Source organism: Streptomyces sp. NPDC111520 (genome assembly GCF_055635295.1).
The window spans coordinates 1-53795 of the sequence record NZ_JBVKBW010000021.1 but is presented as its reverse complement, the minus strand read 5'-3'; the positions used below and the strand labels follow the sequence as shown (position 1 = coordinate 53795).

The window sequence follows — 53795 nt, the reverse complement described above, 5'->3', positions numbered from 1 at the left end:
CGCCGTGCCGGCGCCCACCGCGGAAGGACCACAGCGACCATGACGGGAACCGGAACCGGCGTCCGGCAGGACAGCGTGCGGCTGACGCAGTACGCCCACGGCGGCGGCTGCGCCTGCAAGATCCCCCCGGGGGAGCTGGAGGAGATGGTGGCCGGGCTGACCCCGGGGAGCCCGGCGGGCCCCCCGGGCGGTGACCTGCTCGTCGGCCTGGACACCGGTGACGACGCGGCCGTCGTCCGGCTGCCCGGCGGGCCCGGTGCGCCGGCGGTGGTGACCACCGCGGACTTCTTCACCCCGGTGGTCGACGACCCCTACGACTGGGGCCGGATCGCCGCCGCCAACGCCCTCTCCGACGTGTACGCGATGGGCGGCACCCCGCTCGTTGCGGTCAACCTGCTGAGCTGGCCGCGGGACCTGCTGCCGCTGGAACTGGCCCGGGAGGTGCTGCGGGGCGGGCTGGACGTCGCCACCCTGGCGGGCTGCGTCGTGGGAGGCGGCCACAGCGTCGACGACCCGGAGCCGAAGTACGGGATGGCCGTCACCGGCACCGCCGACCCGGACCGCCTGCTGCGCAACGACGCGGGACGGGCGGGCGTGCCGCTGTCGCTGACCAAGCCCCTGGGGCTGGGCGTGCTCAACAACCGCCACAAGACGACCGGGGAGGTCTTCCCGCAGGCCGTGGAGACCATGACCACGCTCAACCGGGACGCCGCCGAACGGGCGCTGGCGGCGGGCGCGGTGTGCGCGACCGACGTGACCGGCTTCGGGCTCCTGGGCCACCTGTACAAGCTCGCCCGCGCCTCCGGGGTGAGCGCCGTGGTCCACGCCTCGGCGGTCCCCTACCTCGACGGGGCCAGGGAGGCCGCGGCGGCTGGCCACGTGAGCGGCGGCACCCGCCGCAACCTCGCCTGGGTCGCCCCGCACACCGACTTCGGCGCCGCGGACGAACTGACCCGGCTGCTGCTGGCGGACGCCCAGACGTCGGGGGGCCTGCTGGTGGCCGGTGAGGTGCCGGGCGCGCCGGTCGTCGGGGAGCTGGTCCCGGCGGGCGAGCACCGGCTCGTGGTCCGCTGACGGGGTCCGCTGACCGGAGGCCGTGGACCTGAGTACGCGAAGTCCGGTCCGCCGGAACAGTGGTTGTTACACTGTTTCTCCGGACTCGCCCATCAGCCCGGAGCACATCGTGACCATCACCCACGCCGACGTACGGGCCGCGGCCGCCCGCATCGCCGGGCACACCCGCCCCGTCACGCTCACCCCCGTGGACCCGGGGGCGTTCGGCGCCGCCGTACAGGGCTGGCTGGCGCTGGAGTCCATGCAGCACACGGGGTCCTTCAAGGCCCGCGGCGCCTTCAACTTCGTGCGGAGCCACGTCGAGCGGGACGCCATGCCCGAGGCGGGCGTGGTCATAGCCTCCGGCGGCAACGGAGGCCTGGCCTGCGCCTGGGCCGCGGCCCGGCACGGCGTGGCCGCCACGGTCTTCGTCCCCGAGACGGCGCCCGCGGTGAAGGTCGCGAAGCTGCGCGAGCTGGGCGCCGCCGTGCGCCAGACCGGCAGCGAGTACGCCGAGGCCCTGGAGGCCTCGCAGAAGTACGCCGCCGAGAGCGGCGCGCTGGAGTCCCACGCCTACGACCATCCGCTCATCGCGGCCGGGGCGGGGACCCTGATGGAGGAGATCGCCGCGGCGCTCCCCGGACTGGACACGGTGGTCGTCGCGGTCGGGGGCGGCGGGCTGTTCGCCGGGGTCGCGGCGTCCGCGCTGGAGCACGGGGTGCGGGTCGTCGCGGTCGAGCCCGAGGGCTCGTGCGCGCTGCACGCCGCAGTCGCGGCCGGCGAGGTGGTGGACGTACCCGTGCGGTCCGTCGCGGCCGACTCCCTGGGCGCACGACGCGCCTCCGGCACGGCCCTGGAGTGGGCGCTCAAGGACGGCGTACGCTCCGTCCTCGTCCCCGACGAGGCGATCGTCGCGGCCCGCCGCACCCTGTGGGACCACCGCCGCCTCGCCGTCGAGCACGGCGCCGCGACGGCGCTCGCCGCCCTCACCTCCGGCGCCCACCGCCCGGCGCCCGGCGAGCGCGTCGCCGTCGTCGTCTGCGGGGCCAACACGGACCCCTCCGACCTGGTCCGCGCTTCCTGAGGGCGCGGGGGCGATCGACCGGCCCACGGGAGGTGTTCCGTGGGCCGCCGCCATGCCGGACCGGTCGCCGGCGCACGACGCCGTGGAGCAGCGGGACGCGGAGGCCCCGGCCCGGCTGGCGGCCGACGGTGCCGATCCGGACGAGGCGGCGCATGCGCGCATTGCGCCCCGCGTACACCTGCCCGCGGCCGCAGGCGGTCAGCGGGGGGCGGCCGGGAGGTGGTCGGCGCGGGCGGCGTGGATGAGGGCGCGCAGCGCCTCGTAGTAGACCTCGTGGTCGACCAGGACGGGGAGGACCACGTTCATCGCACCGGTGAGCGTGGGGAAGTCCTCGGGGTCGAGCGCGGCCAGGGCCGTGCGGGCGGAGGCGAGGACCTTCTTCTCGTCGCGGTGGTCTCCGAAGGCGACCGCGCCGAGGGTGAGCAGGTAGAGCCTGCGGTAGACGCGGATGGCCGTGTCCGCGTCCATGCCGGCGGCGATGCTGTGCGCCATCTGCGGCTCGACGAGCCGGCCCAGCATCTGCGGGCCGAGCCAGGAACGCCCGGCGCGCAGCGCCACCAGCCCGGGGTGCCGGCTGAGCAGGCGGTACAGGCCGGTGAAGCGGGTCTCCGTCGCCGCGGCCCAGTCGCCGGCCGGCGGCACCAGGGGGAGCGAGGCGGCGAGGTGGTCGGCGCAGGCGCTCAGCAGCCCGTCGAGGTCGCCGCAGCGGCGGAAGACGGTGGCGTGCGAGACGCCGAGGCGCTGGGCCACGACACGGAAGCTGAGCCCCGCGGGACCGTCCTCGTCGATGACGGAGATCGCCGTCTCCGCGACCGCGTCCAGGGTCGGCTGGTCGGCGGGCACCTGCTTGCTCTTCACGCGCCACAGCGTATCGAGCGTCGTGTCACACGGTGACGACCTCGAAGGGCACCTTGCCGCGCGGCTCACCGTTGACCTGCAGTTCGAGGGCGTGCCCGCCGGGGTGGAAGACCCGGGTGCTGATCGGCTTGAAGGAGCGCGTGCCGGTGTGCTCGCTCCGCTCCCCCGGCTGGAGGGTGTGGGTCGTCAGCTTGTAGACCTTGGGCGCCGTGCTGCCGTTGGCCTTGCGGTAGTGCACGACGTAGTCGACGACGAGGCGGAGCGGCTCGGCGCCGTGGTTCTCCAGGGTGAAGGCGAAGCGCAGTTCACCGCCCACGGTGACGACGGGCGCGGCCACGGAGGGCCCTTCGACGGTCAGCCCGGTCGCGGGCTCGAACCCCAGCAGCGCCAGGGCTCCCCGGTCGCCGCGCTTGACGGCGGTGCGGAGCGCGTGGCGAACGAGCCGGGGGGTCCGGGCGTCGGGCGCGGCCGACCACCGCCGGGCCGTCTCGACGGCCAGGTCCACCCGGGCGTGGCTCATGTCGTTGACGTGGTTGGCGACGGACCTGCGGACGTACTCCGAAGGGTCCTTGTAGAGCTCGCCCAGGATCGGCAGGGTCGCCTCGGGCCGGGCGAGGATCGCCGGTACGCGCACCGCCCACGGCAGGCGAGGGCGGGTCCCTTCGCTGGCCAGGCGGCGCACGTGCTCGTCCGGGTGCGCGGTCCACGCGGTGACGACGGCGAGCGCCCGGTCGAGGTCGGCGTTGAGCATGCGGCGGATGGCGAACTCGGCGGTCAGGCGCGGCGTCAGCTCCGCCAGCAGGTGGAGCCCGTCCTCGAAGGCGGTGCCCTCGGAGGTGCCGGAGGCGAGGGCGGCCACGGCCTCGGTGACCGGCCAGATCATCCAGCCGGTGAAGCGCGGATCGGGGTGCGCGGCCCGTACGACGGCCTCGAGGCCCGCGGGATCCGCCGGGCCGGAGGCGAGCATCGCGTCCCGCAGGAGGTCGCTGCGCTCGCGCAGTGCCAGTCCGTCGAGCGCCGGCAGGGTGTCGCGCACCGCGTCGGCCATCGGTGCCGCGCCGGCGGCGGCCAGGCAGTCGGCCAGTCCGGTGACGGCGGCGGGGCCGAGCAGTTCGTCCGCGGTGGGCACGGGCGTCTTCCTCCGGTTCCTTGTCGGTTCGTGACGGTTCGGGTCGGCGATTGTTCGAGCAGGCTGACCAGCAAACGGTCGAGCACTACGATCGCGGCGAGTTCCCCGATCCCATCGCGTCCCCGCCAGGGCGACAGGTCAATATAACACGGTCTAAAAAGGTGGCTCGTCAGCCGATCCCCATTTTCCCTGCGCGCTGCGAAGCCCCTCGGAGTGGAGTGGATCACCATAAGACTCACTCAATATGCGCCCTTGCGCCCAAGCCTTCAATGCCTCAGAGGCCAGACGCCTGTGCTGCACATTGGGGCTTTTCGCCAGAACGTTCTCCACCAAAGGAGTCAACCTTTCGTGGTGCATCGTCAATTCCGGTGACTCCAAAAATCGAACGCCGGCAACAACGGCCGCCCCTACCACTCTCGAATCAGGGTCGTCAAAGTAGGCGGCAACACTCGAAAAAGCCTCCGGGTAGATATTCCTTGTGTCGATGAAATCATCGAACGGCTCAGCCGGTGCACAGTTCCCCCACTCCCGAACGAACTGCTCCCGACCACTATTGACACAAAAGGCCACGTCGGCCAGCCACCTGAGAAGTTTGGCTCGAAGTGGAAATTTCCCCCCTTCCCACGGAGGAGCAAGTGCCGCTCGACTCGACCGGCCACCCAAAAGCGCGGCAACGTACCTGAAAGCCGGCACGGTTGCAGAATACACGACCCCATCATTCAGAAGGGCGCTGTAAAGGTGATCGAGAGAACTCGTTACCGCCACATATTCACCCGACACCAAGTTGCGAAGCTTGGCCGGAGTATCAGGGAAGGCGGAGCCATCGGCATTTTCGAGATCAGCCCACTCGACGAGATCAACAATCGCAGGTGGATCGAAAATACCGTCGGTCATTCTCGCGACAATACCATAGGCCCGGCCCGCACGTCAGGCTCCTTCGACTCCCTTCTCGCGGCCATGGCGGTAGGTATTCAGCAGAGTACGCCCTGGTGGTCACCCTTGAAGCGGCAATTCAAGAGGCAAGATGAGTACGTCGACGGTAGTGGGAATTTCGTGAAATACCCGGAGGTGGAGCCTGACCTGCCGGGCCCCGCGGACCTCAGGCGCGGTCGCGGTCGGTGTAGCGGGCGCGCATGAGCGGGCTCGCGGCGGGGCCCGCCGCGTAGACGAAGGCCTCACTGTCGTCGAGCCGGCGGCCCGTGGCGGCGTCGACCACGACCGGCTCGACCTCCTCGCCCGTCTCCGCGTCGACGAGGATCATGCTGCGTTCCTGCGGCGTGAGGCGGGCGTTGCCCCACGCGGCGAGGGCCACGACGACCGGGCGCAGTGAGCGTCCGAGGTCGGTGAGCAGGTACTCGTAACGGGTCGGGCCGGTCTGGTAGGGCCGCCGTTCCAGCAGCCCGTCCGCCACCAGGGTCTTGAGCCGGGTGGTGAGCATGCTCGACGAGATGCCGAGGTTCTCCTGGAACTGGTCGAAGCGCGTGTAGCCGTCGAAGGCGTCGTGCAGGATGAGCAGCGTCCACCACTCGCCGACGTGCCCGACGGTCGTCGACAGCGGGCACTCACGGTCTTCCAGCCGGATGCGGCTCACCATGTCGACCACCTCCGCGGGGGTTGGTGCCAGGGTCGATGAACGCCGTCGCTTTCATGTTAGCAGCAACCCTGGCACCGCCCGCCCGCCCACCCACCCAGGGCTCAGACCTCGATCACCAGGCGCTCGATGAGTCCGTCGCGCAGGGTGAACCGGTAGCGCAGGTCGACCGTTCCGCCCGGGAAGTCCCCCTCCAAGTGCTGGACGGCGACGTAGTGGCGCGCGTCGGTCTGCTCGGCGCCGACGAGTTCCGTCGTGTACGTGTACTCGCTCGCGGCGGTCTCCAGCCATTCCCCGATCGCCGCGGTGCCGTGACGGGTCGCGCCCTCGTCGGTCACGACCGCGTCGGCGGTGAAGGCCGAGACGGCGGTGGCGGTGTCACGGACGCGGTGGGCGGCCAGGTAACGGGTGATCACCTCGGGGAGGCCGGTGGTGGGGATGGACTGCGGGCCGGTGGCGCTCATGGCGGGTCCTGCCTTTCGGGGTCGGGGCGTTCGCGGGTGGAGGGGGTCAGAGGGTGGGGACGGTGCCGCCGTCGATGACGTGCTCGGCTCCGACGATGGCCGACGCGCGGTCGGAGACGAGGAAGGCCACCAGTTCGGCGACCTCCTCGGGTTCGTTGGGGCGGCCGAGGGGGATGCCGCCGAGGGAGTCCATCAGGCGTCCGAGGGCCGCCTCGGGCGTGATGCCCGCCTCGTGGGCGATGCGGTCGACGAGGGCGTCGGCGGCCGCCGTGCGGACGAAGCCCGGGGAGACGGAGTTGACGCGGACGCCGTGCGGGGCGACCTCGTTGGCCAGGCCCTTGCTGTAGGTCGCCAGGGCGGCCTTGGCCGCGGCGTAGGGGAGGGTGCCGTTCCACAGCGGCATGCGGCGCTGGATGGAGGTGACGTGGACGACGGCACCCCCGCCGGAGCCGATCATGCCGGGGAGGAAACCGCGGTCGAGGCGGACGGCGGCGAGCAGGTTGGTGTTCAGCTCCTTCGCCCAGTCGTCCTCGCCCAGTGCCGCGAAGCCCCCGGCGGGTGCCTCGGAGTGACCGAGGTTGTTGACGAGGACGTCCAGCCCGCCCACCCGGTCTGTCACCTCGCCGACGACGGCGGCCGCCCCCTCGGGGGTGGTCAGGTCGGCCGCGACGAAGGTCTTCGGGTCGGCGTCCGCCGGCTCGTGGCGGGCCGTCACCAGGACCGTCGCACCGGCCGCGGCCAGCCGACGGGCGATGGCCGCGCCGACACCTTTGGTGCCTCCGGTGACCAGGGCACGACGGCCGGCCAGTGATTCGTTCGGGGTGATGCTCACACTGCGCTCCGGGGTCACTGCTAGAACAGAAGTTATGACTTCGACCTTAGCACCCACTCGCGGTACCGCCACCCCGTCGCCCTCGCCCGACCCTCGCCGCGCCCTCGGCCCGGAGCCGCGGCCGTGGGCCGCTTCCGTTCCCGCCGGGTCGTGCCATCCTTGTGCCTTCCTCGTCCTCGCCCGGCGCGTGCGCCTGCGCCGGGGACCGCCGGAGCCACCGGGGGACCATCCACATCCGCGGACGGACCGCACGGGATTTGTGTTGTCCGGGCACGGGCGGGCCGTCTCCTGTACGTGGAGGCAGCGCGGTCGCCGGGCGGCCGCGCGGTCGTGGACAGCGAGACCGAGTAGGGAAGAGGCCACATGCGCAAGACGCACCGGAGCGGACCGGGCGCCGGGGTGGTGGCGGCGGCACGCTCGGGCGACCGGCGGGCCCTCGACCGGCTGGTGGCGGAGTGCCTGCCGCTGGTCTACAACATCGTCGGCCGGGCGCTGAACGGCCATGCCGACGTGGACGACGTCGTTCAGGAGACGCTGTTGCGCATGGTGCGGGGGCTGTCGGAGCTGCGGGACCCGGCGGCGTTCCGGTCCTGGCTGGTGGCGATCACGATCCGGCAGGTCCGCGACCGTGAGCGGGACCGCGCCGTGGCGCGGCACCGCAGCGCGGAGCTGGAGGACGCCGAGCGCATACCGGACCCGGCCCTGGACTTCGCGGGGCTGACGATCCTGCGTCTCGGGCTCACCGAGCAGCGCCGTGAGGTCGCCGAGGCCACCCGGTGGCTCGACGAGGACGACCGCGAGCTGCTGGCGCTGTGGTGGCTCGAGGAGACCGGGGAACTGGACCGGGCCGAACTGGCCGCCGCGCTGGGCCTGTCGGACCGGCACGCGGCGGTGCGGGTGCAGCGCATGAAGAAGCAGATGGAGGCGTCCCGCGTCGTCGTCCGGGCGCTGGCTGCCGCGCCCGGCTGCGGCGAGTTGCGGGCGACGGCCGCCACCTGGGACGGCGTGCCGAGTCCGCTCTGGCGCAAGCGGTTCGCGCGGCACATCAGGGGGTGCGGAGCCTGCGTCGGGATGGAGGAGGGTCTGCTCCCCATGGACCGGCTGCTCAGCGGGCTGCCGCTGCTCGCGCTGCCCCCGGCGCTGGACCCGGGGCGGGTGGTCGCCGAAGTGACCGGGCACGGCCTGAACGAGCCCGGCCTGAACGAGCACGGCCTCACCACTCACACCGGGCCCGGGCAGACCGTCCCGGGGCCGGCGACGAACGGGCACGCCACAACCGGCGCGGCGCGGGCGCCGCGACCGGCCGGGCGCGGTGCCCACCGGGCCGCCGGCCGGGCCGCGTCACGCGGAGCGCGGACCCCGGTCCTGGGCGCCGCGGCCGTCGCGGCGGTGGTGGCCACGGCACTGCTGGCCGCCCACCTATTGAACGGTCCGTCGGCGGTGCCCGAGGCGGACGCGCTCCCTGCCGTCTCCTCACCCGCCGCCACGGCGGCGGCCACGCCCTCGCGCCCCTCCCCCAGCCCGTCCCCCTCGCCGAGCCCGTCGAAGAAGCCCACGAAGAAGGCCCCGTCACCGAAGCCGACCCGGAAGGCCCCCGTGGTCCGGGTCGCCTCGACCGGCAAGAAGGGCGTCGGGGTGTGGACCTTCCCGGGGGTGGGCAAGGCCCTCGCCTCGTCGGGTGCGAGCTGGTACTACACCTGGTCCACGGGGCACCAGGACGTCGCCTCGCCGCCGTCGGGCCGGTTCGTCCCGATGATCTGGGGGCCCGCCTCCGTCACCCCGCAGAACCTGGCCCAGGCGAAGGCCCAGGGCCCGTACCTGCTCGGCTTCAACGAGCCCGACATGGCGCAGCAGTCGAACATGTCGGTGGAACAGGCCCTTTCGCTGTGGCCGAAGTTGACGGACGCCGGCCGGATCGTCGGCAGCCCGGCCGTCGCCACGAACGGGGCCACCCCCGGCGGGTGGCTCGACCGCTTCATGTCGGGCGCCGCGGCCAAGGGCTACCGCGTCGACTTCGTCACGCTCCACTGGTACGGCGGCGACTTCCGCACCGCGGAGGCCGTGTCGCAGCTGACGTCCTACCTGGAGGAGGTCCACCAGCGCTACCACAAGCCGATCTGGCTCACCGAGTACGCCCTGATCGACTTCTCCCACGGCACCCGCTTCCCCACGCCGGAGCAGCAGGCCGCGTTCGTCACCGCGTCCACCAAGGCGCTGGAGCAACTGCCCTACGTGCAGCGCTACGCCTGGTTCGGCCTGGGCGCCGACCCGGCCGAACCCAGCAGCGGCCTGTTCACCGACGGCACGCACACGACTCCCGCGGGCCGCGCCTTCCAGTCGGCCGGCTGAACACGCACAGGTGAAGGCCGCGCCGGCGACCGGGGGGGGTGGGTAGTCGCTGGCGCGGCCGTACTGCTCGGGTTCCCGGACGCGACGGGTTCATGCAGTCGGTCCCGAAAAGGGGAAACCCTTTCCGGGCGGGGGCCGTTGGGGGAACCGGAGGGGTGTGCCATGAGGACGCGTCAAAGGGATCGTGACGTCCCCGGGCCGGATGCGGCCTGGAACGAGGTCGCGCCGGCGTTGTGGATGGGCGGGCACTACTGGACGGACCCGCGGGGCGCACCGCAACCGGCCGTGGTGGCCGAAGAGTTCGACCTCGTCGTCAGTCTGTTCACGCGCTCCGGGCACGGCCCGGCGCCCGGCGTGGAGCACCTCGTGGCCGAGATCCCGGACGGCCCGCTCACCCCGGGGCAGATCGAGACGGTGCAGGGGATGGCCCGCACGGTCGCCGGGGCCGTGCGGGACGGGCGCCGCACTCTGGTGCTGCCACTCCGGTTACAGCCGTTCCGGCCTGGTCGTCGCGCAGGCGCTGGTCGAGGGCGGTCTGGAGGTGACCGCCGCCGTCTCGCTCGTCCGCGAGCGGCGCTCGCCGTGGGCGCTCAACAACGGGACCTTCGTCGAGTACCCGACCGCGGGCCTGGGCGTGGCCCGGCTGCTCACCGGCCTGGACCCCGCCCTCGGATGACCGCCGCCGCTCCCCGCGGCCGCCCGCGGCTCCCGGTGGCGGGGCGAGCGGTCCGGCGCGTTACTGGAAGACATGCAGGCGACGACCCGCACCCCCGCCCCCCGGTCCGACGGCACGCCTCCCCGCGGCAGGGTGTTCCCGTGACGCGCCGCGACGGCTTCGGGCCCGCGCACGGCGTGCTCTGCGGGGCGGCCGCCGGTGCGGCGGGCACGACGGCGCTCAACACCGTGGGCTACCTGGACATGCTGCTGCGCGGCCGCGCCGCCAGCACCGCCCCGGAGACGACCGTCGAGCGGCTCTCCGAGACCACGCACGTGCCGATCCCCGGCGACGACGTCGCCCGCCGCAACCGCACCTCGTCCCTGGGCGCCCTCACCGGCATCGCGGCCGGGGCCGGCATGGGCGCGACGCTGGGCCTGGCGCTGGCCTGCGGCTGGCGGCCGCAGACCGTGCTGCTGACGGCGACGGCGACCGTGGGCGCGCTGATCGGGACCAACGGGCCGATGACCGTGCTGCGGGTGACCGATCCGCGCACCTGGTCGCGCTCGGACTGGATCTCCGACGTCGTGCCGCACGTGGCGTACGCCCTGGTCACGACCGCCGTCCTCACAGGGCTCCGGGCGGGACGCGTACGTATTCCGCGATGAGGGCCAGCAGCGCCGTGAGCGCGGCACCGGGGCGGCGCACCGAGGAGTAGGCGACGCCCATCGACCATTCCAGGGGCGTGCCCGCGACGGGGCGCACCCGTACGCCGCGGTCGCCTGCGGCGACCGCGAAGGACGGCATGACGGCCACGCCCAGGCCCTGCCGGACGTAGTCGGCGGTCGTGGTGATGTCCGTGACCTCGATGACGACGAAGCGCTCCAGCCCGGCGGCGGCGAAGGCCCGGTCGACGACCAGGCGGTTGCCGAAGCCGACCGGCGAGTCGATGAAGGGCTCCCCCGCCAGGTCGGCGAGGTCCACGGCGGACCCCCTCCCCGCCGGGTGGCCGGCGGGCAGGACCGCCACCAGCGGCACCGTGGCCAGCGACCGGATGGTGATGGTGGCCGGCCTGGCCGCGGTGACGGCGGCCGTGTGGCTGCCGAGCCTCGGCCTGTTCGTGGCGGGCGGCATGGCGGCGGGCGCCGGCGCCGGGGTGCTGTTCAAGGGCACCGTGTCCACGGTGGTCTCCCTCGCGGAGTCGCACCGCCGCGGCGAGGCCCTCGCGGGCCTGTTCCTGGCCGCGTACATCGGCCTGTCGGTGCCCGTCCTCGGGCTCGGCGTCGGCACGCTGTACGTCTCCCAGCGCCTGACGCTCCTCGGTTTCGCCGCGGCGCTCGTCGCGATCTGCGCCGCCGTCAGCCGCCGCCTCCTGCGCCGCTGACCTCCGCCTCCCCGGCGGCGGAACCCCGTTCCGCCGCCGGGACGCCGGGCGGCACGGGATTCAGGCAGGCGTTGCCGGGGGTTCCCCGCGCTCTGCCCGGCGTTCACCCGGGCGGAGGAGCGTACCGGGGGTCCGTGCACACACCACCCGTTCAGGAGAACCGCCGTGTGCCAGCCTGGAACCTGTGAAGACAGCCACGAACCGTCCCCGGTGCCGCCGGCGGCGGCCGCGGAGGCGTCCGGCCCGGGCCGGCGGGCCCTGCTGATGGCGAGCGGGATCGTCGGCGCGGCGGGCATCCTGACGCTCACGCCGGTGACCTTCGCCGAGGCGGCCGAGGCCGGTACGCCGGAGGGCGGCGAGGTCACCAAGGTGATCACCGGTCATCTGGACACCGGTGTCAGCGACTTCGTGTACCTGCCGGTCGAGGTCCCGCGTGGGGTCAACCAGATCTCGGTGTCCTACGGCTACGACAAGCCGCCCGTCCCGGCCGGCACCCCGGGCAACTCCTGCGACATCGGCGTCTTCGACGAGCGCGGCACCGCGCTCGGCGGCCCGGGCTTCCGCGGCTGGTCCGGCGGGGCGCGCACCTCGTTCGTCGTCAACAGCGAGAGCGCCACGCCGGGTTACCTGCCGGGACCGGTCAACCACGGCACGTGGCACATCGTGCTGGGCCCGTACCAGGTCGCCCCGCAGGGCATGGACTACTCGGTCAGCGTGACCCTGCGGTACGGCGCGCCGGGGGCGCGCTTCGTGCCGTCCTACCCCGCCGAGCGCGCCAAGGGCCGCGGCCGGGCCTGGTACCGGGGCGACGCGCACCTGCACACCGTGCACTCCGACGGCAAGCGGCTGCCCTCGGAGGTGGCCGCCGGGGCGCGCGAGGCCGGGCTGGACTTCATCGTCTCCACCGACCACAACACCTCCTCGGCGCACGGCGTGTGGGGCGACCACGCGGGTCCCGACCTGCTGGTCGTCACCGGCGAGGAGATCACCACCCGCAACGGCCACTGGCTGGCGCTGGGCCTGGAGCCGGGCGGGTGGATCGACTGGCGCTACCGGGCCCGCGACGACGCGTTCTCCCGCTTCGCCCGCCAGGTCCACCGCCAGGGCGGGCTGGTCGTCCCGGCCCACCCGTACTGCCCGTACGTGGCCTGCCAGTGGAAGTTCGGCTACGAGGACGCCGACGCCGTCGAGGTGTGGAACGGCCCCTGGACCTACGACGACGAGTCGGCGGTCGACACCTGGGACGCCATGCTCGGCACCGCGATGCGCACCGGCAACGACTGGCTGCCGGCCGTGGGCAACAGCGACGCCCACAGCGTCCCGCAGGTCATCGGCCTGCCGCAGACCGTGGTGTACGCGGAGGACCTCAACCGCAGGGCCGTGCTGAACGGCATCCGCGAGGGCCGGACCTACGTCGCCGAGTCCTCCTCCGTCACCCTCGCCCTCACCGCGACCGGCGGCGGCCGGCAGGCCGGGATCGGCGAGACGCTGAAGCTCCGCGCGGACGTGCCGGTCGACGTGCGCCTGGAGGTCTCCGGGGTCCCGGACGGCACCGTCCGGTTCATCACCGACGAGGGCCAGATGCACCAGGAGTCGCTGGACGCGGGCGGATCGGGCACCGTCGTCTGGCGCACCACCGCCTCGCTCGCCGCGTACGTGCGGGCCGAGGTGCGCCACCCGAAGGCCGACGGCACGCCCGGCCGGGGCAACACGATGGGTCCCGACCCGCAGTGGGGCCCGATGGCCGCGCTGACCAATCCGGTCATCCTGCGCCTCAGGGACTGAACCCGCGGGCGGGCCACGTGCGTGGCTTCGGAGCGGCCGCGTAGGCTCGCGCCATGACGATCTCGTACGCGTGGCGCGGCACGTTCGACGACGCCGCCGTGAACGCGCTCCACGCGGAGGGGTTCGGCGGTGGGGGCGCGGACGTCGACTGGACGGCCCGGGTGCGCCGCCACAGCCTCGGTCGGGTCTGCGCGCACCGGGAGGGTGAGCTCGTCGGCTTCGTGAACGTCGCGTGGGACGGCGGCGCCCACGCCTTCGTCCTGGACACCGTGGTCGCCGCGCACTCCCGCCGCTCCGGGATCGGGGCCGGGCTCGTGGCCCAGGCGGTCCGGCGGGCGCGTGCGGCCGGATGCGCGTGGCTGCACGTCGACTTCGAGGACGGGTTGCGCGAGTTCTCCGTCGACGCCTGCGGGTTCGTGCCGACCGGCGCCGGCCTCGTCGCGCTCGGCGACGGTCCGGCTCAGTAGCCGGGGAAGAGCGCGCGCAGGTCGTCCAGGGTGACGCCGTCGCGCGCGGTCACGCCGTCCTCGGGGCGGTTGCGGCCGTACACCAGACGCAGCACGGCCTCGGCCGGTCCGGACACCGTCCCTGCGGGTTCGGCCCCCTCGCAGGGGAGGATGTGCACCTCCGAGCCGAGGGCCAGGCACAGCAGGCGCTCGGGGTCGGTGAGCTCCACCGCGATCTGGCGCGGGCCGAGCCGGGTGAGCGTGTCCCCGTCGCGGCTCATCGAGGCGACCATGTCGATCCGGTCCCACAGCAGCGCCACCTCGGAGGCGGGGATCGTGGCGGTCCCGTCCAGGCCCACCGCCACGTCCCAGGTGTGCACGGACTGCTCGGACAGCCAGTAGCCGGTGAAGTCCGTGAAGCCCACGGGCCCGGTGAAGTACGGCACCGTCACCGACGCGCGCACCCCGGCGTCGAGGGAGTCCAGCAGTCCCAGCAGCCCGGCCTCCGCCTCCTGCCAGGCGTCGCGTTGCGTGACGGGCTTCAGCGGGATCCACTGCTCGGACACGTCCGCGATCTCGTCCCGGGACGGCCTGGTGACGTCCCCGGTGAGGCCTCGGCGCAGGGCCGCGGCGCACAACTCGGCGCCCGTGCCCAGGTGGACCAGTACCTGCGCGAGGCTCCAGCCGTCGGCGAACGACGGGTGGAGCAGCTCGTCGCCGGTGAGACCGCCGACGATGTCGCCCAGGCGCCGCGAGACCGTGTGCATCGCCGCCAGTCGCAGGTCGCTGGTGTCCATGGCCCTCTCCTCACGGGATCGCGCACGACGGGGAGGGACGTACGCCCCTTCCTCCCAGGCAACCTCGCGGGCCGCCCGATCCCAAGCGGGCGGCCATGCGCGCCCCCGAAGGGGGCCATAAGCGGCGCTTCTGCCGGTTCCCGCGCCGTGCCGCGGGCCCGCCGCCACACGTCCGGCCCGACGCGTGGCGCGGGCGGGGGTCCGGGCACCGAGCGGGGTCACAGCGTGGCGTCGAGGTCCTCCGCGTAGTACGCGACGGCCTGCCGGTAGCGGGCGACGTCCGGGTCGGTGCTGCTCTCCGCCAGCAGCGTCAGCAGGATCCGCATCGCCTCGCGGTGCCCGCCGGTGTTGTACAGGGCCATCGCGAGGAAGGTGCGCAGCGCGCCGTCGCGGGGGAAGTCCATCATGGCCGCGCGCAGCAGCCGGACCGCCTCGTCGTAGCGGCCGAGGATCCGGTAGGTGCTGCCCAGGCCCAGCAGCGCGCCGCGCCGGTCGTCCTCCGACAGTCCCGTCCCGCGCAGGGCCTGCTCGTAGAAGGGCACCGCCTCCGCCTCCAGGCCCAGCACGTCGTGCGCCCACGCCGCCTGGTAGGCCACCTCCGCGTCCCCCGGGAACTGCTGCGCCAGGGCGACCAGCCGCTCCCTCGACGCCTCCGCCTCCCCGCGCTCGCGCAGCCCCACCGCGGCCGCCAGCAGCTCGTCCCGCCCCTGATCGTTCTCGTTCATGCCCACATCCTGACAGCCCGGCGACGCGGTGGTGCACGCGTCGCCATAGTGCGGACCTGGCGGTATGAGCCCGTTGCCGACCGGTTGCTTCGCTTGGGAAGCCAACTTCCGGAAAGCCCGACTCCGGTTCACCTGGAGTGGTTTGATACCTCGCAAGACGCCGGCGGGGACGGGGGACCCGGCACGGGCAGGCGGGGTGACGTGTTCCCCGCGCGCCCGGCGGAGCCGGTGTCGGCATCGACCGGGCACCGGGCGGGGGGACGCGGCCGTGAACGGACGTGGCCGCACCCGCGTGTGGCGCGCCGTCACCACGCTCGCCGTCACCGCGCCCGTCGTCACCACGCTCGTCGTCCTGGGGGCACGGTGACCCGGTCCGATGTGACGATCCGCTTCCGCCGCGCGCACGACCCGCGCGCGGCCCGATCCCGGCAGGGGGGATTCCCATGTCCCGGCACATCCGCATCGGTGTGGCCGCGTTCGCCGCGGTCGGCGCGACCGCCGTCCTCATACCCACCCAGGCGCAGGCCGCCGAGTACAGCTCGGCCCTCAAGGTCCGCGGGGCGCAGTACGACGCGCCCGGGCGGGACTCCAACAGCTGCTCCTCTGGCAACACCCGCGGGGAGTACCTGACGATCAAGAACTACTCGGCCTCGGCGACGGTCGACCTCAAGGGCTATGTCGTCAAGGACGCCACGGGCAACCGCTTCGTCTTCACCGCGAGCCACCGCCTGCAGCCCGGGGACTTCGTGAAGCTCCGCGGCGGCCACGGAACGGACTCCGACAAGGGCAACGTGGTCTACCGCGACAACTGCAACTTCCTGTGGAACAACGACCGGGACACGGTCTACCTCTACAAGCCGTCCGGCAGCCGTTCGGACGTCCACGCGTACACCAAGCGCGGCTCGGACGCCGACGGTGACGGCTACGTCCGCTTCCACGGCTGAGACGCGGCCACCCCGCCCCGTACGCCCGCTGCCCTCGCTCCGCTCCGCTCAGGCGGCCGCGGCGCCGGGGAGGGGCACGGGGCGGGGGTGGTGCAGGCGGATGCGGTCCACCCGGCCCGCGGCGTCGTGGGTCATCAGCCACGCGACGGCGGGCGGGCAGTGGTCCGGGTTGTCCGGCGGGTTGACGATGTCCATCTCCCAGACGGTCAGCGAGCGCCCGGCGACGGCGTGGACGAGGCGCTGGCGGATGCCGGCGGTCAGGTCGCACTCCATGCCGCGGATCAGCAGCCCCCGGTCCCCCACCCGCTCCTTCCCGCTGAGCAGGGCGACCTCGGGGGACCAGCGTTCGCGCAGGAGGTCGGCGAAGTGGCCGCGTTCGGCCGCGGCCAGGGTCTCGTGGGCCTCGGTCCTGCTGGCCCTGGTGCGCCGGACGGTGTCGTCATGGGCGCCGTCCGCAGTGTCGGCCAGCGCCTGGGCGAGCTTGGCCCGGGCCTGGCTCAGCCGGCTGCGGACGGTGCCGACGGGCAGCCCGCAGGCCGTGGCGATCTGCTCGTACGAGCTGACGCCGGTGGTGAAGTGGCGCAGGACGAGCGGCAGTCGCAGCGTGGGGGACAGCTGCTCGATGGCCTCCCAGATCCAGTCCCGCAGGGCGTTGCTCTCCAGCCACCGCTCGGGGCCGGAGTCCGCCGCGCGCAGCACCAGGTCGTCGACGGGCGCGGTGGGGACCGCGCCGCGCAGCAGGGAACGGGCGCCGTTGCGGACGACCATCCGCAGCCACGGCCCGACCGCGGCGGGGTCACGGACGTCGCCCACGCGGCGCAGTGCCGTCAGCGCGGCGTCCTGCAGCACGTCGTCCACGTCGGGCCCGGGGCCCAGGACGCTCAGCGCGACGGCCCGCATGCCGGCCCGGTGACGTTCCAGGAGCACGCCGAGCGCCGCGACGTCACCGGCCTGTGCGGCCCGGGTGAGCCCCACGTCCTCGGCGCGCGCCGTCATGGACTCGTGCGGGTCCATCGGCTCCCTTCCGCTGTCGTCCCCCTCCAGCGGATGCTACGACGTCGGCGCGGCGCCCCGGAAACGCGTCCGGAGGGCGGACGGCCCGCCCCGGGGAGGCGCCGAGGCCCCGGAAGGGCCGCCCCGGCGCCCGGGACGGCGCGGGTCAGCCGGCGGCGCGCACCTCCTCCACGTACCGCACCAGGGCCCGCATCCGGTCCGGGGACCACGGCAGGTTCCGCGCGAGTTCCTCGCCGCGCTCGTCCCAGAGCCGCCGCGCGGCGGCCCTGGTCGCCTCGCCGTCCTCTCCCCCGGCGTGGAAGCGGCCGCCCAGGGCGTCCCAGCGGGCGACCAGGTCCCTGACCTCGGGGTCACCGGCGGGGGTGCCCGCCTCGGCGTGCGACAGCAGCGCCTCCACGAGCCCGGCCCACTCGGTCCTCGCGGCCTCGACGCCCTCCGGGCCGATCTCGGCCCGGCGCGCGGCCAGTTGCTCCTGCTGCTCGGTGGTGAAGTGGGTCTCGAACACGGACATCATCTCCAGGGTCGTCATGAACTGTTCGGGATCGGGCAGCGACGTCTCTATGCGCCCGAGGAGCCCGCGGAGCTGCGCGGTGAGCTGCTGGATCCGCCCGGCGTGTGCCTCCATGGCGGACAGCTGGGCGGCGAGCAGGTCGCGCATCGAACCGAGGTCCTCCGCGGTGTCGGCGAGAACGCGCTGGATCTCGTCCAGAGGCAGCCCGAGCCCGCGCAGTGCCCGCACCCGGTAGAGCCGCCGCACGTCCCCGGCGGTGTAGCGGCGGTGTCCCGAGGCGGTGCGTGCGCTCGCCCCGAGCAGGCCGATCTCGTCGTAGTGGCGCAGCGTGCGGACGGTCGTCCCGGTGGCGCGGGCCACCTCGCCGATGCTCCACAGCTGCCGGTCGTCGTCGTTCCCGATCACGCCGACAACGCTATGACCTCCCGTTACGGCCGGTTCAAGCCCGCCGCGCGGGATCGGTCTGGATCGCGCGAGGTTCGACTGCGCCGGCGAGCAGGTCGAGGTCGGCCATCAGAGGCCGGACGAGCTCTCGCCGACGTGGAACAGCGCCGACCCGCGCCGTCCGCTCGACCGGCCCGGCTTCGGCCTGCTCCCCGGGTGACGCCGGGGCCCGCCCCTCAGGGGTGTTCGGGCTTCAGGGCGAGGAAGGTGGCGACGGGGCGCTTCGTTCCCGCGTCGGGTTCCTGGACGAGGTGGGCCGTGACGGTGAGGCCCGCCTCCGCGAGGAGCGCGGCGATGCGCGGGGCCGGGAGCATGTGCAGCGCGTACGAGACGGGGTGGCCGCCGTAGGCGTGCTCCGGGTGGAGGTGCTCGTCCTCACCCACCCAGCCGGCGAGCATCAGGTGACCGCCGGGTGCCAGGACGCGGTGGACCTCGGCGAGGACGACCGGCAGCAGCTCGGGCGGCGTGTGGTGGGTGGAGTAGTAGGCGAGGGCGCCGCCGAGTTCGCCGTCGCCGATGTCGAGCGCGGTCATGGAGCCAACGGCGAAGCGCAGGTGCGGGTGGGCCGCCCGGGCCAGTTCGACCATCCGCGGTGAGAGGTCGACGCCGTACGCGGGCGCCCCCAGTGCGGCCAGGTGCGCCGTCACGTGGCCCGGGCCGCATCCCAGGTCCGCCAGCGGGCCGCGGCCCGCCGTGCGGACGGTCTCGGCGAAGGCGGCCAGCATGGCGCGGGAGAGCGGATCCAGTGCGTCCGGGGCGCTGACCCGGGCGGCGTAGTCCTCCGCGACGGTGTCGTACGACTGCCGGACCGCGGCGAGGTAGGCGTGTTCGGGCACCGGGCGAGCCTACTCAGCGCGCGGGGTCAGCACAGCACCCGCAGCGCCCCCGGGAGGATCCGCGCGGTGACCGGCAGGGCGGCCTCCACCTCTCCGTCGGCGCCGTAGGGCACCGCGCGGTCGGCCTCGATGCGGACCTCCTTGCCGCGCACGATCTCGACCTCGGGGCGCTCGACGTGCGCGCCCGTCCTGAGTTCGTTCATCAGCGCGAAGAAGAGGCGGCGCGGCGCGTCGTGGATCATGACGACGTCGAGCAGCCCGTCGTCGACCCGGGCGGCGGGCGCGATGGCGCGGCCGGAGCCGTAGTAGCCGGAGTTGGCGGCGACGACGGTGTATCCGCGGCGTTCGTGGACGACGCCGTCGACGGTGACGCGGTAGGCGGCGGCGCGCCAGCCGGCCACCGCGCGCAGCCCGCCCGCGTAGTAGGAGGCCGGACCGCCCAGCAGCCGGGAGGTGTTGGCGTGGTGGTTGGCGACGGCGTCGACGCCGGCGTAGACGCTGCCGAGGACGACGGTCCGGTCGTGGACCGCCGACTCGACCTCGATGGTGTCGACGGCGCGCGGCTCGTTCCGCAACAGGACGCGGGCGAGTTCGGCGGGCCCGGAGGGCAGGCCGAGGGCGCGCGCGAAGTCGTTGCCGCGGCCGGCGGGGACGAGGCCGAGGACGGTGCCGGTGCCGCTGAGGGCGCCGCCGATGCCGCCCACGATGCCGTCCCCGCCGACGGCGAGGACGACGTGGCCGCGTTCCCCCGCCCGGCGCGCCAGGTCCTGCGCGTGCCGGAGGCTGTCGCTGTAGGCGGTCTCCAGCTCGGCGCCCGCCTCCCGCAGCAGCTTCGCCACCGGGAGGAGGGCCGCCGCCCCGGTGGAACCCCCGGCGGTGGGGTTGACGACGGCCGTGAACGGGCGCATGGGCGTGCCTCCGGTGCGGGTCGGTGCGGTGCGGGGGCGGGTGGGCGGCGGGTGTACGCGGGGCGGATGGTCGGCGGCCGGTCAGCGGACGGGCAGCAGGACACCGGGGTTGAGCAGCCCGTCGGGGTCGAGCGCCTCCTTGACGGCGCGCAGCGCCGCGATGCCGAGCGGGCCCGCTTCCCGTACGTACCAGTCGCGGTGGTCGGTGCCCACGCCGTGGTGGTGGGTGATGGTGCCGCCCGCGGCGAGGATCGCCTCGTTGGCGGCCTCCTTGGCGGGGGTCCAGTGCGCCACGGGGTCCTCGCCCTGCGCCGAGACGACGGTGAAGTAGAGGGAGGCGCCGTTCTCGTAGACGTGCGAGATGTGGCACATCACCAGCGGCGGGGTCCCGGCCTCCGTCAGCGTCGTGGTGAGCGCCTCGCGCACGGCGTCGTACAGTTCGGCGATCCGGGACCAGAAGGTCGCGGTCTCCAGGGTCTCGGCGAAGGCGCCCGCGTCGAGGAGCGCGTCCCGCAGGTAGGGGGCGGCGAAGCGGCCGTGGGCCCAGCGCTCGCCGGGCTCCTCGCCCAGGTACTCGCCGCCGCACTCGCGCAGTACGGCCGCGGCCTGCTCCCGGCGCAGCGCGGTGTCCTGCGCGGTGCCCTCGTAGCCCGCGATCGCCGTGCAGCCGGCGGACGCGGCCCCTTCCGAGCCGATGGCGTCGGGCTGGGCGAGGCCGACCATCGTCTCGGTCTCGTCGGACAGACGGAGCACCGTCGGGCGGGGTCCGTCCTGGGCGAGCCGGCGCAGCGCCGCGGCGCCGTCGGCGAAGGAGGCGAACCGCCAGCCCTCGTAGACCTTGACCTCGGGAAGCGGGCGGATGCGCACCGTCACGGAGGTGATGACGCCGAGGGCGCCCTCGGAACCCAGGACGAGCTGGCGCAGGTCGGGTCCGGCCGCGGAACGGGGGGCGCGGCCGGCGTCGAGGGTGCCCTGCGGGGTGGCGACGGTCAGGCCGAGCACCATCTCGTCGAAGCGCCCGTAGCCGGCGGAGGCCTGGCCGCTGGAGCGGGCGGCGGCGAACCCGCCGATGGTGGCCCACTCGTAGGACTGCGGGAAGTGGCCGAGGGTGAAGCCCTGTTCGGCCAGGAGTGCCTCGGCCTCGGGGGCGCGCAGCCCCGGCTGGAGGATCGCGGTCCGTGAGACGGCGTCCAGCGAGAGCAGCCGGTTCATGCGGCGCAGGTCCAGGGCGACGAAGGGGCGCGGCCCGTGTGGGGCGAGGCCGCCGACGACGGAGGTGCCGCCGCCGAACGGGACGACGGCGAGGCCGTGTTCGGCGCAGACCGCGAGGACGGCCAGGACCTCGTCGTGGCCGGCGGGCAGCACGACGGCCGCCGGGGTGTCCTCGACGTCGCCGCCGCGGATGCGCAGCAGGTCCGGGGTGGACTTGCCGCGTGTGTGGCGGATCCGGGACTCGGCGTCCGTGCGCACGTGGGCCGGGTCGCCGAGGCAGTCGGCGAGGTCCTGCCGGGCCGCTTCGGTGAGCGGGGAGCCGGGTACGGCGATGTCCTCCAGGGCGGCCGGTTCCGCGCCGCGGGGCTTGACGCCCAGCAGGTCGCGCAGCAGGCCGGTCACGGTGTCGGGCAGCGGGGCCGCTTCGGCCGGGTCGCCCCAGCCGCTCCACAACATGTCCACGGGCTCGTCCTCACCGGTCGGTCGTCTCTGGGTGTTCGTTCCCGGGGTGTCGTCCCCCGCGCCCCTTACCGGGCGTTACACTGTGACACATGACGCCTATTCGTCACAACACCTCGGACAGCGATCCGGTGCTCGACGCGGTCCGCGACTGCGTCCTGGCCGTCGGCGTCCGCCGCACGACCCTGACCGACGTGGCCCGCCGCGCCGGCGTCTCCCGCATGACGCTCTACCGACGGTGGCCCGACGTGCGCACGCTCGTCGGTGACCTGATGACCCGCGAGTGGGTCTCGGTCGCGGTGGAGGCGATGCCCGAGCGGCGCCCGGGCACCAGCACCCGGACGCACATGGTCGAGGGGCTGGTGGAGGTGGTGCGCGCGCTCCGCGCCCACCCGCTGTTCGTCAAGATCCTCGACGTCGACCCCGAACTGCTGCTCCCCTACGTGCTCGACCGCCGGGGGGCCAGCCAGGACGCGCTGCTGGAGCTCGTCGCCGGCGCCCTGGAGGAGGGCCACGCGGACGGCTCGGTCCGGGCCGGGCACCTCGTCCTGCAGGCCCGTTCGGTGATGCTCGTCGTCCAGTCGTTCGCGCTCTCGCTGCGCACGATGACCGACGAGGACGACCCCGACCTGAACTCCGCGGCCTTCCTCGGGGAGCTGCGGGACATCCTGGAGAGGATCCTCACCCCATGAGCCCCCAGAGCCCCAAAAGCCCCACGAGCAACACGAGTCCCACGAGCGGCCGGGCCGCTTCCCCCGCGCCCTCCCCCGCCTCCTCCCCCGCCTCCTCGCTCACCGCCGCGCGGCGCGCCCGCGAACTGGCCCTGCTCGCCGGGGGCGAGCAGGTGGACGTCCTGGTCGTGGGCCTCGGCGCCACCGGCGCGGGCGCGGCCCTCGACGCGGCGTCGCGGGGGCTGTCGGTCGCCGCGATCGACGCCCACGACCTGGCCTTCGGCACCTCGCGGTGGAGTTCGAAGCTGATCCACGGCGGTCTGCGCTACCTGGCCTCGGGCCAGTTGGACGTGGCGTACGAGAGCGCGGTGGAACGCGGCGTGCTGATGGAGCGCACCGCGCCCCACCTCGTGCGCGCCCAGCCCTTCGTGCTGCCGCTGACGCCGCTGGTCTCGCGCGGCCAGGCCGCGCTGGCCTGGTCGGGCTTCCGGGCCGGCGACGCGCTGCGCCTGTCGGCGCGGACGGCGCGGGCCACGCTCCCGGCGCCGCGCCGGCTGTCCGCGGTCGAGACCCGCCACCTCGCCCCCGCCCTCCGCGTGTCGGGGCTGCGCGGCGGCCTGCTGTCGTGGGACGGCCAACTCGCCGACGACGCCCGTCTGGTGACGGCGATCGCCCGGACCGCGGCGGCGCACGGGGCCCGTGTCCTGACCCGGGTGCGCGCGGTCTCGCTCAGCGGTTCGGGCGCCGTCGTACGCGACGAACTGACCGGCGAGGAGCACACGATCCGGGCCCGCGCGGTGGTGAACGCCTCCGGTGTGTGGGCGGGCGGCCTGGTCGACGGCGTACGGCTGCGGCCGTCCCGCGGCACGCACCTGGTCCTGCGCGCCGACGGCCTCGGGGGGCTGCCCGCGGGGCTGCACATACCGGTCCCCGGCGAGGCCAACCGCTTTGTGCTCGTGCTGCCGCAGGGCGACGGACGGGTGTACGTGGGGCTCACCGACGAGCCGGTCGACGGGGCGGTGCCCGACGTGCCGGAGGTGCCCGAGACGGACATCGGCTTCCTGCTCGACGTACTCGGCACGGCGCTCGACGTCCCCGTGCACCGGGACGACGTCGTGGGCGCCTTCGCCGGGCTGCGCCCGCTGCTCGACACCTCCGCCGACGGCTCGGGCCGCACCGCCGACATCTCGCGCAAGCACGCGGTGCTCACCTCGGCGGAGGGCGTCGTGACCGTCGTCGGCGGCAAGCTCACCACCTACCGCCGCATGGCCCAGGACGCCGTCGACGCGGCCGTCACCGCCCGCGGCCTCGGCGCCGGGCCCTGCCGCACCACGTCGCTCCCCCTCGTGGGCGCCGCCGCACCGCGCGTGCTCACGGCGCTCAAGGCCCCGCGCCGCCTGGTGCAGCGCTATGGCACCGAGGCCCCCGCCGTCCACGCCCTCGGTGCCGCCGACCCCGCCCTGCGGGAGCCCGTCGTCCCCGGCCACCCCGTCACACGCGCGGAACTGGTGTGGGCCGTCCGCCACGAGGGCGCGCTCGACACCGGCGACCTGCTCGACCGGCGCACGCGCGTCGGTCTCGTCCCGGCCGACCGCGAGACGGCGCTCGAAGCGGCCGAGGAGGCACTGGCGGGGGCATGAACCCGGCCCGGGCTCACGGGGCCGCGGCGGCCCCGGGCGTACGGTCCCGGGCGTGCCAGCCGGGTTCGAGGCGGTCGAGGAGCGCACGGAAGGAGACGTCCGCCCGCTCCTCGTCGCCGTCGGCGAGGAGCGCGACGAGCATGCCGAAGGAGCCGTTCACCAGCAGGCGGGCCTCGATCCGGGCGTGTTCCCCGTCCATGCCCAGGCCCTCGAAGACCGGGATGAGGAGATCGGTCCACTCGGCGACCAGACCGCCCAGGTAAGGGCCGTGCCGCTCGGGGTTGAGCATCGAGGAGGCCATCACCTGGAAGTACAGGGGCAGCAGCGCACGGCGCTCCGGGCCTCGGATCTCCCGCCACAGCGCCTCCGCCAGGTGCCGCATGGCGGCCGCGTCCCGGGGGGTGCCGGTGAGGGCGAGGACGCGCTGGAAGCGCAGGATCGGGCGGTCGGTGTCCAGCGCCAGCGCCTCGGCGACCAGGCGTTCCTTGCTCCCGAAGTAGTAGAGGAGCATCCGGTCGCTGGTGCCCAGCGCCTTGGCCATCGGCCGCAGGGACAGGTCCGCCAGGCCGTGCGACACCACGTACTCCCGTACGCGGTCGAGGAGTTCCCGCCGTTTCGCGGGATCGGCCCGTCGTGGCATCACGTCCTCCGATGGGTGATTTGTCTGTTCAATCCGCTTACGCCGGTTTGTTTACCGTAGCACCCGCTACATGTATATTCGATAGCTGTAGCGAGTGCTACAGGAATGGCCGCCGGCCCCGAGCCGCTGCCACCGGAAGGCCCCCGACACCGAAGGGAATGATCACCATGGCCGTCGAGGCCGTCGGCACGGACGAGGCGTGCACGCCCGCGTCCTGGCTCGCCAGGCAGTTCAGGCTGTGGTCGCGGGTCCTGGAACCCGTGCGCCCCCTGCACGCTCCGGCGGGACGCACCACCACCCTGTGCTCCTCCTGGCCGCTGGAGCGCGAGCTGACCTCCGTCGGCCGCGCCCGCGGGCTGGTCACCGCGCGGACCGCCGAGTGGGGCCTCGGCGATCTCGCCGACACCGTGGAGTTGCTGGTCAGCGAGCTGGTCACCAACGCGCTGCGGCACGCACGCGGCCCGGTCCGGCTGAACCTCCGCGTTCAGGAGGCACGTCTGCGGTGCGAGGTCGAGGACGTCAGCCCCCGGGCCGCCGTCCGGCGCGTCGCCGACAGCGAGGCGGAGGGCGGGCGCGGCATGGAGATCCTCGACCTGCTCAGCGACGCCTGGGGCTCCGACCGGACGGCGACGGGCAAGACGACGTGGTTCGAGCTGACGGTGGCCGCCGCCTGAGGGTACGGGCGGGCGCGCCCCGTGACACGCCGGCTACCCGCCAGTAGCCTCTGTTCCGTCGTCAGCGGGCGGGAGAGCAGCGGTGAGCGTGCCGGACCACAGTTCAGTCGAGGCCTTCTTCGAGCGGGTGGCGGACGAGCGCTTCCTCCCGACCGGGTACACACGCGGCCCCTGGGACGCCGCGAGCCAGCACGCCGGGCCGCCCGCGGCCCTGCTCGGCCGCGCGGTGCAGACGCGTCCGGGCGCCCGCGAGGACATGCGCCTGACCCGGATCACCTTCGAGATCCACAGCCCCGTGCCGCTCGCCCCGCTGACCGTGACCACCCGCGTGCTGCGCGAGGGACGCAGCGTGGAACTGGTCGAGGCCGCTCTGGCCCCCAACGGGGGCGCGGAGGTCATGCGGGCGCGGGCCCTGCGCATCCGCACCGCGCCCGGCACCGTCCCGGCCGCGGGGCCCGCCGCGGCCCCGGGCACCGGTCCCCACGCGGACTCCGGCGCCGCCTCGCCCGGGCCCCCGGTTCCCGGGCCCCCGGTTCCCGGGCCCCGGCAGGCCCGTCCCGAGCCGTTCTTCCCCGTGCCGTGGAACACCGGTTACCACACGGCCGTGGAGGCCCGGTTCGCCGCCGGCTCCTTCCTCGACCGCGGACCCGCGACCTGCTGGCTGCGGATGCGCGTCCCGCTCGTCGCGGGCGAGAAGACCGCTCCACTGGACCGCGTCCTGGTCGCGGCGGACTCCGGCAACGGCGTGAGCAACGTGCTGGACTTCGCCACGCACCTCTTCGTCAACCCCGACCTCACCGTCCACCTCCACCGCCACCCGGCGGGCGAGTGGGTGTGCCTCGATGCCCGCACCACCGTCGACCCGTACGGGGTGGGCATGGCGGAGACCGCCCTCCACGACGAGCAGGGCCCCATCGGGCGCGGCGTGCAGAGCCTGTTCGTGGCCCCGCGCAGGTGAGCGGCGGGGCCGGGAGCCGGCGGGCCGCCCGGCCCCGGCCCCGGCTCAGCCCAGGAGTTCCGCGGCCACCGCGGAGGCGACGGCCGCGTCGAGGGCGCCCACGCCCGTCAGGTCGGCGATCGTCACGGCCGCGTCAGCGCGCTCCGGCGGGGTGACGAGCAGGGCGCCGAGGGGGACGTCGGCGTCCGCCCGGACCGCGCCCGCACGGACGGCGTGGGCGAGGTCACCGTGGTGGAGGCACTGCTCGTGGTCGTCGGTGGCGATGACGGCGGCGCGCGAGAACAGCGCGGGCGGCAGCTCGTTCTTGTGCGGCATGTCGGCGCCGACGGCCGTGACGTGCGCGCCGGGGCGGACCGCGGCGGCGTCCAGCACCGGGGCGGTGGCCGGCGTGGCGGTGACGACGACGTCGGCGGCCGCGGCCTCCGCCGCGGTGGCGGGGACGGCGTCCAGCCCGTGGGCGGCGAGGTGCTCGCAGAGGGCGCCGGTCCGGCGTGCGTCGCGGCCGTGGACGTGCACCCGGCCGACGGGACGCAGCATCGCCAGCCACCGCACCTGCAGCCGCGCCTGCTCGCCGGTGCCGAACACCCCGACGCTGCGGGCGCCGGGACGGGCCAGCGCGTGGCCGGCGAGCGCCCCCGCGGCCGCGGTGCGCCAGGCGGTGAGGCGTCCGCCGTCGTCGAGGACGGCCCGGACCCGGCCGGTGTGGGCGCTGATGACGCAGACCAGCCCGTGGTTGACGGGTTCGCCGCGGTCGGGGTTGCGGTAGAAGCCGGAGGCGATCTTCACGGTGAAGTCGTCGGAGCCGTCGATCCAGCCCGTCTTCACGTGGCAGTCGCCGTCCGCGGCGGGGAAGGTCAGGTGCGTCGGTGGCGGGACCGTGGTGCGGCCGGCCGCATGGGCGATCAGCGCGGTGCGGACGGCGTCCAGCACCAGCCCGGGTCGCGCGGCGGCCTCGATCTCCTCCGGGCCCAGGACGGGGACGCTCATCGGCGTGCTCGCAGCCAGCCGGCGAGGGCGTCCAGCGCGGGGGCGGGGTCGCGGCGGCCGATGCCGACGCGGAAGCGGTCGGCGGGCGTGTCGGTCAGCTCGGAGCGGTAGATGCTCGCGGGCAGCAGCAGCACCCCGGCCTGCTCGACGAGTTCGGTGCAGAAGCGCTCCACGCCCTCGGCGCCGAGGTAGCGGGGGTAGGCGACGCAGCCGCCGTCCGGGGCCCGCCACGTGAACAGGTCGTCGAACCCGGCGAAGAAGGCGTCGAAGAGCGGGATGTTGGCGGCGATCAGGGCGCGGTTGCGGTCCAGGATCCGGTCGCGGGCCTTGAGGGCGATCCGGGCGAGCACCTCGCTGGGCGCGGCGTTGCAGATGGTGGTGTAGTGCTTGGCGCGCTCCAGGCGGGAACGCAACTCCCGGTCCCGGCAGGCGATCCAGCCGATCCGCAGCCCGGGCAGGCCGAGCGACTTGGACGTGACGTTCAGCGACAGCGCCCGTTCCGAGAGGTCGGCGGCCTGCGGCAGGGTCCGGGCCGGGTCGCGTTCGAGACCGCGGTAGACCTCGTCGCTGAACAGGTGGATGCCGCGCTCGTCGCAGAGTTCGACCAGGCGCGCGAAGTCGGCGGCGCCGATGACCTTGCCGGTCGGGTTGTTGGGGAAGTTGACCGAGACCACGCGGGTGTTCGGGCGGAGCGCCGCCGCCACCCGATCCACGTCCAGGGCCCAGTCCCGCCCGGGGTCGAGCGCGACGCCCGTCACCTCGCACAGGGAGAGGGGCACGGTCTCGGCGGCCTGGTAGTTGGGGGTGACGACGACCGCGTGGTCGTCCGGGCCGAGGAGCACCTGCATCGCCAGGTAGAGGGCCTCCTCGGCGCCGGCGAAGCAGATGACGTCGTCGGCGCCGGCTTGCTCGTACGTCGCGGCGATCGCCTCGCGCAGCCCGGGGTCGCCGTGCGTCCGCGTGTAGCCGAAGGAGAGCGTCTCCCAGGCGTGCCGGTCCTCGGTGTCGGCGAGTTCCAGCAGCTCGGGGAGGGTCATCGTCTCCGCGTCGGAGGCGGTCAGGTGGTGACGGGCGGTGAATTCCCAGCGGGAGAAGTACGTTTCCAGCCGGAAGTCGGGCAGTCGGCTCACGGGTGCTTCCTCTGCGCTTTGAGATCGGCGAGCAGGGCGTAGACGGTGGAGCGGGACGCCTGCAGCGCGCCGGCCACGACCGGTACGGCGCGGCGCATCGCGAACACCCCGGCCCGGTCGAGTTCCTCGATGATCGCGAGGCGGTCCTCACGGCCGAGGCGTTCCACCGGGCAGCCCCGGTCACGGGTGTAGGTGCCGACGGTCCGCTGGACGTGCTCGGTCCAGTCCTGCTCGAAGAGCGGCTCGGGGCGCGGCACGGTGGGCGCGCCGAAGGCGGCGAGGACCGAGGCCGCCTGCTCCAGCGGCGTCCGGTCGAGGTTGACGCACAGCACCGCCGAGGGCTCGCCGCCGGCGTCCCGCAGGACGGCGCTGACGGAGGAGAGCCTGCGCCCGTCGCCGAGCAGCTTCTCGTACGGGCCGTAGACGTCGTGCGCCGACGGGTCCAGCCCGTCCAGTTCGCCGAGCAGCGAGGGGTCGCCCGCGGTGCGCCGGGTCATCGGGTTCCAGACGCCGAGCACCCGGTCGTCCGCCACGTCGTGCAGGACGACCTCGGCGTACGGGCTCAGCAGCAGGGCCACGGCCTGGCACACCGGGGCCCACTGCCGCACCCGGGGGTCGTTCTCGTCGACGCGCGCCTTCTCCATGGCTGGACTGTACGTCCAGACTGGACGTACAGTCCAGCCCAGGACGTACGGTCCAGCCCGCTCGGACCCCGGCGCGCCGAGGGCGCATCGCTACGCCGCGTCGAGGTCCCGGTGGATCACGCGGGAGACCGCCTCGATGGTGGCGATGCCGGAGGCCATCGTCCGGTCGTCGTCGGTGAGGACGGTGATGCTGTAGTCGTGCCCGCCGCCGGTGAAGGCGCCGAGGCTGTGCACCCGCCAGCCGTGGGTGGCACGGGAGAGCCAGCCGTTCTTGACGTGGACGCCCGCCGATCGCGGCGCACCCGCGGGGGTGCCCCAGCGCTGGGAGGGCTCGACCTCGCCCATCAGCTTCAGGGCGTAGGCGCGCGCGTCGTCGCCGAGCACTCCGTTCGGCGCCGTGAGCAGGTCCATCAGCTTCTGCTCGTCCGCGGCGGTGATCCGGGTGAGTCCCCAGGCCCCGGCGCCGTCCGGCACGGTGTGGCGCATCCCGGCGGCGGCCAGGAAGTCGTTGACCTTGGCGACGCCGAGCTGCTTCCACAGCGCGGTCGTGGCGTCGTTGTCCGACTTCGTGATCATGGCGGTGGCGAGCGCGGCCTCGCGGTCGGTGAGGTGGCGGTGGTGCTGCCGCACGTCCCGCAGGAGGGTCGCGAGGACGGTGACCTTGACCGTGCTGGCGGAGTCGAAGTGCTGGTCCGCGCGCAGCGTGCACGACGTGCCCGTCGTGCGGTCGTGCACGGACACGGCGGTACGGGCGGTGGCGCCCTCCAGGGCCTTGGTGATGTCCCGCTGCAGTGCCGCGGCCAGTGCGGGTGCCGCCGAGCTGCAGCTGACCCGGGGTGTCGCGGCGGCGGCCTGCGCGGTCGCGGCACCGGCGGCCACGGGGACCGCCACCCCCGCGACGACCGCCGCCGCCATGGCTCGCCGGGTTATTCGCGTATGACCCATGTCACTCCGTCCATCGGGTTGCTGCCGGCCGGGCTGACTGCCCAGTGTCGGCGGACGGTTGGGCCGGACGGGATGTGACGTCCGCTACGTCCCGCCGGCTCGGCGGGCGCTCCGCCGGGCCCGGTGCGGCACGGTTCCGGGGCGGGCCGCGGGTCACCAGGGCACGCCCGGGCGGCCCTCGCGTGGCGGCGGCGCGTGGCCGCTCCGCTCCCCCGCGGCGGTAGTCCGGACGCCTCAAGTCACGCCCGGCGAGCAGGCCTTGGCGATCGGGCGGCGCACCGGAGGCGGCGGTCGCGGGGCGTCGTCACCGCCCGGCGGTCCGGGCCCCGCCCGGGCCGGCGCGGCCTCCCGGAACGGGTTCCGGCGCCCGGCCGCGCAGCCCTGCCCGAAGCGTGGCGATATGACCTGAATGTGATGAAGCTCGCACGCCCTCCATGACCTCCGGCGTCATCGACCGCACGCACACACCCCGGCAGGATCGAGGACGTCCCGCAGCACGGAGGGACCGGACACCGCAGACCCCGATCCGAGGGAGCAGCCATGACCGCCTACGCCGTCGCCCACCTTCGTCCCGGACCGCCGCACGAAGAGGTCTTCACCTACATGGAGCGCATCCAGGACACGCTGGACCCCTTCGGCGGACGCTTCGTCGTCCACGGCGCGACCGTGGAGGTCGTGGAGGGGCAGTGGCCGGGGACGGTCGTCCTGATCGCGTTCCCCGACCTGGACCGGGCGCGCGCCTGGTACCGCTCGTCCGCCTACCAGGAGATCCTTCCGCTCCGCACCCGCCATCTCGACGGTGACGTCGTCCTCGTGGACGGCGTCGGACCCGGTTACGACGTCACCGGGACCGCCGCGCGGCTCAGAGAGGACGCCGTACGGTCGGGCGCCCTGCCGGGGTGACGGCCGGGCCGCGGGCACGCCGGCCTCAGCCGACGAACCGGCAGCCGGAGGTGTGGGAGGCGGCCTCCCCGGCCGCCGCGGCCGCGTCCCCGGCGCGGATGGCCTCCAGCAGGCGGGTGTGGTCCATGCGGTCCTCGGGGCGCAGGACGGGGGCGCCGAAGTGCTCCTTGAGCGAGTCCCTGATCACCTGGCCGAGGTCCGCGTAGAGCTCGGCCAGCACCTCGTTGTGCGAGGCGGCCACGACCGCCAGGTGGAAAGCGCTGTCCGCGTCCACGAAGGCGTCCCGGTCGCCCGAGGCCCAGGCCCCTTCCCGCCGCTCCAGCAGCGCGTCGAGGCGGGCGAGGTCCTCGTCCGTGCGGCGCGTCGCGGCGAGTCCCGCCGCGGACGACTCCAGGGTGCCGCGCACCTCGGTCACGTCCCGCTGCCCGGCCTCCGCGAAGCGGCGCCGCATCACCCCGGCGAGCTCGCTGGTCGCGGCGACGTAGGTGCCCGAGCCGTGGCGTATGTCCAGCAGGCCGTTGTGGGCCAGGGCGCGCACGGCCTCGCGGACCGTGTTGCGGGCCACGCCCAGCTGCCGCACGAGTTCCGGCTCGGTCGGGATGCGCGAGCCGACCGGCCAGGCCCCGGAGGTGATCTGGCGGCGCAGTCCGGACACCACCTGCTCGAAGAGCCCGGAAGGACGGGACACGGGACGTAGACTCATCCCATGATTATACGCCGGAGGGTCCCGGGACGGTCCAGGTCCGCGGAACGGCGGAACCCGGCGGGGCCGCGTGCCCGTACCCGCGGTCTCGCGGTGGTGGCGCTGCTGCTGGTGGCGTTCAACCTCCGCCCCGCCGTCACCAGCCTCGGGCCGGTCCTGGCCGAGGCGCGGTCCGCGCTGGGGATGAGCGGCGCCGTGGCCGGGCTGCTCACCTCCGTGCCGGCGCTGTGCTTCGCCCTGGTCGGCGTCGCCGCGCCCCGGCTGGCCCGGCGGCACGGGCCGTCGGCGGTCGTCGCGGCGGGTACGGCCGTGGTCGCCGTGGGGCTGGTGCTCCGGCCGCTGGCCGGCGGCACCGCGCTGTTCCTCGCGCTCAGCGCCGTGGCGCTCGCCGGGATCGCGGTGGCCAACGTGCTGCTGCCGGTGGTGGTCAAGCAGCGCTTCCCCGACCGGGTCGGCCGGATGACGGGCCTGTACTCCATGGCGCTCAACCTGGGTGCCGCCGTCGCGGCTGCCGCCACCGTGCCGCTGTCCGGGGCGTTCGGCGGCGACTGGCGGTGGGGGCTGGGCTCCTGGGGCGTGGTCGCGGCCCTCGCGGTGCCCCCGTGGCTCGTCCTGGCGCGCCTGCGTACGGCGGACCGGGCGCCGGAGCCGGTGCCCGCGCCCCCGCCCGGTGCCGGGGCGGGGACGGGGACGGGCCACGGGTCCGGGGTCCGGATGACCCGCTCCCCCACCGCCTGGGCGCTGGCCGGGTACTTCGGGCTGCAGGCCGGTGCCGCCTACGTCGTGATCGGCTGGCTGCCCCAGATGTTCCGGGACGCGGGGCTGTCGGCCGGGACGGCGGGTCTGCTGTTCGCCGTCACCTCGCTGCTGGGGGTGCCGCTGTCCTACGCCCTGTCCGCCCTCGCGGGGCGGCTCCGGCAGCAGAGCGGCATCGCGGTCACGCTCGGTGCGTTCGGACTGGCCGGGTACGCGGGCCTGTGGGCGGCACCGGCCGCCGCGCCCTGGGTGTGGGCGGTGCTGCTGGGCGTCGCCAACTGCTCGTTCCCGCTCGCGCTGACGATGATCGGGCTGCGCGGCCGCGACAGCACCACGGTGGTGCGGCTCTCCGCCTTCGCCCAGAGCGCGGGCTACCTGCTGTCGATCCCCGTGCCGTTCCTGGTCGGCGCGCTGTACGAGCGCACCGACGGCTGGCGCGTACCGCTCGTCCTGCTGGCCGTCCTGATGGTGGCCCAGCTGGCCGCCGGCCTGCTCGCGGGGCGGGACCGGAGCGTGGGCTGAGCGCGGCCCCGGGCGGGCGTCCGCCCGGGGCCGGCGGGCCGGGGCGCGAGGTCCCCGGTCCGCGTCACTGACCCACTCTGCCGTCGAGGCACTCGCGCAGCAGGTCCGCGTGCCCGCAGTGCCGGGCGTACTCCTCGACCCGGTGCACCAGCAGCTCGCGGACCGCGATCCCGTCCTTGCCCACGCGCGCGCCCAGGTCCGGGTGCTCCGCCAGCGCCGCGTCGGTCGCGGCCTGTTCGCGCTCCAGGTCGGCGTACGCGGCGTCGACCACGTCCCGGTCGGCGACGGCACCGTCGAAGTCCGCGTCGCGCGGGCCGTACAGCTTCGGCAGCGGTTCGCCGTCGCTGATCCAGTTGCGCCAGTCCCGCTCCACCTCGGCGAGGTGCCGGACCAGGCCGAGCAGCGACATCGTCGACGGCGGGACCGAACGGCGGGCCAGCTGCTCCGGGTCCAGGTCCTGGCACTTCATCCGCAGCGTCATGCGATAGCTCGTCAGGTAGTCGTGGAGGGTGGCCAGTTCACCGTCCGGACTCGGGGCGTCGCTGTTGCGGGGGTCGTCGTCCGGGTCGACCCACATGTCGGGGTAGACGGTCGCCCTGGTCCATCGCGTCGCTCGGTCGCTCATGCCCCGCATGGTGGCCGGTGACGGCCCGGACGCGCCACCGATTTGCCGGGCGGTCGCCCGCCGGGCACAGGAGACCGCGGCCGTCCCGTGCCGCGTCAAGGGGGCGGGCACGGAACCGGCCATATCTAGTTGAATCGTTGACCACCTCCGCGTGGGCCGGTCAGGCTGGAGGTGCCTCAAGACGCCATCGCAGCACCTACGAACACCACGAACACCACGAACACCACGAAGGAGAGTCATGCACCGTTTCGGGTACCGGCGCGCCGCGGCGGCCGTGGCGGCAACGGCCGCCGGAGTCCTGCTGGGAACGGCCCCCGCCCCGGCGTCGGCGACGACCGGTCCGGTCGCCGACGCCGGGGACTCCGGGTGCGCCACCGCGGGCAGTCTCTGCGTCTACGAGACGGAGTGGTTCACGGGACGCTCGGCGCTCTACCGGGACGTCGACACGGGGTGCGTCACAGCGCCGTTCGGGATCCTCGCGAACATCAACATGACGGACCGCCCCGTCACGTTCTACAAGAACACGGACTGCACGGGCCCCTCGACGACCGAACCCGCGGGCAACCTCCATTCCTGGAAGTCCCTCGGCCCCATGTTCAGCTTCCGCGCCTGAGACGCGTACCCCCGGCGGCGCGCGTCCGCAACGGCCGGTCCCGGTCGTCACCAGGGGAGCGCGCCGTCGCGGTCGAAGTAGCCGCCGGTCGGTCCCTCGGCGCCGACGAGCGCCATGCGGACGATGATCTCGGCGCCCTGCTCGACGGTCTGGAAGCCGGTGTTGCCGTTGAGGTCGGTCTTCGTGAAGCCCGGCTCCACCGAGTTGATCCGGAAGCCCGGCAGCGCCTTCGCGTACTGGACGGTGATCATGTTCACCGCCAGCTTCGACGCCGGGTAGTCCAGGCCCGGGAACAGGTGGGCCGGCTGGTCGGGGTCCGTGACGTGGTGCAGCGATCCCAGGCCGCTGCCGACGTTGACCACGACGGGGGCGGTGGAACCGCGGAGCAGCGGCACGAAGGCGTGCAGCACGCGCACGACACCGAAGACGTTGGTCTCGAAGGTCCGCCGCATCGCGTCGGCGGTGGTCTCCACGGTGGGGACGACGCTGTTGTCCGCCCGGCGCACCTCGATGCCGGCGTTGTTGACCAGCACGTCCAGGCCGCCCCGTTCCCCGACCGTCCGGGCGGCGGCGGCGACCGAGTCGTCGTCCGTCACGTCGAGTCGGACGAAGGACGCCCCCAGCCGCTCGGCGGCCGCGCTCCCCCGCTCGGGGTCGCGGGCCCCGATCCACACGGTGTGGCCCTCGGCGACCAGGCGGCGCGCGGTCTCGTACCCCAGCCCCTTGTTGCCCCCGGTGATCAGTGTGGTGGTCATGGTGTGGCTCCCGTCTCAGGTGTTCGTTCTCCGACACCCCCAGGTTGCGGCGGGACGGGACGGGCAGGCAGTCGTCCGGTTTTCCTGGGACCCGCGGTACCAGCGTCCTCCGGGGGGCCGGCCGGCCTGGACGCCGGCACGCCCGCGGGCGCGCTGCACCGCACCGTTCACACGGGTTCCACCGAGGCGTCCGCGCCGGGCGCGCGCCGCATCGGGGCGGTGGGCCGCGGGACCGCGGTTTCCCGGTCCATCAGGTCGGCGTCCGCGCCGAGGACGGCGACTTCGAGGGCCGTCCGTGCGTAGACCCGGGCGGAACGCAGCAGTTGGTGCAGGAAAGTGGACATCGCGGGCCTCCTGTGACGGTGGAAGGTGAGCCCGTCGTGCCTCGGACGCGGACCGCGCCGCAGCCCGGGTGAGGACTGCCCGCGGGCCCGTTCCGGGGGAAGGGCTCCTGCACGTCACGCTACGAACCCGGCGGGGCACCCCGCTTCGGGCAGAAGTCCGACCCGTCCCGCGGTCACTGCGACTTTCGGCCGAGTGCCGGTCCCCTACGCGGGCGATACGCGGTGCTGCCTAGGCTTCGGGGATGCGCGCACCGACCGTGGAGGACGAGTCCGAGCCGGCCGGGGACGTCCATGACGGTCCCCGCCCGGCGGCACCGGCGGCACCCGTGCGCAGGCGCCCGGGGCTCAGCGCCCGGCTGAAGCTCACCCTCAGCTATGCCGGGTTCGTCCTGCTCTCCGGCGGCCTGCTGCTGGCCGTGGTCTGGGCGTTCCTGCTGCGCTACGTGCCCGACAACAGCAGGGGCCTGCTCGGGATCTCGCCCAACCGGACCGTCCTCCTGCACGTCTTCGCCCCCGCCGCCGCGGCGGCACTGGTCTTCCTGCTGGTGTTCGGGCTGCTGGGAGGATGGCTGCTGGCCGGCCGGATGCTCGCACCCCTCACCCGGATCACCGCCGCCGCACGAACCGCCGGCAACGGATCGCTGTCCCACCGCATCCGCATGGAGGGCCGCCACGACGAGTTCCGCGAACTCTCCGACGCCTTCGACACCATGCTCGAGCAACTCGAATCCCACGTCGCCGAACAACAGCGCTTCGCCGCCAACGCCTCCCACGAACTGCGCACCCCCCTCGCCATCTCCAAGGCCCTCCTCGACGTCGCCCGCACCGACCCCACCCGCGACCACACCGAACTCATCCACCGCCTCCACACCGTCAACACCCGCGCCATCGACCTGACGGAAGCGCTCCTCCTGCTCAGCCGCGGCAACAACGCCCACCTCCCCCGCGAGACCGTCGACCTCTCCCTCCTCGCCGAGGAGACCTCCGAAACCCTGCTCCCCCACGCCGAACGACGACGCATCACCCTCTACGTCACCGGCGGCACCGCCCCCACCCACGGCTCCGCCGAACTCCTCCTGCGCATGACAACGAACCTCGTCCAGAACGCCGTCGTCCACAACCACCCCACCGACGGCACCGTCACCGTCCACACCGAAACCCACCACCACATCAGCCTCCTCCGGGTCGAGAACACCGGACCACCGCTGTCCCCCGACCTCGTCCCCACCCTCACCGAACCCTTCCAACGCGGAACCCAGCGCATCCGCAGCGACGAACACCCCGGCGTCGGGCTCGGCCTCGCCATCGTCCACAGCATCGTCCGCGCCCACCACGGAACCCTCCACCTCGCCCCCCGCCCCACCGGCGGCCTCAGCGTCACTGTCCGCCTCCCCACCGCGCGGCAGGCGCCGGACCCGGGTGGGACCCGGTAGGCCGGCGGTGCGTCGGGGCGGCCGGTCAGCGTTCCGCCAGGCCGGAGCGCCACGCCCACAGGGCGATCTCGACGCGGTTGCGGGCGGAGAGCTTGGTCTGGATGTTGCCCAGGTGGGTCTTCACCGTTCCCAGGGACACGAAGAGTGCGGCCGCTATCTCCGCGTTGGTCAGTCCCTCGGCGACGAGACGGGTGACCTCGGTCTCCCGTGAGGACAGCCCCGGTCCCGACGGGGCGGCGGTCCGCGGCGTCCTCAGCCCCCGCAGCAGGCGGATGGTGATCGCCGGACTGACCAGGGCCTCCCCTGAGTGCGCCGCGCGCACCGCCTCGGTCAGCAGGGCCGGGCCGGAGTCCTTGAGCAGGAAACCGCAGGCGCCGCTGTTCAGGGCGTCGTACACGTACTCGTCGTCGTCGAAGGTCGTGACGACGACGACCTTCGGGGAGCTCCGGGCGCCGGGCCGGTTGAGTTCGCGCAGGGCCTGCAGGCCGTCCATCCGCGGCATGCGGATGTCCATGAGGACGACGTCGGGCTCGAGCGCGCGGGCCAGTTCCAGGGCCTGGACGCCGTCCTTGGCCTCACCGACCACCTCGATGTCCTCCTCGGCGCCGAGGATCAACGAGAAGCCGGTGCGGACCATGGTCTGGTCGTCCGCCAGCAGGACACGGATCGTCATCGGGCACCCCTGGTCGGTATGCGCGCCTGTACGCTCCAGCCGCCGGGGGACCTCGGGCCGGCGGTGAGGGAGCCGCCGAGCGCCGCCGTGCGCTCCCGCAGGCCCTTGAGGCCGTAGCCGCCTCCCGCCGTGTGCCCGGCCCGGCCGCGGCCGTCGTCGGACACCTCGACCGTCACCGCGTCGGGCCGGCCGTGGCGGCGGACGAGGATGTCGAGCGAGCGGGCGTCGCCGGCGTGCTTGCGCACGTTGGTGAGGGCCTCCATGACCACCCGGTGCACGGCCGACTGGACGTCGATGGGGACCACGTCGACCTCGCCCTCGATGCGCAACCTCACCTCCAGGCCGCTGTCGGAGGTGAAGTGCCCGGCCAGGGACCTGATGTCGGCGATCGTGCCCGTGGGCGAGAGCCGGGCGTGGGCGTCGGGCTCGCGTAGCAGGGTGACCATGCGGCGGATGGCGGTCATCGCCTCGTCGCCGGCCTCCTCGATCCGTTCCAGGGCGGGGAGCACGGCCTCCGGCTTGCTCGCCGCCACGGTCCGGGCGGCCTGCGCCAGCACGACGATGCCCGTGACGTGGTGGGCGACGTAGTCGTGCAGATCGGACGCGATGCCCGTCCGCTGCGCCTGCTGGGCCGCGATCATCCGGCGTTGCCGGCTGGTCTGGAACATGCGCAGGTAAAGCCCCGCCGCAGCGAAGATGACGCCGCCCAGCGCGAGGATCAGGGCGAGGACCAACGCCGCTCGCTGGTTCACCAGCCGTGTCGGCTGGAGCACCAGGCCCGCCAGCAGCAGCGGTACCGCGAAGCCGGCCCGTACCGGTTCGGCCCGCCACGCGGCCAGTCCGACCAGGACGACGCCCACGACGGAGACGGTGAACCCGAAGGGCACGACCTGGTAGGAGACCGGCGGCGCCACGAAGGTCACCAGCACCAGGGCCGCTCCCAGGACGGAGGCGGCGGTGCCCAGTGCCGCGGCGTTCAGGCGTGGCATCAGCACGGCGACGACCATGGCCAGCAGCACGGTGGGCGGGTGGGCGGCGTTCACCGTCACGTCCAGGGTGCCCAGGACCAGCAGCGCCACGAGGGCGGCCACCCAGCCGATGCCCTGGACCAGCCGCTCGAAGAGGCCCTCAGCCCTGTTCCCCACGTTCCCGTCATCTCCGCTTCCGCTCACCGACCGGGCGGAAGCCGCTCCGGGTGCCCTGTCCAGTGTCACCGATCCGCCGCGGAGGACCCGGGCCCGCTTCCCGGTGCCGGGGGCGGGACGGTGCCGTCGGGGCGTGCGGCCCTCCCCCGGGCCCCGTCCCTGTCGTCCGAGCCGTCCGAGCCGTCCGTTCCCGCGCCCAGGACCACCACGTCGAGGACGGCCTGGGCGTAGACGCGGGCGGTGCGCAGAAGGCGCTGCACCGGGGGTTCCCCGGGGGTGCCGCCGTGCGGTGCCGTGGACGGGACGGGCCCGTCGCCGCCACCGTGCGCTCCGGTCACCGTCGCACCTGCCCGGTGGCCGGGCCCTCGGCGAGCGCGCCCCGGACGAGTTCGCCGAGCAGCGCGGGGTACGTCAGCCCCTGGTGCGCGAACATCTTGGGGACCTGGGACCGCGCGGTCATGCCGGGCATGGTGTTCACCTCGTTGAGGACGGGGCCGTCGGGGGTGAGGAAGAAGTCGCAGCGCGCCACTCCGCGGCAGCCGAGCGCCGTGAAGAGGGCGAGGGAGGCCTCGACGAGCCGGTCGTGCTCCCGGGCGGAGAGCGGGGCGGGGATCAGGAACCGGGCTCCGCCGTCGTACTTCTGCTCGGTGTCGAAGAGGCGCCCGTCGTCCAGCACGATCTCCAGCGGGGGCCCGGTCACGAGGCCGCCGTCCGCGCGCCGCAGAACGGCGAGGTCCACCTCGCGGCCGGTCACGAGGTGCTCCACCAGGACCCGGCCGTCGATCCGCAGCGCGGCGGCGATCGCCGGCGCGAGGTCCGTCTCGTCGGTGACGAGCGACACCCCGTGGCTGGACCCCGCGGCGACCGGCTTGACCACGACCGGGCCGTCGAAGCGCACCTGGTCCGCGGTGTCCGCGGTGACCAGGAATCCCGGGGCGACGGCGATGCCCACGGCCTCGGCCACCAGTTTCGTCGCCCACTTGTCCATCGCCAGGGCGCCGGCCCGGACGCCCGCGCCGACGTAGGGGAGCCCCGCAAGGTCCAGCAGCGCCGCGAGCGTGCCGTCCTCGCCCATCGGGCCGTGCAGCGCCGGGAAGACGACGTCGCAGCCCGCCAGCACGGCGAGCGCCGCGGACAGGCTCTCCGCCGGGGAGCCCGCCAGGGGCCGCCCGGCGGCGTCCCGCCACACCCCGTCGCGTCCGATGGTGAGGGCGACGACGTCGTGGACGGCCGGGTCGAGCGCCGAGCCGACGGACGCGGCGGAGGCGAGGGAGACCTCGTGCTCGGTGCTGCGGCCGCCACCGAGCACGGCGACGCGGATGCGGGGAGCGTTCCCGTGGGCGGTCATGCGGCCACCGCCGGGCCGTGCACCGTGCGGCGCGGGCGTGCGCCCAGGCCCGTCACGATCTCGTGCTCGATGGTCCCGGACCACCGGGCCCAGTCCCGGACGGTGGGCTCGCCGGCGTCGCCCGTACCGAAGACGGTGGCGACGTCGCCGGGTGCGGCCGGGCGTCCGCCGCACTCCACGATCACCTGGTCCATGGAGACGCGTCCGACGACGGGGCAGCGGCGGCCGCCGAGCAGCACCTCCGCGCGGCCGGACGCCGCGCGGGGCAGGCCGTCCGCGTAGCCGACGGCAAGCAGGGCCAGGTGGGTGGGCCGCGGGGCGGTCCACGCGTGCCCGTAACCGGCTCCGGCGCCGGCCGGCACCGTGCGGACGGACACGACGGGCGCCCTGAGCGTGAGTGCGGGGCGGAGCCGGGTGGTGCGCGTCGGGTCGATGCCGTAGAGGCCGGCGCCGACGCGGCTGAGGTCGAAGCGGGTCCGCGGGTCGGTGAGGGTCGCCGAGGTGGCGGCCAGGTGCCGGACGTCCGGGCGCAGCCCGGCCCGTACCGCGGTGGCCGACGCCGTCCGGAACAGGTCGAGCGCGCGGTCGGTGCACGGGTCCCCGGGGGTGTCCGCGCAGCCGAGGTGGCCCATGACGCCGGTCACCCGGACCAGGCCGGCCCGCTCCGCCTCATGGGCCCGCAGGCACAGGTCGGGCCACTGTCGGGGGTCGGCGCCGTCCCGGGCCATGCCGGTGTCCAGGTGCAGATGTACCCGCGCGGGCCGTCCGGTCCGCGACGCGGCGCGGGCCACCGCGGCCAGGTGCTCGTGGCCGGGTACGGCCACCGAGACGTCGGCCCGCAGGGCCTCGTCGAAGGCGGCGTCCACCGGGTTGAGCCAGCTCAGGATCGGGACCCGGAATCCCGCGTGCCTGAGGGACAGCGCCTCCTCGACGGAGGTGACGCCCAGGGAGGTCGCACCCGCGCCCAGTGCGGCACGGGCCACGCCGGCCGCGCCGTGACCAAAGCCGTCGGCCTTGACCACCGCCATCAGGCGAGCCGCGCGGGCGGCGAGGAGACGGGTGTTCGCGGCGACCGCCGCCAGGTCGACGCCCAGCTCCGGGCCCGTGGTGCCGCCGGGCGGCGGCGGTGGCGGGGGCGGTCCGACGAGGCGGACGACGGGATCGGTCAGTGGTGCGCACAGCATGGGAGGCCCTTCGGGTGTCGCGGTCGGACCGGCCCCCCGGGGGCCGGTCGGACACGAGGCGTCACCGGGACGGAAGTGGGGAGCGACCCACGCCTGAGTGGGTGCCGGGGGCCAGGACCGGTGGCCGGGGCACATGGTGCGCGTGGTTCCGGTACGTGGCGTGGAGCTCATGGCAAGGACGCTACGAAGCCGCCCCGGCCGCCCGCTTCGGGCGGAAGTCGGACGTCTTCACGGTGCGCTACGACTTTCGGCCGATGCCCGCGCCGCCCCGCCGCCGGGTTCTTCAGCTCCGCGGGTCGTGTTCCCGCGGGTCGTGTTCCCGCGGGTCGTGTTCCCGCGGGTCGTGTTCCCGCGGTCGGCGTCCGTCGGGGGCGCCCGTGGAGGCCGGGCACGAGCCTGTGGGTCTCGGTAGCCTGAGGGGTGGTACGGCCTTGAGGCGGTCCTGCCGCAGGCGCCGCGACGGCAGCCGCCTCACAGGCGCCCGCATCCCGGGGCGACCGGGATCGTCACCTTGCGTGACAGGACTGAGCATGGGCAATCCCTCACAGGCTCCCTTCGGGCGGCACTTCACGGGAGCGTCCGGCGACGAGGACGTCGCCGGTTTTGTGCTGGACGACGAAGGCGTCGTCTCGGCGTGGAGTGCCGCGGCCGAGCGGCTCCTCGGCTTCGGGCCGGCGGACGTCGTCGGACGCCCGGCGGCCGAGCTGTGGCCGGAGGCCTTCGCCGGACGCACGGGGGACGCCGCAGCGCAGCCGTACGACGGGGGACGGCGCGCCCTGCTGACCCGGCGGGACGGGGAGCGCGCCGACGTCGTCCTCCACCTGTCGAGGTTGCTGGGCCCGGGCGGCCGGGACACCGGGGGGACACTGGCCGTCGTTGTCCCGGCGGCGCATGCCACGGCCGATGGACAGGCGATCCTGGAGGCCCTCTTCACCCAGGCGCCCATCGGCATCGCCGTCTACGACCGGGACCTGCGCTTCGTACGGATCAACGCCGCCCTGGAACGCATCCATGGGTTCCCCGGTGACAGTGCCCTCGGCCGTCCCGTCAGCGAGGTGCTGCCGGGGCTCGACGCCATGGCGATCGAGCGCAGGCTGAAGGGGGTCATGGACAGCGGCCGTCCGGTCGTCAACGCCGTCCACCAGGGTCGCACCCCCGCCGACCCGGACCGGGACCACGTCTGGCACGTCTCCTCGGTCGTGCTCACGGCACCGGACGGCGACGTCCTCGGCGTCACCGATCTGATCATCGACATCACCGACCGCCACCGGACCAAGGAGCGCCTCGCGCTCCTCGACGAGGCCGTGATACGCATCGGCACCACGCTGGACGTGCGGCGCACGGCGGAGGAACTGGTGGACGTGCTCGTGCCCCGGCTCGCCGACGTGGCGACGATCGACCTCCTCGACGACGTCATGGAGGGCGCGGAACCGGAACCGATGGGCTCGGGGCCCGTCGCGCTGCGGTCGCTGGCCCGCGCGGCCGTCGACCCGGACGTCGTCGCCGGGCTCCGGCGGCCCGGGGAGCTGCAGGACTACCCCACGGACTCGCCGCACGTGCAGAGCCTCGCCGACGGCCGGCCGCGGCTGATCCCCGCGGTGGGCCCCGGGGCCGGCCGGCTGCGGGACACCGCCGACCGGGAGGCCGGGGCGATGCCCGGGCACGGGATCGACTCCCTGATCCTCGTGCCGCTGCGTGCGCGGGACGCGACCCTGGGCCTGGTGCACCTGTACCGGGGACGCGAAACGGAGCCCTTCGAAGCGGACGACCTCGTGCTCGCCCAGGACATCGTCGCGCGTGCCGCGGTGTGCCTCGACAACGCCCGCCGCTACACCAACGAGCACACGGCCGCGCTCACCCTCCACGCGAGCATGCTGCCGCGCAGCGTCCCGGACCAGAGCGCGGTCGAGGTGGCGCAGCACTACCGGCCCTCGCGCGTCCACGCGGGGGTGAGCGGCGACTGGTTCGACGTGATCCCGCTGTCGGGGGCCAGGGTGGCGCTGGTGGTGGGCGCGGTGCCGGGCACGGGTTTCCAGGCGGCCGCGTGCATGGGGACCATCTGCTCCGCGATCCGCACCCTCGCCCAGGTGGATCTGACGCCCGATGAGTTGCTGGGCCAGATCGACGACATGGTGCCGCGGCTCCTGGAACGCGAACACGCCACCGGGTCCGCTCCGGTGGTGGAGGCCCTGAAGGGGTCCACCTGCCTGTACGCCGTCTACGACCCCGTCACGCGGCGGTGCGTCATGGCGAGCGCCGGGCATCCGCCGCCCGCGGTCGTCGGAAGGACCGGGGACGTGCTGATCCCCGAGGTGCCGGTCAACAATCCCCTCGGCCTGGGGGACCCGGTGTTCGAGCCGCTGGACCTGGAACTGCCGGAAGGCAGCACCCTGGTGTTCTCCAGCCACAGCCTCCAGCGCCCCACGGACACCTCCGAGACGCTCGCCGCCCGGCTCAGCACCGTCGTCGCCGACCGGGGCCGCCCGATCGAGGAGATCTGCCGCGCCATCTCCGACCTGGTCGCCGCCCACCTCACGGTGGAGGACGGCCTGGCCCTGCTGCTCGCCCGGACCCACCCCCTGGACCCGGGGAAGCTGGCCACCTGGACCGTTCCCCCGGTCCCGGCGGCCGTCGGCGACATGCGGTCCCTGGTGCTGCGGCAGCTCGGCCAGTGGGGGCTGGAACACCTGGCCTTCTCCACCGAACTCATCGTCAGCGAGCTGATCACCAACGCGATCCGTCACGGGCAGGACCCGATCCGGCTGCGGCTGATCCTGGACCGCACGCTCATCTGCGAGGTCAGCGACACGGCGAGCACCTCGCCGCACATCCGCCGGGCGGCCACCACCGACGAGGGCGGCCGCGGGCTCTTCCTGGTGGCGCAGTGCTCGCACCGCTGGGGCACCCGGTACGCCCTGGTCGGCAAGACGATCTGGGCCGAGCAGACCCTGGAGCCCGTCCCGGCGGCCTGACGCGTCCGGCACCCGGTCGTCACTCCGCGCGATTCACCCGTTCGGCGGCCTCTTGGTCGCGGTTCCGGTGCGACCGGCGTCTCCTGGACGCGACCGCATCCGCGTTCGAGTGGGAGGTCGCCGATGTACGACATGCGCGCCGAACCCATAGCGACGGAAACCGGATCCGCCCAGTTGTGGCATGTTCTCCGGCTTGACGGAAGCGCCTTGTGCGGCCGTGCGCTCGCCGCCAGGTCCGTCCCCGCCCCTGATGACGACGACTGCCGCGACGAGTACTGCACCCCGTGCATGACCGCGGTGGCCACGGCGGCGTCCCGCCGCGGCAGGCTCCGCCCCATGGTCTGATGGTCTGACCCTGCCGTGCGCACACGCTCCGTGCCGGCGGAACTGCCGCTGCGGCACCGGGCGTTCGGCGCACGCACCGGAAAGCGGACCGTGAGGTCCGCTACGATGGGCACCCCAGCGGGGAGACCGAACCCCCACCGACCGCAGACAGGCCGCCCGCCCCATGAGCCCCACCCCCACCCCCGACCCGGACCCCGCCCGGCCGGCGTCCGCCCCACCACGACGGGCGGACGCCCGCCGCAACCACGAACGGGTGGTCGCCGCCGCGGTGGACGTCTTCCGCGAACGCGGCACCCTGGCCACCGTCCCCCAGATCGCGGCCCGGGCCGAGGTCGGCAAGGCGACGGTCTACCGCAGTTTCCCCACCAAGGAGGACCTGCTGGAGACGGTCACCCGGCTGAGCCTGGAGGAGCTCGGGCGGCGCACCGCGGCGGCCCAGGACGCGCCCGGCCCCGACGAAAGCTTCCGGCGGCACGTCCTCGCCCTCTTCGACGTGCTGGCCCACGACCGCCTGCTCGCCGAACGGCTGGCGGACGGCGCCTCGCCGGCCGCCGTGTCGGTCCTGGAGTCGCTGACCGGTGCCATGGAGTCCGCCCGGGCGGCGGGGGCGCTGCGCCAGGACGCCACCCCTCTGGATCTGCGGGTGCTCCTGTGCGGCTCGGCCCTCCAGTTGGTGCGGCTCGAGGAACGCGACCCGGCGGTCTGGCACCGCTACGCGGACATGGTGCTGCGCGGTCTCGGCCACTGAGCGAGGCGCGGGGGCTCGCCCGGCGGGCAAACAGCCCGCAATATTCCGGCCCTCGGCTCCCGGACCGTGCCGCGGGGATTTATGGTGCGAATGTCGGATGTATCAGATGATCCGATGGCCGCGTGCGCAGGAGGCGCCGCGGCCCCGTGCACTCCAACTGACGCCATGGCACCGTGATCGAGGCATTCCACACCGAGACGATTCCCCCCGACGAGCGGGCGGAGTACTGGCGGGACGCCGTCCAGCAGGCCTTCACGCGGTTCGAGATCCGGACCCACGACGAGGGGGCGGTACGCGGATCCCTCTGGCTGGCGTCCGTCGGCGCCGTCCACGTGGGCCACGTCGAGGCCGGTCCCCAGCGGATGACCCGGACGCGGGGGACCATCGCCAACGACTCCGGCGCCACGCTCATCGTCAGCCTGCAGGAAGCGGGGAGCAGCGTCGTGGCCCAGGACGGCCGCGAGACGCTCCTCTCCTCCGGGGAACTCGTCCTCGTCGACTCACGACGGCCCTTCCTCCGCGACTTCCCCGGCGGTTTCCGTCAGAACATCGCCGCCATACCCCTGGAGATGCTCGACGTTCCCGACGCGTACCTGGCCCGGGCCATCGGCCGGGCGTACCCGGCGACGCACGACATCGGCGGCATCCTGGCCTCGTTCGTGAGCAGGCTGGCCCTGGCTGCGGAGTCCGACGCCGATCTGTCGGGCACGAACCACCACCTGGAGCGGGGGATGGTGGACGTCCTCACCGCCCTGGTGGCGCACGAGGGGCGGCTCGACGCCGATGTCTCGCCGACCGCCGAGGAGACACTGCGGCTGCTCGTCGGCGACTACATACGGACGCACCTCGGTGATCCGGCGCTCTCCCCGGCCGTGATCGCGGCCGCCCACCACGTCTCCGTGCGCTACCTGCACAAGCTGTTCCAGGACGAGGACCTGACCGTCGGCCGGTCGATCCGCCGTCAGCGGCTGGAGGCGTGCCTCGACGACCTCGCGCGTCCCGAACTGGCGGGTCTGACGGTGGAGACCATCGCGCGGCGGCGGGGTTTCGCCGGCCCGGCGCAGTTCAGCCGGATCTTCCGCGCGACGTACGGCGTGTCCCCGGCATCGTGGCGCCACATGGCGGCCGCCGGGACCCCACCGCACGCTTGACCGGCGTCCACCACGACGCGCCGCCCCGGCCTACGCCTGCGGCACCACTCCGTCCGCCGGGGAGCGGGCGGTCCGGGGCTCGCGGTCGTCGGGCGTCTCCTCGGCGCGGCTGAGCGCCGCGTTCCTGGTGTCGGGCATGAGGACGTACGTGACGAGGGAGACGAACGCGCACGCCGACACGTACCAGAAGAAGGCCGACTCGTGGCCCGCGTCCTTGAACCACAGGGCCACGTACTCGGCGGTGCCGCCGAACAGCGCGTTGGCGATCGCGTACGGCAGCGCCACGCCCAGCGCCCGCACCCGGGTGGGGAACAACTCGGCCTTCACGGCGGCGTTGATCGAGGTGTAGCCCGTGACCATGACGAGCGCGGCCAGCGTGAGCCCGAGCGCGGGCCAGTACGAGGAGGCCGAGCCGAGCGCCGTCATGATCGGGTAGGTGCCGAGGGTGCACCCCACCGCGAAGGTGATCAGCAGCGGCCTGCGGCCGATCCGGTCGGAGAGCGCCCCCGCCAGGGGCTGGAGCAGCGCGAAGACGGACAGCGCGGTGAAGCTCACCAGGGTGGCGGTGTTCTTGGCCATGCCGGCGCTGCCGATCAGGTACTTGGTGAGGTAGGTCGTGTACGTGTAGTACGCCACGGTGCCGCCCAGGGTGAGCGCCATGACCAGGAGTGCCTGGCGCCGGTGCTCCCACAGCAGCCGGAGCGAGCCCCGGGCGTCGTCCCCGGACCCGGCCTCCTCGGCGAAGGCGTCGGTCTCCTCCAGGCTGCGCCGGATCCAGAAGACCACCACCGCGAAGACCGCGCCCAGGGCGAAGGGAACGCGCCAGCCCCACGTGTGCAACTGGGCGTCGGTCAGCACGTGCTGGAGGATGATCAGGACCGCCAGGCCCAGCAGCTGACCGGCCGTCATCGACACGTACTGGAAGGACGAGCCGAAGCCGCGCCGGTTCCGGGCCGAGGCCTCGGTGAGGTAGGTCGCGCTGGCCGCGTACTCGCCGCCGATGCTCATGCCCTGCAGCAGCCGGGCGAACAGCAGGACGAGCGCTCCGGCGTAGCCGGCCTGCCCGTACGTCGGGGCGACCGCGATCAGCAGGGCGGCGACCGACATCATGGTGACGGTGAGGGTCAGCGCGCTCTTGCGGCCGTGGCGGTCGGCGGCGCGGCCCAGCACCCAGCCGCCGACGGGGCGCATGAGGAAGCCGACCGCGAAGATGCCGGCGGTGTTCATCAGCCGGGTGGTCGGATTGCCGCCGGGGAAGAAGGAGTCGGCGAAGTAGACGGCGAAGCCGGCGTAGACGAACCAGTCGTACCACTCGACGAGATTGCCCAGCGAGCCTCCCACGAGGGCGAGGCGGCGCTTGCCGGGCTTCCGGGCGGACGGGGGCACGGGCGCGGGCGTGGGTGCAGGCGCAGCGGGGGTCGGCGGCATGGGCGGCTCCATCGGGAAAGCCCCGGACGGGGACGAGGTACGGCGCCCGGGTCTAACGTCCCGCTACGAATCCGGGTCACGGACGACGCGCCGTGCGACGGCCCGGGGAGCGGCGTCGACGTGGTCGCGTTCCCGTTCCCGTACGTGGTGCACGGGGTGGTCGCCGATGAGCTTGGGCGAGCGCTGGATCACCACCATCGCCGCGTCGTCGCGCAGCGGCCCGCCGACGTGGCGGACCAGGTCGTCGCGCAGGTGCCGGAGCAGTGCCTCGGGGCCGCTGCCGCCCCACAGGGCGACGCGCTCGGCGAGCGGGTAGAAGGAGCCGTCGGGTGACCGGGCCTCGAGGACGCCGTCGGTGTGCAGCAGGAGGGTGTCGTCGTCCTCGAAGGTGAAGGTGTCGGTCGTGAAGTGTTCCCTCGGCAGTCCGCACATGCCCAGCGGCGGCGCCGGGTGGACGGCGTGGAGGGTGCGCACCTCGCCGTCGCGCAGCAGGAGGGGCGGCGGATGGCCGCAGTTGATCATCCGGGCGCCGGCGTCCTCGTCCTCGATGTCGAGCACGAGCGCGGTGACGAAGTGCTCGCTGAACTCCCCGGCGACCTCGTCGGCGGGCCGCCGGGCGCGGCCGGGCGGCGGCCCTGGGGCACTGGCGGGCACGGCGGCCCCGGCCGGCTCCGCGTCGCCGGGGTCGTCCGTGCGCGCGGCACGTTCGGCGTGTTCCTCCGCGTGCTCGGCCAGGTGCCTGCAGATGCTCGTCTCCAGGCTGTCGCCGAGGTCCAGGAGGTCGGCGCAGCGGTGCGCGGCCTCCCGGAAGGCGCCCATCAGCGCGGAGGCGTCCCCGATGGCCGTCAGGCCCTTGCCGCGGACGTCCCCGATGATCAGGCGGGTGCCGGAGCCTCTTCGGGTGGCCGCGTAGAGGTCGCCGCCGATGTCGGCGTCGTGCTCCGCCGCCAGGTAGAGCGAGGCGATACGCAGCGGGCCCATCCGGTGCGGCAGCGGGCGCAGGACGACGCGCTGCGTGGCCTCGGAGACGGAACGTACGCGTTCCAGTTCCCGCCTCCGGCACTCGCGCCGGCGGCACATGCCCACCAGCAGCACCGTGATCACGGCCAGGGCGACGATCTGCGCCTGGTGGTTGCCGGTGAAGCCGCCGCGCAGCACGGAGATCAGCGCCTGCGCGGCCACGGCCAGCCCTCCGATGACCGCCGTGAGCCCGGTGCCCGCGAACCACGGGGTCACGGCGGGCGCGACGACGAGCAGCGGCCCGAGGTGCACGTTGCTGGGTGCGACCAGGTCCGCGGCGGTGATCGCGACAATCAGGCCGAGCGGGATCGACACCAGCGCGTGGCCCGGCTGCCACGGCTGCCACAGGTCGGCGATGCGACGCTGGAGACCCATATGTGCCGTTTGCCCGGTATGACGGGAATGACGCGACCCCGTGGGCACGGGCCGGGCCCCGCCGCCGGGGTCGGCGTCGGCGTCCCGGGGCCTCCAGGCCACCAACGCCGCCTCCTTCGTCGCCGCCCTCGGCGTGTACGCCGTCACCGCGCGTCTCGGCGGCCATCGCGCCGGGCTCTGCGCGGCCGGGCTGTGGGCGGTGTGGCCCGGCTCCGGCACCGAGTGATCCGCCCTTACGTCCTGTGAAAGACGCGGGGGCGGCGCACTATGCAGGTCAGGACTGTGACGCGGGCGGCGGCAGCGGCGTGGAGCAGGTCGAGGTCGCCACGTAGGCGAGGCCGTCGTAGTCCTCGGCCGGCACGACGGTGACCGGGGTGAGACGGTCGATCCCGCGAGGCACCAGCGCGCCGATGGACCGTGCGGGAAGGCCCTCGGCGAGCCGTCGCCGTACGTCAGGGCCGGTCTCCGCCGCGGCCCGCAGGTCCACGAGGTGGTCGCCGGGGTGCGCGGCGGCGAGCAGCGCCTCGAGGGAGCCCGGTGGCGGGGGGCCGATCCGGTGGGCGACGGGCGGCCGCGGACGGGCCGCGCCCCAAGGGCCGGGCCGGAGCCTGCGGGCCCGGAAACCGCCCTGGCCGAACAGCAGGGCGAGGGCGTAGTAGGCGTCCCCGTACCGGGCGTGGAGGTGCCGGCCCAGGGGTGCGGGGCCGCCGTCGTGGCGGGCCTTGGCGATGTGCGCGTTGTGGGCCCAGAGCACGATCCGGGCGGCCGGGTCGCGCAGGACGTCGTCGACGGCGTCGGCCATGTGCCGGTCGCGGGCGGCGACGGTGCGCTCCGGGTCCCGGTGGCGCCGGGGCCGGGTGACCAGGTCGGCCGCCCGGACGAGGATCCGTGCGTGCCGGAGCGGCACGGCGGCCATGGGCGCGAGCCCCCGCACCAGTTCCACCAGCGCCTCGGCGTCGCGCATGAGGCGCTGCCGGGGGTCCGGCGCCGATCCGGGGGCGGCCGCGGCGAGCGTGCCGAGCGCCGAGCGCAGCCACGCGACCCGGTGCGGAGCGGTCCGCAGCAGGAAGGCTTCGAGCAGCCCCAGGGAATCACCGCACCGCTGCGGGTCGATGCCCACGAAGCGCACCCGGCCGTCCTCGGGCCGCGTCCCGTTGTGGGCGCGCAGCCACTCCAGGGTGGAGAGCACCTCGTGGGTGCGCCAGATCCAGAACCCCAGGCCGCCCAGCGCGGCCACGGGGTCGCCCACGCCCCGCCGCACGCAGGCGTCGACGGCGGGCCCGGCCGACGCACTGGCCTCCATCGCCAGGACGGAGAAGCCGAGTTCGGTGACGAGGAACTCCAGCAGTCGGTGCTTGAGCCGGAAGAACTCGCCCGTGCCGTGCGTCGCCTCGCCCAGGCCCACGATCCGCACCCCGCGCAACGACCGTTCGAGCGGCCGCAGGTCGTCGAACGGAGCGCCCGCGTCGAGGCCGTTCAGCGGCAGGACGTCGCGGGCCCGCCAGGCCGCGGGTTCCGGGTCCTCGGGCGGCGGGTGTCCCGGGGGCCGATGCACCGGGGGCCGGTCGGACATCGTGTCAGACCGGTATCCCCTTGCGGGAGCGGCGTTCCAGCGTGCGCCGGCGGCGTTCGGCCGCGACGGCCCGGAGCCCTTCCTCCCGGCGCTTGTTGTACCCGGGGGGTTCCACCGTGAAGAGACAGAGGCCGCACACGTAGCCGCCCTCCGGTCCCTCGATCACGGGTTCCAGGCAACGCTCACAGTCCATCGTGCAGTCGTACCGCATCGGGAGGGTCGCGGACCAGCGGTTCCGGCGGGATCGCGGTGCGGGCGGGGTCGCGGTGCGGCGGACGAGGCGTAGGGGTCAGAGCCTGACGCTGCGCCGGCTGACGGGGACGCCCTCCCCGTCGACCCAGCCGAGGACCAGCCGGCGGAACTCCGTGTGGCTGATCATGCGGGTGGTGGTGTCCGCGGAGCCGCACTGGGCGCCGATCTCCCGGCCAGGGCCGTCGTACGCGCCGTCGTCGGTGGCGAGGTAGAGGCAGCCCGGGTCGTCGACCTCCTTGGTGACGAGGGCGTCGACCTCCCAGCCGCGCCCGGCCCGGTGGACGGTGATCACGGCGTGGCCGACGCGCCCGGAGTCGTACACGGCGAGCCGCACGCTCCGCCCGCCGTCACGGTGCGGGGTCCAGCCGTCGGCGGCACGGACGGAGGGCGTCACGGCCAGCAGCATCGCCGCGGACAGGACGGACACAGCGACAGGGCGCACACGCACGACGGCCTCCGGTTCGGACGCGACGGCCACCGGTCGGCGGCCGCCCCCATCCAAACCCCGGGACCCGGCAAGGGCCCCGGCGCGGCACGCCGGGCGGGCCCGCGATCACTCCGCTGGCCGCTCCCCCGCCGTACGTGCCATCAGCACGAGCGCGGCCGTCCCGGCGAGGGCGGCGGCCGTGCCCGCGGCGCGGAAGCCGCGCGAGGAGCGCCAGGACAGCACCGACCAGCGCGACTGGGCGGACAGCAGTGAGCCCAGGCTCAGCCAGGAGCCGCCGGACAGCAGGGACAGGGCGGAACCGACGGACCCGGCGGACAGGGCGCTGCCGACCGAGCCGACGGACAGCACCGAGCCGACGGAGCCGATGGAGAGCACGGAGCCCACCGACCCGATGGAGAGGACCGAGTCCTGCGACCAGAGGGAGAGCGTGGAGCCCGCGCAGGAGGCCGACGGCGGCGTGGAGGAAGTCTTCATGGCCCCCATCCTGCCGAACCCACGGCCCACGCACATCGTCTGAGGTGCCGTCAGGGACGTGATCACGCGTGAGCCGTGAGGTAGCGGGAAGGCGCGCCAGTGAGGGGCGGCGAGCACGCCGGGCGGACGGAGGCAGGTGGAGGCCCTGGTCGTCCCGCCGGCGCCGGAGGCCCCCGTCGAGAACGTCAGGACGGACATGGCGGAACTCAGGGAAAGGGCACACCGATGACGAGCGACAAGTCACCCACGACCGACGACCTGCGGGAGCGGGTCGAGGCGACGCGCGAGGAACTGGGCCGCACCGTCGCGGCGCTGACGGCTAAGACCGACGTCACGGGCCGCCTGGCGGAACGGGCGGGCCAGGCCGGCGCCAAGGCGCACGAGGCGGCCTCGCGGATAGGCGAGCTGGTCCGGGAGAAGACCCCGGGCCCGGCCCGGGACAAGGCCGTGAAGGCGGCCGGGCGGTTGCGGCTGCGGGCCGCGCGCACCGGGCGGCTCGCCCGCGCCAAGGCACCGGCCGTTCGGGCGCAGGCCAAGCAGGCCGGCCGGGCCGCCCGGGCACACCGCGGGCCGCTGCTGGGCGCCGGCGCGGCGATGGGGGTGCTGCTGCTGGTGCGCCGCGCCAGGAGGCGCGGGTGAAGGCGTCCACAATCGCCTACAAGCCCGTGGGCATGACCCTGGGCGCGGTCTCCGGGCTGATCGCGGGCGCGCTGTTCAAGCGGGCGTGGAAGACCCTCGGCCGCGAACAGGACGCCCCCGGCGCCACCGACGAGGACCGCTCCTGGGCGGAGGTGCTGACCGCGGCGGCGCTGCAGGGGGCGATCTTCGCCTTCGTCAAGGCGGCGGTCGACCGCGCGGGCGCGACCGCCACGAGGCGCCTCACCGGGGTCTGGCCCGGTTGAGGCGCCGCGGGGGTTGACGCTCCCCCACGCGTCGAGGCCGTCACGGGCCGGGTCCCACGCGGGGATCGAACCCCGCATCGAGGCCGACGTCGTGGCCGGGACTCCCGCACTGGTCGGCATCGCGGCCGGCGCACGGGTCGGGGCACCCGTCGTGGTCCCGGCTCACGCGCCGGTCGGGGCCGAGCCTCGTGCCGCCGGGCTCACGCGCCGATCGAAGCGGGTCCGCCGTCACGCCGCAGGCAAGCCTGACGCACGCTGCGAGACCGCGCGTCGTGGCCGGGGCCGGTGCCGGTGCCGGTGCCGGAGTCGAGCCTCGTGCACGGGTCGTGGTCCGCGGCCGCGTACAGGGCGCGGCACGCGCACGCGTCGGGGTCCGGGGGTCACGCCGTGCCGGTGGACTCGCGTAGCCACGCGTCGTACCAGGTGGCGAAGGTGAGCGGGGTGCCGTCGGGGCCGAGGGCCGGGCGGAGGTCGAGGTCGTCGGTTCGTTCGTCGTCCCAGATCTGACCGGCCGCCGGGCCCGAGACCACCAGCCACTGCCGCAGCGCGCAGCCCAGGTGGCACAGGCAGATGGCGCCCACCGTGCGGTCGTCGCCCCACAACAGGGGTGCCCAGCGCTCGTCCCAGGCCTCGTAGGCGGCGTCGAACTCCTCGATGTCCTCGAAGTCCTCCTCCTCCGGACAGGCGGCAGCCATCGCGGCGAGTTCCGCGGCCGTCACCCGTGTCATGGGGAACGGTTCGGCCAGCCGGTCCAGGTCCGTGAGGTCGGCGCCGTCGCCGTGCCACGCCCAGCGGCCGTCCGCACCGCGCCGGACCGGGAACACCCCGTAGGCCGGGCCGGACCCGCCGGCGCCGACGAGGAGCAGGAACCGCCGGTACTCCTCGGGCAGGCGTACGCCGATCTGCTCCTCCAGCTCGGCCAGTTCGCCGGGTGTGAGCGGCTTCTCCAGCCCCGTCACCCGCTTCCGCAGCCCCGCCCACCGATCGTCCGCACCGCTCATGGGGCCGGAGGCTAGCAAACGCGGCCGGACGGCCGGAGAGCAGCCCGGAGGGAGTCCGGTGGGTCAGCCGGACCGCCGGCGCCGCCGTTCGCGGGGGCGGATCGGGGGCACCCGCGTCACGCAGTCGGAAGATGGCGGCCGGGCACCGGGACCCCCCTCGCCTGCCGGTGCCCGGCCGCAGGCCTGTCCGTGACGGCCCCCGTCACGGGGCGTCCGGGCGCGGTGCCCCGTGACGCGCGGGGGGGTGCCTCTATGTCCTTCGTCAAGCCTGTGCTGGTCACGCGGTGGCTGTTGCGGATGGGCGCGGTTCGTAGAAGGTGCCGTCGCGGAGCA

At 74.4% G+C, this 53795-nt stretch carries 58 protein-coding genes; 23 read left to right on the top strand and 35 right to left on the bottom strand.

Annotated elements, in window-relative coordinates; genetic code table 11:
• Nucleotides 1-39: 39 nt before the first annotated feature.
• Both selD and ACZ7MY_RS35500 read left to right on the top strand, forming a co-directional pair.
• Nucleotides 40-1074, top strand: a complete 1035-nt coding sequence (selD, locus tag ACZ7MY_RS35505) for a selenide, water dikinase SelD (protein WP_499608400.1) — start codon at nucleotides 40-42, stop codon at nucleotides 1072-1074.
• 106 nt (nucleotides 1075-1180) lie between these two features.
• Nucleotides 1181-2137 carry a threonine/serine dehydratase gene (locus ACZ7MY_RS35500; RefSeq protein ID WP_499608536.1) on the top strand — a complete coding sequence of 319 codons (957 nt, stop codon included), beginning with the start codon at nucleotides 1181-1183 and terminating at the stop codon, nucleotides 2135-2137.
• A gap of 198 nt (nucleotides 2138-2335) precedes the next feature.
• Here the strand turns inward: ACZ7MY_RS35500 and ACZ7MY_RS35495 are convergent, their stop codons facing one another.
• From ACZ7MY_RS35495 to ACZ7MY_RS35470, 6 genes are all read right to left on the bottom strand, one after another.
• Complete coding sequence (locus ACZ7MY_RS35495) at nucleotides 2336-2995, bottom strand: TetR/AcrR family transcriptional regulator (RefSeq protein ID WP_499608398.1); 660 nt, start codon at nucleotides 2993-2995, stop codon at nucleotides 2336-2338.
• Between the two features lie 25 nt (nucleotides 2996-3020).
• Nucleotides 3021-4124, bottom strand: a complete 1104-nt coding sequence (locus ACZ7MY_RS35490; RefSeq protein WP_499608394.1) for a DNA alkylation repair protein — start codon at nucleotides 4122-4124, stop codon at nucleotides 3021-3023.
• Nucleotides 4125-4277: 153 nt separating this feature from the next.
• The gene (locus ACZ7MY_RS35485; RefSeq protein ID WP_499608392.1) at nucleotides 4278-5018 is read right to left on the bottom strand and encodes a hypothetical protein; all 741 of its coding nucleotides are present in this window, start codon (nucleotides 5016-5018) and stop codon (nucleotides 4278-4280) included.
• Nucleotides 5019-5223: 205 nt separating this feature from the next.
• A complete protein-coding gene (locus tag ACZ7MY_RS35480) occupies nucleotides 5224-5718 on the bottom strand; it encodes a winged helix-turn-helix transcriptional regulator (protein WP_499608389.1) in 495 nt (164 codons plus the stop codon).
• A 101-nt stretch (nucleotides 5719-5819) separates the two neighbouring features.
• On the bottom strand, nucleotides 5820-6179 hold the full coding sequence (locus tag ACZ7MY_RS35475; protein ID WP_499608386.1) for a nuclear transport factor 2 family protein: 360 nt from the start codon (nucleotides 6177-6179) through the stop codon (nucleotides 5820-5822).
• Nucleotides 6180-6225: 46 nt separating this feature from the next.
• The gene (locus ACZ7MY_RS35470) at nucleotides 6226-7011 is read right to left on the bottom strand and encodes an SDR family oxidoreductase (protein WP_499608383.1); all 786 of its coding nucleotides are present in this window, start codon (nucleotides 7009-7011) and stop codon (nucleotides 6226-6228) included.
• 363 nt (nucleotides 7012-7374) lie between these two features.
• Here ACZ7MY_RS35470 and ACZ7MY_RS35465 point away from each other — a divergent pair, with 363 nt between their 5' ends.
• The 3 genes from ACZ7MY_RS35465 to ACZ7MY_RS35455 all read left to right on the top strand — a co-directional run bounded on the left by ACZ7MY_RS35465 (nucleotide 7375) and on the right by ACZ7MY_RS35455 (nucleotide 10683).
• Nucleotides 7375-9360: a sigma-70 family RNA polymerase sigma factor gene (locus ACZ7MY_RS35465; RefSeq protein WP_499608380.1), complete on the top strand. Its 1986-nt coding sequence runs from the start codon at nucleotides 7375-7377 to the stop codon at nucleotides 9358-9360.
• A gap of 541 nt (nucleotides 9361-9901) precedes the next feature.
• The gene (locus ACZ7MY_RS35460; RefSeq protein ID WP_499608378.1) at nucleotides 9902-10036 is read left to right on the top strand and encodes a hypothetical protein; all 135 of its coding nucleotides are present in this window, start codon (nucleotides 9902-9904) and stop codon (nucleotides 10034-10036) included.
• Between the two features lie 140 nt (nucleotides 10037-10176).
• The gene (locus tag ACZ7MY_RS35455; RefSeq protein ID WP_499608375.1) at nucleotides 10177-10683 is read left to right on the top strand and encodes a hypothetical protein; all 507 of its coding nucleotides are present in this window, start codon (nucleotides 10177-10179) and stop codon (nucleotides 10681-10683) included.
• On the opposite strand, the gene ACZ7MY_RS35450 is transcribed toward ACZ7MY_RS35455, so the two are convergent.
• Nucleotides 10643-11044, bottom strand: a complete 402-nt coding sequence (locus ACZ7MY_RS35450) for a LysR family transcriptional regulator substrate-binding protein (protein ID WP_499608373.1) — start codon at nucleotides 11042-11044, stop codon at nucleotides 10643-10645. The genes ACZ7MY_RS35455 and ACZ7MY_RS35450 overlap by 41 nt on opposite strands.
• A 10-nt stretch (nucleotides 11045-11054) precedes the next feature.
• Between ACZ7MY_RS35450 and ACZ7MY_RS35445 the strand changes: the two genes are divergently transcribed.
• The 3 genes from ACZ7MY_RS35445 to ACZ7MY_RS35435 all read left to right on the top strand — a co-directional run bounded on the left by ACZ7MY_RS35445 (nucleotide 11055) and on the right by ACZ7MY_RS35435 (nucleotide 13651).
• Nucleotides 11055-11399: a hypothetical protein gene (locus tag ACZ7MY_RS35445; RefSeq protein ID WP_499608371.1), complete on the top strand. Its 345-nt coding sequence runs from the start codon at nucleotides 11055-11057 to the stop codon at nucleotides 11397-11399.
• Nucleotides 11400-11663: 264 nt separating this feature from the next.
• Nucleotides 11664-13184: a CehA/McbA family metallohydrolase gene (locus ACZ7MY_RS35440; RefSeq protein WP_499608534.1), complete on the top strand. Its 1521-nt coding sequence runs from the start codon at nucleotides 11664-11666 to the stop codon at nucleotides 13182-13184.
• A gap of 53 nt (nucleotides 13185-13237) precedes the next feature.
• Nucleotides 13238-13651 (top strand): GNAT family N-acetyltransferase, encoded by a 414-nt coding sequence (locus ACZ7MY_RS35435; RefSeq protein WP_499608369.1) that lies wholly within the window; start codon nucleotides 13238-13240, stop codon nucleotides 13649-13651.
• On the opposite strand, the gene ACZ7MY_RS35430 is transcribed toward ACZ7MY_RS35435, so the two are convergent.
• Together ACZ7MY_RS35430 and ACZ7MY_RS35425 are read right to left on the bottom strand one after the other, a co-directional pair.
• A complete protein-coding gene (locus ACZ7MY_RS35430) occupies nucleotides 13645-14427 on the bottom strand; it encodes a maleylpyruvate isomerase N-terminal domain-containing protein (RefSeq protein ID WP_499608366.1) in 783 nt (260 codons plus the stop codon). The genes ACZ7MY_RS35435 and ACZ7MY_RS35430 overlap by 7 nt on opposite strands.
• Nucleotides 14428-14645: 218 nt before the next feature.
• Nucleotides 14646-15152: a tetratricopeptide repeat protein gene (locus tag ACZ7MY_RS35425; RefSeq protein ID WP_499608364.1), complete on the bottom strand. Its 507-nt coding sequence runs from the start codon at nucleotides 15150-15152 to the stop codon at nucleotides 14646-14648.
• Nucleotides 15153-15595: 443 nt separating this feature from the next.
• On the opposite strand from ACZ7MY_RS35425, the gene ACZ7MY_RS35420 reads away from it, so the two are divergent.
• Complete coding sequence (locus ACZ7MY_RS35420) at nucleotides 15596-16096, top strand: lamin tail domain-containing protein (protein ID WP_499608362.1); 501 nt, start codon at nucleotides 15596-15598, stop codon at nucleotides 16094-16096.
• 48 nt (nucleotides 16097-16144) lie between these two features.
• Here ACZ7MY_RS35420 and ACZ7MY_RS35415 read toward each other — a convergent pair whose 3' ends face one another.
• From ACZ7MY_RS35415 to ACZ7MY_RS35395, 5 genes are all read right to left on the bottom strand, one after another.
• Complete coding sequence (locus ACZ7MY_RS35415; protein ID WP_499608360.1) at nucleotides 16145-17110, bottom strand: RNA polymerase sigma factor; 966 nt, start codon at nucleotides 17108-17110, stop codon at nucleotides 16145-16147.
• Nucleotides 17111-17255: 145 nt separating this feature from the next.
• A complete protein-coding gene (locus ACZ7MY_RS35410; protein ID WP_499608358.1) occupies nucleotides 17256-18026 on the bottom strand; it encodes a MerR family transcriptional regulator in 771 nt (256 codons plus the stop codon).
• Between the two features lie 215 nt (nucleotides 18027-18241).
• Complete coding sequence (locus tag ACZ7MY_RS35405; protein WP_499608356.1) at nucleotides 18242-18901, bottom strand: class I SAM-dependent methyltransferase; 660 nt, start codon at nucleotides 18899-18901, stop codon at nucleotides 18242-18244.
• A gap of 26 nt (nucleotides 18902-18927) precedes the next feature.
• Nucleotides 18928-19809, bottom strand: coding sequence for a YegS/Rv2252/BmrU family lipid kinase (locus ACZ7MY_RS35400; protein ID WP_499608353.1), 882 nt, complete (start codon nucleotides 19807-19809; stop codon nucleotides 18928-18930).
• Between the two features lie 81 nt (nucleotides 19810-19890).
• Nucleotides 19891-21483: an FAD-binding oxidoreductase gene (locus tag ACZ7MY_RS35395; RefSeq protein ID WP_499608351.1), complete on the bottom strand. Its 1593-nt coding sequence runs from the start codon at nucleotides 21481-21483 to the stop codon at nucleotides 19891-19893.
• Between the two features lie 89 nt (nucleotides 21484-21572).
• On the opposite strand from ACZ7MY_RS35395, the gene ACZ7MY_RS35390 reads away from it, so the two are divergent.
• Together ACZ7MY_RS35390 and ACZ7MY_RS35385 are read left to right on the top strand one after the other, a co-directional pair.
• Nucleotides 21573-22172, top strand: a complete 600-nt coding sequence (locus tag ACZ7MY_RS35390) for a TetR/AcrR family transcriptional regulator (RefSeq protein WP_499608348.1) — start codon at nucleotides 21573-21575, stop codon at nucleotides 22170-22172.
• Nucleotides 22169-23791 (top strand): glycerol-3-phosphate dehydrogenase/oxidase, encoded by a 1623-nt coding sequence (locus ACZ7MY_RS35385; protein WP_499608346.1) that lies wholly within the window; start codon nucleotides 22169-22171, stop codon nucleotides 23789-23791. Before ACZ7MY_RS35390 ends, ACZ7MY_RS35385 begins: the two co-directional genes overlap by 4 nt.
• A 13-nt stretch (nucleotides 23792-23804) precedes the next feature.
• Here the strand turns inward: ACZ7MY_RS35385 and ACZ7MY_RS35380 are convergent, their stop codons facing one another.
• Complete coding sequence (locus ACZ7MY_RS35380; protein WP_499608343.1) at nucleotides 23805-24431, bottom strand: TetR family transcriptional regulator; 627 nt, start codon at nucleotides 24429-24431, stop codon at nucleotides 23805-23807.
• A 167-nt stretch (nucleotides 24432-24598) separates the two neighbouring features.
• Between ACZ7MY_RS35380 and ACZ7MY_RS35375 the strand changes: the two genes are divergently transcribed.
• Together ACZ7MY_RS35375 and ACZ7MY_RS35370 are read left to right on the top strand one after the other, a co-directional pair.
• On the top strand, nucleotides 24599-25105 hold the full coding sequence (locus ACZ7MY_RS35375) for an ATP-binding protein (RefSeq protein ID WP_499608532.1): 507 nt from the start codon (nucleotides 24599-24601) through the stop codon (nucleotides 25103-25105).
• Between the two features lie 82 nt (nucleotides 25106-25187).
• Nucleotides 25188-26063, top strand: a complete 876-nt coding sequence (locus ACZ7MY_RS35370) for a thioesterase family protein (protein WP_499608340.1) — start codon at nucleotides 25188-25190, stop codon at nucleotides 26061-26063.
• Nucleotides 26064-26108: 45 nt separating this feature from the next.
• Here the strand turns inward: ACZ7MY_RS35370 and ACZ7MY_RS35365 are convergent, their stop codons facing one another.
• The 4 genes from ACZ7MY_RS35365 to ACZ7MY_RS35350 form a co-directional block, all read right to left on the bottom strand.
• On the bottom strand, nucleotides 26109-27050 hold the full coding sequence (locus tag ACZ7MY_RS35365) for an ornithine cyclodeaminase family protein (RefSeq protein ID WP_499608338.1): 942 nt from the start codon (nucleotides 27048-27050) through the stop codon (nucleotides 26109-26111).
• Complete coding sequence (locus ACZ7MY_RS35360; protein WP_499608336.1) at nucleotides 27047-28180, bottom strand: aminotransferase class I/II-fold pyridoxal phosphate-dependent enzyme; 1134 nt, start codon at nucleotides 28178-28180, stop codon at nucleotides 27047-27049. The genes ACZ7MY_RS35365 and ACZ7MY_RS35360 overlap by 4 nt, the downstream gene beginning before the upstream one ends.
• Entirely contained in the window at nucleotides 28177-28824 is a 648-nt protein-coding gene (locus tag ACZ7MY_RS35355) for a helix-turn-helix transcriptional regulator (protein WP_499608333.1), read from the bottom strand. The genes ACZ7MY_RS35360 and ACZ7MY_RS35355 overlap by 4 nt, the downstream gene beginning before the upstream one ends.
• 90 nt (nucleotides 28825-28914) lie before the next feature.
• Complete coding sequence (locus ACZ7MY_RS35350; protein ID WP_499608332.1) at nucleotides 28915-29739, bottom strand: serine hydrolase; 825 nt, start codon at nucleotides 29737-29739, stop codon at nucleotides 28915-28917.
• A 570-nt stretch (nucleotides 29740-30309) separates the two neighbouring features.
• Between ACZ7MY_RS35350 and ACZ7MY_RS35345 the strand changes: the two genes are divergently transcribed.
• Nucleotides 30310-30672: a DUF1330 domain-containing protein gene (locus tag ACZ7MY_RS35345; protein WP_499608329.1), complete on the top strand. Its 363-nt coding sequence runs from the start codon at nucleotides 30310-30312 to the stop codon at nucleotides 30670-30672.
• A 25-nt stretch (nucleotides 30673-30697) separates the two neighbouring features.
• Here ACZ7MY_RS35345 and ACZ7MY_RS35340 read toward each other — a convergent pair whose 3' ends face one another.
• Nucleotides 30698-31375 (bottom strand): FadR/GntR family transcriptional regulator, encoded by a 678-nt coding sequence (locus tag ACZ7MY_RS35340; protein ID WP_499608327.1) that lies wholly within the window; start codon nucleotides 31373-31375, stop codon nucleotides 30698-30700.
• A gap of 3 nt (nucleotides 31376-31378) precedes the next feature.
• Here ACZ7MY_RS35340 and ACZ7MY_RS35335 point away from each other — a divergent pair, with 3 nt between their 5' ends.
• Nucleotides 31379-32653, top strand: coding sequence for a CynX/NimT family MFS transporter (locus tag ACZ7MY_RS35335; protein ID WP_499608325.1), 1275 nt, complete (start codon nucleotides 31379-31381; stop codon nucleotides 32651-32653).
• Between the two features lie 64 nt (nucleotides 32654-32717).
• Here ACZ7MY_RS35335 and ACZ7MY_RS35330 read toward each other — a convergent pair whose 3' ends face one another.
• On the bottom strand, nucleotides 32718-33287 hold the full coding sequence (locus ACZ7MY_RS35330) for a DinB family protein (protein WP_499608323.1): 570 nt from the start codon (nucleotides 33285-33287) through the stop codon (nucleotides 32718-32720).
• 229 nt (nucleotides 33288-33516) lie between these two features.
• On the opposite strand from ACZ7MY_RS35330, the gene ACZ7MY_RS35325 reads away from it, so the two are divergent.
• Entirely contained in the window at nucleotides 33517-33891 is a 375-nt protein-coding gene (locus tag ACZ7MY_RS35325) for a hypothetical protein (protein WP_499608320.1), read from the top strand.
• A gap of 47 nt (nucleotides 33892-33938) precedes the next feature.
• Here the strand turns inward: ACZ7MY_RS35325 and ACZ7MY_RS35320 are convergent, their stop codons facing one another.
• Entirely contained in the window at nucleotides 33939-34646 is a 708-nt protein-coding gene (locus tag ACZ7MY_RS35320; RefSeq protein WP_499608318.1) for an SDR family oxidoreductase, read from the bottom strand.
• 167 nt (nucleotides 34647-34813) lie between these two features.
• A complete protein-coding gene (locus ACZ7MY_RS35315; protein ID WP_499608315.1) occupies nucleotides 34814-34990 on the bottom strand; it encodes a hypothetical protein in 177 nt (58 codons plus the stop codon).
• 326 nt (nucleotides 34991-35316) lie between these two features.
• Here ACZ7MY_RS35315 and ACZ7MY_RS35310 point away from each other — a divergent pair, with 326 nt between their 5' ends.
• Nucleotides 35317-36423 carry a sensor histidine kinase gene (locus ACZ7MY_RS35310; protein WP_499608531.1) on the top strand — a complete coding sequence of 369 codons (1107 nt, stop codon included), beginning with the start codon at nucleotides 35317-35319 and terminating at the stop codon, nucleotides 36421-36423.
• Nucleotides 36424-36448: 25 nt separating this feature from the next.
• Here the strand turns inward: ACZ7MY_RS35310 and ACZ7MY_RS35305 are convergent, their stop codons facing one another.
• The 5 genes from ACZ7MY_RS35305 to alr all read right to left on the bottom strand — a co-directional run bounded on the left by ACZ7MY_RS35305 (nucleotide 36449) and on the right by alr (nucleotide 40773).
• Complete coding sequence (locus ACZ7MY_RS35305) at nucleotides 36449-37096, bottom strand: response regulator (RefSeq protein WP_499608312.1); 648 nt, start codon at nucleotides 37094-37096, stop codon at nucleotides 36449-36451.
• A complete protein-coding gene (locus ACZ7MY_RS35300; RefSeq protein WP_499608309.1) occupies nucleotides 37093-38241 on the bottom strand; it encodes a sensor histidine kinase in 1149 nt (382 codons plus the stop codon). Before ACZ7MY_RS35300 ends, ACZ7MY_RS35305 begins: the two co-directional genes overlap by 4 nt.
• A gap of 65 nt (nucleotides 38242-38306) precedes the next feature.
• Nucleotides 38307-38579, bottom strand: coding sequence for a hypothetical protein (locus ACZ7MY_RS35295; protein ID WP_499608306.1), 273 nt, complete (start codon nucleotides 38577-38579; stop codon nucleotides 38307-38309).
• Entirely contained in the window at nucleotides 38576-39589 is a 1014-nt protein-coding gene (locus ACZ7MY_RS35290; RefSeq protein ID WP_499608304.1) for a D-alanine--D-alanine ligase family protein, read from the bottom strand. Before ACZ7MY_RS35290 ends, ACZ7MY_RS35295 begins: the two co-directional genes overlap by 4 nt.
• Nucleotides 39586-40773: an alanine racemase gene (alr, locus tag ACZ7MY_RS35285; protein ID WP_499608302.1), complete on the bottom strand. Its 1188-nt coding sequence runs from the start codon at nucleotides 40771-40773 to the stop codon at nucleotides 39586-39588. The genes ACZ7MY_RS35290 and alr overlap by 4 nt, the downstream gene beginning before the upstream one ends.
• A gap of 530 nt (nucleotides 40774-41303) precedes the next feature.
• Here alr and ACZ7MY_RS35280 point away from each other — a divergent pair.
• The 3 genes from ACZ7MY_RS35280 to ACZ7MY_RS35270 all read left to right on the top strand — a co-directional run bounded on the left by ACZ7MY_RS35280 (nucleotide 41304) and on the right by ACZ7MY_RS35270 (nucleotide 45989).
• Entirely contained in the window at nucleotides 41304-43745 is a 2442-nt protein-coding gene (locus ACZ7MY_RS35280; protein ID WP_499608300.1) for a SpoIIE family protein phosphatase, read from the top strand.
• A gap of 508 nt (nucleotides 43746-44253) precedes the next feature.
• Nucleotides 44254-44838: a TetR/AcrR family transcriptional regulator gene (locus tag ACZ7MY_RS35275; RefSeq protein WP_499608298.1), complete on the top strand. Its 585-nt coding sequence runs from the start codon at nucleotides 44254-44256 to the stop codon at nucleotides 44836-44838.
• A gap of 173 nt (nucleotides 44839-45011) precedes the next feature.
• Entirely contained in the window at nucleotides 45012-45989 is a 978-nt protein-coding gene (locus ACZ7MY_RS35270; RefSeq protein WP_499608296.1) for an AraC-like ligand-binding domain-containing protein, read from the top strand.
• A 30-nt stretch (nucleotides 45990-46019) separates the two neighbouring features.
• On the opposite strand, the gene ACZ7MY_RS35265 is transcribed toward ACZ7MY_RS35270, so the two are convergent.
• Together ACZ7MY_RS35265 and ACZ7MY_RS35260 are read right to left on the bottom strand one after the other, a co-directional pair.
• Nucleotides 46020-47417: an MFS transporter gene (locus ACZ7MY_RS35265; RefSeq protein WP_499608293.1), complete on the bottom strand. Its 1398-nt coding sequence runs from the start codon at nucleotides 47415-47417 to the stop codon at nucleotides 46020-46022.
• 63 nt (nucleotides 47418-47480) lie between these two features.
• The gene (locus ACZ7MY_RS35260) at nucleotides 47481-48812 is read right to left on the bottom strand and encodes a PP2C family protein-serine/threonine phosphatase (protein WP_499608290.1); all 1332 of its coding nucleotides are present in this window, start codon (nucleotides 48810-48812) and stop codon (nucleotides 47481-47483) included.
• 40 nt (nucleotides 48813-48852) lie between these two features.
• Between ACZ7MY_RS35260 and ACZ7MY_RS35255 the strand changes: the two genes are divergently transcribed.
• Entirely contained in the window at nucleotides 48853-49038 is a 186-nt protein-coding gene (locus ACZ7MY_RS35255) for a hypothetical protein (protein ID WP_499608549.1), read from the top strand.
• 48 nt (nucleotides 49039-49086) lie between these two features.
• Here the strand turns inward: ACZ7MY_RS35255 and ACZ7MY_RS35250 are convergent, their stop codons facing one another.
• The 4 genes from ACZ7MY_RS35250 to ACZ7MY_RS35235 all read right to left on the bottom strand — a co-directional run bounded on the left by ACZ7MY_RS35250 (nucleotide 49087) and on the right by ACZ7MY_RS35235 (nucleotide 51559).
• Entirely contained in the window at nucleotides 49087-50385 is a 1299-nt protein-coding gene (locus ACZ7MY_RS35250) for an erythromycin esterase family protein (RefSeq protein WP_499608288.1), read from the bottom strand.
• Between the two features lie 4 nt (nucleotides 50386-50389).
• Complete coding sequence (locus ACZ7MY_RS35245; protein WP_499608287.1) at nucleotides 50390-50578, bottom strand: hypothetical protein; 189 nt, start codon at nucleotides 50576-50578, stop codon at nucleotides 50390-50392.
• Between the two features lie 96 nt (nucleotides 50579-50674).
• Nucleotides 50675-51064, bottom strand: a complete 390-nt coding sequence (locus ACZ7MY_RS35240) for a hypothetical protein (protein WP_499608285.1) — start codon at nucleotides 51062-51064, stop codon at nucleotides 50675-50677.
• A gap of 126 nt (nucleotides 51065-51190) precedes the next feature.
• Nucleotides 51191-51559 carry a hypothetical protein gene (locus ACZ7MY_RS35235; RefSeq protein ID WP_499608283.1) on the bottom strand — a complete coding sequence of 123 codons (369 nt, stop codon included), beginning with the start codon at nucleotides 51557-51559 and terminating at the stop codon, nucleotides 51191-51193.
• 225 nt (nucleotides 51560-51784) lie between these two features.
• Here ACZ7MY_RS35235 and ACZ7MY_RS35230 point away from each other — a divergent pair, with 225 nt between their 5' ends.
• Nucleotides 51785-52198 carry a DUF3618 domain-containing protein gene (locus tag ACZ7MY_RS35230; protein ID WP_499608281.1) on the top strand — a complete coding sequence of 138 codons (414 nt, stop codon included), beginning with the start codon at nucleotides 51785-51787 and terminating at the stop codon, nucleotides 52196-52198.
• Nucleotides 52195-52461, top strand: coding sequence for a DUF4235 domain-containing protein (locus ACZ7MY_RS35225; protein WP_499608279.1), 267 nt, complete (start codon nucleotides 52195-52197; stop codon nucleotides 52459-52461). The genes ACZ7MY_RS35230 and ACZ7MY_RS35225 overlap by 4 nt, the downstream gene beginning before the upstream one ends.
• Before the next feature lie 380 nt (nucleotides 52462-52841).
• On the opposite strand, the gene ACZ7MY_RS35220 is transcribed toward ACZ7MY_RS35225, so the two are convergent.
• Entirely contained in the window at nucleotides 52842-53462 is a 621-nt protein-coding gene (locus tag ACZ7MY_RS35220) for an SMI1/KNR4 family protein (RefSeq protein ID WP_499608277.1), read from the bottom strand.
• Nucleotides 53463-53795 lie beyond the last annotated feature (333 nt).

Excerpts from the sequence above, each read along its gene's own strand:
- ACZ7MY_RS35435 (WP_499608369.1), top strand. The coding sequence starts at position 13,238 with ATGACGATCTCGTACGCGTGGCGCGGCACGTTCGACGACGCCGCCGTG.
- ACZ7MY_RS35385 (WP_499608346.1), top strand. The coding sequence starts at position 22,169 with ATGAGCCCCCAGAGCCCCAAAAGCCCCACGAGCAACACGAGTCCCACG.
- ACZ7MY_RS35380 (WP_499608343.1), bottom strand. The coding sequence starts at position 24,431 with ATGCCACGACGGGCCGATCCCGCGAAACGGCGGGAACTCCTCGACCGC.
- ACZ7MY_RS35430 (WP_499608366.1), bottom strand. The coding sequence starts at position 14,427 with ATGGACACCAGCGACCTGCGACTGGCGGCGATGCACACGGTCTCGCGG.
- ACZ7MY_RS35480 (WP_499608389.1), bottom strand. The coding sequence starts at position 5,718 with ATGGTGAGCCGCATCCGGCTGGAAGACCGTGAGTGCCCGCTGTCGACG.
- ACZ7MY_RS35465 (WP_499608380.1), top strand. The coding sequence starts at position 7,375 with ATGCGCAAGACGCACCGGAGCGGACCGGGCGCCGGGGTGGTGGCGGCG.
- ACZ7MY_RS35325 (WP_499608320.1), top strand. The coding sequence starts at position 33,517 with ATGCACCGTTTCGGGTACCGGCGCGCCGCGGCGGCCGTGGCGGCAACG.
- ACZ7MY_RS35365 (WP_499608338.1), bottom strand. The coding sequence starts at position 27,050 with ATGAGCGTCCCCGTCCTGGGCCCGGAGGAGATCGAGGCCGCCGCGCGA.
- ACZ7MY_RS35330 (WP_499608323.1), bottom strand. The coding sequence starts at position 33,287 with ATGCGGGGCATGAGCGACCGAGCGACGCGATGGACCAGGGCGACCGTC.
- ACZ7MY_RS35230 (WP_499608281.1), top strand. The coding sequence starts at position 51,785 with ATGACGAGCGACAAGTCACCCACGACCGACGACCTGCGGGAGCGGGTC.
- ACZ7MY_RS35280 (WP_499608300.1), top strand. The coding sequence starts at position 41,304 with ATGGGCAATCCCTCACAGGCTCCCTTCGGGCGGCACTTCACGGGAGCG.
- ACZ7MY_RS35335 (WP_499608325.1), top strand. The coding sequence starts at position 31,379 with ATGATTATACGCCGGAGGGTCCCGGGACGGTCCAGGTCCGCGGAACGG.
- ACZ7MY_RS35235 (WP_499608283.1), bottom strand. The coding sequence starts at position 51,559 with ATGAAGACTTCCTCCACGCCGCCGTCGGCCTCCTGCGCGGGCTCCACG.
- ACZ7MY_RS35415 (WP_499608360.1), bottom strand. The coding sequence starts at position 17,110 with ATGGACCCGCACGAGTCCATGACGGCGCGCGCCGAGGACGTGGGGCTC.
- ACZ7MY_RS35440 (WP_499608534.1), top strand. The coding sequence starts at position 11,664 with ATGGCGAGCGGGATCGTCGGCGCGGCGGGCATCCTGACGCTCACGCCG.
- ACZ7MY_RS35400 (WP_499608353.1), bottom strand. The coding sequence starts at position 19,809 with ATGCGCCCGTTCACGGCCGTCGTCAACCCCACCGCCGGGGGTTCCACC.
- ACZ7MY_RS35315 (WP_499608315.1), bottom strand. The coding sequence starts at position 34,990 with ATGTCCACTTTCCTGCACCAACTGCTGCGTTCCGCCCGGGTCTACGCA.
- ACZ7MY_RS35345 (WP_499608329.1), top strand. The coding sequence starts at position 30,310 with ATGACCGCCTACGCCGTCGCCCACCTTCGTCCCGGACCGCCGCACGAA.
- ACZ7MY_RS35420 (WP_499608362.1), top strand. The coding sequence starts at position 15,596 with ATGTCCCGGCACATCCGCATCGGTGTGGCCGCGTTCGCCGCGGTCGGC.
- selD (WP_499608400.1), top strand. The coding sequence starts at position 40 with ATGACGGGAACCGGAACCGGCGTCCGGCAGGACAGCGTGCGGCTGACG.
- ACZ7MY_RS35290 (WP_499608304.1), bottom strand. The coding sequence starts at position 39,589 with ATGACCGCCCACGGGAACGCTCCCCGCATCCGCGTCGCCGTGCTCGGT.
- ACZ7MY_RS35390 (WP_499608348.1), top strand. The coding sequence starts at position 21,573 with ATGACGCCTATTCGTCACAACACCTCGGACAGCGATCCGGTGCTCGAC.
- ACZ7MY_RS35265 (WP_499608293.1), bottom strand. The coding sequence starts at position 47,417 with ATGCCGCCGACCCCCGCTGCGCCTGCACCCACGCCCGCGCCCGTGCCC.
- ACZ7MY_RS35245 (WP_499608287.1), bottom strand. The coding sequence starts at position 50,578 with ATGGACTGTGAGCGTTGCCTGGAACCCGTGATCGAGGGACCGGAGGGC.
- ACZ7MY_RS35475 (WP_499608386.1), bottom strand. The coding sequence starts at position 6,179 with ATGAGCGCCACCGGCCCGCAGTCCATCCCCACCACCGGCCTCCCCGAG.
- ACZ7MY_RS35355 (WP_499608333.1), bottom strand. The coding sequence starts at position 28,824 with ATGGAGAAGGCGCGCGTCGACGAGAACGACCCCCGGGTGCGGCAGTGG.
- alr (WP_499608302.1), bottom strand. The coding sequence starts at position 40,773 with ATGCTGTGCGCACCACTGACCGATCCCGTCGTCCGCCTCGTCGGACCG.
- ACZ7MY_RS35340 (WP_499608327.1), bottom strand. The coding sequence starts at position 31,375 with ATGAGTCTACGTCCCGTGTCCCGTCCTTCCGGGCTCTTCGAGCAGGTG.
- ACZ7MY_RS35260 (WP_499608290.1), bottom strand. The coding sequence starts at position 48,812 with ATGGGTCTCCAGCGTCGCATCGCCGACCTGTGGCAGCCGTGGCAGCCG.
- ACZ7MY_RS35425 (WP_499608364.1), bottom strand. The coding sequence starts at position 15,152 with ATGAACGAGAACGATCAGGGGCGGGACGAGCTGCTGGCGGCCGCGGTG.
- ACZ7MY_RS35350 (WP_499608332.1), bottom strand. The coding sequence starts at position 29,739 with ATGGCGGCGGCGGTCGTCGCGGGGGTGGCGGTCCCCGTGGCCGCCGGT.
- ACZ7MY_RS35275 (WP_499608298.1), top strand. The coding sequence starts at position 44,254 with ATGAGCCCCACCCCCACCCCCGACCCGGACCCCGCCCGGCCGGCGTCC.
- ACZ7MY_RS35485 (WP_499608392.1), bottom strand. The coding sequence starts at position 5,018 with ATGACCGACGGTATTTTCGATCCACCTGCGATTGTTGATCTCGTCGAG.
- ACZ7MY_RS35375 (WP_499608532.1), top strand. The coding sequence starts at position 24,599 with ATGGCCGTCGAGGCCGTCGGCACGGACGAGGCGTGCACGCCCGCGTCC.
- ACZ7MY_RS35220 (WP_499608277.1), bottom strand. The coding sequence starts at position 53,462 with ATGAGCGGTGCGGACGATCGGTGGGCGGGGCTGCGGAAGCGGGTGACG.
- ACZ7MY_RS35305 (WP_499608312.1), bottom strand. The coding sequence starts at position 37,096 with ATGACGATCCGTGTCCTGCTGGCGGACGACCAGACCATGGTCCGCACC.
- ACZ7MY_RS35320 (WP_499608318.1), bottom strand. The coding sequence starts at position 34,646 with ATGACCACCACACTGATCACCGGGGGCAACAAGGGGCTGGGGTACGAG.
- ACZ7MY_RS35250 (WP_499608288.1), bottom strand. The coding sequence starts at position 50,385 with ATGTCCGACCGGCCCCCGGTGCATCGGCCCCCGGGACACCCGCCGCCC.